The following is a 41,517-nucleotide window of genomic DNA, read 5'->3' as shown; positions in this document are numbered from 1 at the left end:
TAGCCCGGATAAGGCGCAATGCGCCGCCATCCGGCACAAACGCGGCACGGTGACGGGTATATTGCCCGGCGGCGCTGCGCTTGCCGGGCCTACGAAGGGGGCGAACCCGGCGCCAAATCACGTAGCCCGGATAAGGCGCAATGCGCCGCCATCCGGGGGACATGTAGATTAATCGTTCTGCGCGGTCTGCGCGCCGCCTTTCAGCATCGCCTCCGCCATCTGCGCTTCGCGCTGCTTTTTATAGCTCAGCGCCGAGGCGGGTACCGGCATCACCTTCCCGGTTTCAATCCAGGTCCGCAAGCGGCTGGCGTCGGCGAAGTGGGTGTATTTACCGAAGGCATCCATCACCACCAGCGCCACCGGGCGTTGGTTAATCACCGTACGCATAATCAGGCAGTGGCCGGCAGCGTTGGTGAAGCCGGTTTTAGTCAGCTGGATATTCCAGTTATCGCGATACACCAGATGGTTGGTGTTGCGGAACGGCAGGCTGTAGGCCGGATGGGCGAAAGTGGCGGTCTCTTCTTTAGTGGTGCTCAGCTGGCCAATCAGCGGATACTGCTCGCTGGCGATCAGCAGTTTGGTCAGATCGCGGGCGGTGGAGACGTTATGCACCGACAGGCCCGTCGGCTCCACGTAGCGGGTATGAGTCATGCCCAGCGCCTGGGCTTTGGCGTTCATCGCGCGAATGAAGGCATCGTAGCCGCCTGGATAGTGATGCGCCAGGCTGGCGGCCGCGCGGTTCTCGGAAGACATCAGCGCCAGCAGCAGCATCGTGCGGCGGCTGATTTGGCTGTTGAGGCGCACGCGGGAGTAGATCCCCTTCATTTCCGGCGTATGGCTGATATCCACCGTCAGCATCTCATCCATCGGCAGATGGGCATCGAGCACCACCATGGCGGTCATCACTTTGGTGATTGACGCCATCGGGCGCACCAGATCCGGCTGGCTGGCATAGATGATTTTTTTGGTTGCCAGATCGACGATCATGGCGCTGCCGGAGGCGATATCCGGCTGCGAGGCGGCAACCGCCGCGGAGGTTTTTGCTAACGCCTGGGGCGCAAAAGGCACAGCCAGCAGCAAGGTCAGGCTGAGCAAAGAGACTCGAAATTTCGGCATCATGGGCATTCTGAAAAGTATTTTTGCACGTTATGGAACGTACGCCGCGAGGTTAAGTGGGCAACATCGCTGGCAAACGCCATCATACCGCGCCGTAAGGCCCTGTGCCTAATAAGAATCGTGAAGAAATGCTGCATTGCCGACACAAAATACATATTTGCCGGCAATGCATATTATCCAGTGACGTGCGATCAGAAGAGTCGGTAACCATACCCCCACAGTACCACGGTGATCGCCAGCAGCACTTCCAGTACCAGCACTCCGATGGCCAGCGTCGAACTGGCGAAGCTTAAACCCTCTTCCCGGTTAATGCTCAGGAAGGTCGGGATGCCCAGATAGAGCAGATAGCCGGTGTAAAACAGCGCGATGGTACCGATCAGCGCGCACAGCCAGACCAGCGGATAGAGCGCCACAATCCCGCTCAGGAACAGCGGCGTGGCCACATAGCCGGCAAACACCATGCAGCGTTTCAGCGAAGGCTGCTGCGGATACTGCCTGGCCATCCACCAGATAACCCGCCCCATGATCGCCACCCCGGCCAGCATCACGGCGTAAAACAGTACCGCCAGCGCCAGACCGGTCAACATCGACAGTTTAATAACGGTGCCGTCGCCGAAGTTCCAGCCCAGCTGCGTAGTGCCGATAAAGGCGCACACCACCGGAACCGCCGCCATCAGCAGCACATGGTGCGTATAGTGATGAGAAATGGTTTCATTCTCGCTCTTTATCACGCTCATCTCCCGGTTGGGATGAGCGAAGAGCCCCCAGACATGGTTCATAGCGTCCCCCTTGTCACGGCTTCGTACTGCACTGATCCAAGTATAATTCACCCTGTAGATTATTTTGTGTACAGCGCAAAAAAACTGCGTCGCCGCGTTTTGGTCAGCAGGGTGTATGATTAACAGGTGATGAGATAAGGAGATAAGCTGTTTATGGATATCAATCACCTGATTTCCCAGTATGGCTACGCGGCGCTGATCGTCGGCAGCATGGCGGAAGGTGAGACCATTACCCTGCTGGGCGGCGTCGCAGCGCATCAGGGGTTACTGAAGTTTCCCCTGGTGGTGATCGCCGTCGCCCTCGGCGGGATGATTGGCGATCAGCTGCTCTATCTGGTCGGCCGCCGCTTCGGGGGACGCATTCTGCGCCGTTTCGCCAGCCAGAAGGCGCGAATACGTAAAGCGCAGCGCATGATCCAGCACCGGCCGTGGCTGTTTGTCATCGGCACCCGCTTTATGTATGGCTTCCGGGTAATCGGCCCCCTGCTGATCGGCGCCAGCCGCCTGCCGCCGCGCATTTTCCTGCCGTTGAATATTGTCGGAGCGCTGGTGTGGGCCCTGCTGTTTACCACCATTGGCTATCTCGGCGGCGAGGTGGTTGGCCCGTGGCTGCACCATCTGGACGCCCATCTGAAGCACTGGATCTGGCTGATCCTCGCGGTAGGACTGGTGGTCGCCGCCCACTGGTGGCTCAGGCGGCGAGAAAGGAAGAAGAAAGACTAAACGGCGCCCCCGCAGGCGCGCCGTTGCGCCGGTTATTTCACGCTCTGGTGATAGCCGCCGCCGAGAGCAGAAGTCAGCTGAATGCTGGCGTCAATCCACTGGCCGTGCAGGCGCAATGCGGTAATGCGCTCCTGCAGCGCCGGGAGCTTCGCCATACTGACTCTGGAGCCGGGTAAGATCCCCGCCGCCATTCGGGCCTGCGCCAGGTTCACCACCCGCTGGGCGTCTTTTTCAACCTGCTGCTGCTGCTGGCTTTTGGCCATCAGCGTCTCGACCTGGCTGGCGGTTTTCGCCACCTGGTTGACGGCATCCACTACCGCTTTGTTGTACTGCGCTATCGACAGGCTGTTCTGCGCGCTGGCAATATCCAGATTGGCATTGAGGCGGCCGCTGTCAAAGATCGGCAGCGTCAGTCCGGCGGTGACGCCCATCTGCTGCGCCGAGTGACGGAAAAGATCGCTTAAGTGCAGGGCATCCTGCTGCAGGAACGCCATCAGATTGATGTCGGGATAAAACGCCGCTTTCGCCGCGTCCACTTCGCTCAGCGATGCCTCAATGTACCAGTGAGCAACCTGCAGATCCGGGCGGCGCGCCAGCAGCTCATAGCCGAGGGTATCAGGCAGCTGCGCGCTGACCGTCGGCAGGCTGACCGGTTTGAGGTTCAGCGACTGGCTCTGGCTGTTGGTCAGGGCCATCAGGCGCGCTTCAATCTCTTTCATCGTGCCCGCCACGTCCGCCAGCTGCTGATCGGTTTTGCTGACGTTAATATCGTTCTCCGCCCCTTCGGCGGAGTTGGTGATCCCGCGCTGCAACAGGGCCTTGTCGACCGTCACGATATTATTTTGCTCACCCTTCACCTGCTGCAGCACTGCTTTAATCGCCGCTTCCGTCTGCCACTGCCAGTACAGGCGCGCCACGCTGCCAGAAAGCAATTCGCGGGTCTGGGCCTGCTCCGCCACCTGGGCTTTCAGCTCGCCGATGCGCGCTTTCACCAGCGCGCGGTTTTTACCCCACAGGTCCAGATCCCAGCCAGCGGTCAGGCCAAAGGTGCCGTTGGTGTACCACGGGCCGGTATTGCCGTCGGTGTCGGTGGCGAACGGCCCCATCAGGCCTTCGGCCGACATGCGCTGGCGTTCAACATCGGCGGAGAAATCCATCTCCGGGCCAAGATTCGCCTGCGACATTCGCGCCTGCGCTTCGGCAAGCCTGATGCGCTGTTCGGCAATTTGCATATCCGGCGCATTGGCGAGTGCGCGCTGAATCAGATTATCCAGTTGGGCATCGTGGTAGTCTTTCCACCAGTCGGTCTGCGGCCAGCCATTTTTCACGGCGGCAGGGAGATCCATGGAAACATGGGAGGCTGGAATTTGCTGCTGCGGCGGATTAGCAACCTCATGAGATGGCGCGCAGCCAGCCAGCGCGATGGCCAGGGGCAATGCCGCCAGCACGCTTTTATTTAATATCAATTTCATTAGACAGGTCAGATAACTTAATCAGGTTGGTTATCATAAGTTAATTGAATTAAACGCGTTTAGTAAAGCGTGTGACTAAATTATTAGTTAGCTAAAAATAAACAACCTTATCAATTCAAGGGATGAATATGAGTCAGAATATTTATGACGACCCGCAGTTTTTTGCCGGCTATGCGACCCTCGATCGCTCGGTGAAGGGGCTGGATGGCGCACCGGAGTGGCCTTCCCTGCAGGCAATGTTGCCGCCGATAACCGGTTTGCGGGTGGTGGATCTCGGCTGCGGCTACGGCTGGTTTTGCCGCTGGGCACAGCAGCAGGGAGCCAGCCAGATAACCGGTTTTGATATCTCCCAGCGCATGCTGGCGCAGGCGCGGGAGATGACCCGCGGGGATGAGATTGTCTACCGCTGCGCCGATCTGCAAACCCTGACGCTGCCCGCCAACAGCTGCGATCTGGTCTACAGCTCGCTGGCGCTGCATTATTTACCGGACATTGCGCCGCTCTTCGCCACCCTGCAGCAGGCGCTGGTTCCCGGCGGCACCCTGGTCTTTTCCGCCGAACATCCCATCTATACCGCCCCCTTGCAGCAGGGCTGGCGGGTGGATGACCAGGGACAGAAAAGCTGGCCGGTCAGTCACTATCAGCAGGAGGGCGAGCGCGTCAGCAACTGGTTTGCCGAGGGCGTCATCAAGCAACATCGCAAGCTCTCAAGCTGGATAAACGCGCTTATCGCCGCGGGTTTTGTGCTGGAGCAGCTGGATGAGTGGGGTCCGAGCGCCGAACAGATTGTCCAACAGCCCGCCCTGGATGAAGAGAAAGAACGTCCGATGATCTTTTTACTGCGCGCGCGTAAACCGGGCTAATCCCCCGCCCGGCGATGGCCGGGCGGGCATGCTTTACGCTTTCAGGCTGGCGCCGCGGCTGGCAATCACCTCTTTATACCAGTCAAAACTCTTCTTCTTACTGCGCGCCAGGGTGCCGGTGCCGTCATCATGACGGTCGACATAGATAAAGCCATAGCGCTTCGACAGCTCCGCCTTCGAGGCGCTCACCAGGTCAATCGGCCCCCAGCTGGTAAAGCCCATCAGCTCAACGCCATCGTCAATGGCTTCCCGCGCCTGCACCAGATGGTCGTTCAGGTAACTGATGCGGTAGTCATCGTTAATGCTGCCATCGGCTTCCACCTTATCCTTGGCGCCCAGACCATTTTCCACGATAAACAGCGGCTTCTGATAGCGATCCCACAGCACGTTCAGCAGCGTACGCAGGCCCAGCGGGTCTATCTGCCAGCCCCACTCCGAGCTCGCCAGGTGCGGGTTCGGCACCATGCTGAGAATATTGCCGCGCGCCTGCTGGTTCAGCGCCTCGTCGGCGGTGACGCAGCCGGTCATGTAGTAGCTAAAGGAGATAAAGTCGACGGTGGTTTTCAGCGCTTCACGATCGGCATCGGTAATGGTGAGTGTGATACCGTTGTCGCGGAAAAAGCGCAGCATATAGCCCGGGTACGCGCCGCGCGCCTGCACGTCGCCAAAGTACTGCCAGCTGCGGTTCTCCTGCAGCGTCTCAAACACATCTTCCGGTTTGCAGCTCAGGGGATACATCAGCCCGCCGAGCAGCATATTGCCGATTTTGCCCTCGGGCACCAGCTCGTGACAGGCTTTAACCGCCAGGGCGCTGGCCACCAGCTGGTGGTGAATCGCCTGATACACCTCGCCTTTGCTGCTGCCGGCCGGCAGGCCGACGCCGGTCATCGGAGCATGCAGCGACATATTGATTTCGTTAAAGGTCAGCCACAATTTGACCTTATTTTTATAGCGGCTGAACACCGTGCGGGCGTAGCGCTCAAAGAAACCAATCACCTCCCGGCTGCCCCAGCCGCCGTAGTTTTTTACCAGCGCCCACGGCATTTCATAATGCGACAGCGTCACCAGCGGGGTGATGTTGTGCTTCGCCATCTCGTCGAACAGCTTGTCGTAGAACGCGAGACCGGCTTCGTTGGGCTCGGCGTCATCGCCGTTGGGATAGATGCGGGTCCAGGCGATGGACACCCGCAGGCAGTTAAAGCCCATCTCGGCGAACAGAGCGATATCTTCCGGGTAGCGATGGTAAAAATCGATCGCCACATCCTTAATACCGCTGTCGCCGGGTACGCGCTCGACCACCTCGCCGAACACGCCGTGCGGCTGCACATCGGAGGTGGATAAGCCTTTGCCCTCTTCCAGATAAGCCCCTTCCACCTGATTCGCCGCGGTCGCGCCGCCCCATAAAAAATCCGCCGGGAATGTTTTCATCTCTCTCTCCTGTGATTAATGGCTGACTGACAACAGCGGCTGGCCGGCTTCGACGGCGCTGGACGCCACCGTATCAATTTCCCGGTAGTCGTCGCTGTTGCTGATAATGATCGGGGTCGCCAGGTCGTAACCGGCATCCAGAATCGCCTGACGATCGAACTCGATCAGCAGATCGCCGGCCTGCACCCTGTCGCCCTCTTTGACATGTGCGGTAAACGGCACGCCGTCGAGTTTGACCGTGTCGATGCCGACGTGGATCAACAGCTCAATGCCGCTGTCGCTCTGCAGGCCGATGGCATGTTTAGTCTGAAACAGGGAAGCCACTTCGCCCGGGAACGGGGCAATCACTTGGCCCACCGCCGGGATAATGGCGACCCCTTTACCGAGCAGGCCGCTGGCGAAGGTGCTATCCGGCACCTGCTCGAGGGCGATAACGCTGCCGCTCATCGGCGCCAGAATATCGTTTGCCGAGGCCGGAGCTACCGTCACGGCGCCCGGTGCAGCGCTGGCGCGCGGCATGCCGGCGAAGAAGGTCAGCACGCAGGCGAGCACGAAAGCCACGCCGGTGCCGATAAGCCCGCCCCAGACGCTGGCGTCAATGCCGCCGGGCGGGATCATCTGCGCCGGGAAAAAGATATTCGGCACACCGAACGAGTAAGCATGGCTATTACTGAAGGCAGTGATCGCCCCGCCGATGGCGCCGGCGATACAGCCGAAGATAAACGGACGACGCAGCGGCAGGGTCAGTCCGTAGATAGCCGGCTCGGTGATGCCAAACAGCCCGGCAGAGAAGGCGGAACCGGCCAGCATCCGCTGACGCGCATCGCGGGTGGCCAGCAAAATCCCCAGAACCGCCCCCACCTGGGCAATCACCGCCGGAAGAATAATCGGCAGCATGGAGTCGTGACCAAGTACTGTCATGTTGTTGATCATCAACGGCACCAGCCCCCAGTGCAGGCCAAAAATAACGCACACCTGCCACATGGCGCCCAGTACCGCGCCCGCCAGCCATGGGGCAAACGCATAAATGAACTGGTAGCCGTTGGCCAGCAGATGGCTCAGCCAGGTGGCGACCGGGCCAATCACCAGGAAGGTGAGCGGGACCACCACCGCCAGGCAGATCGCCGGGGTGAAGAAGTTTTTCATCGATGACGGCAACAGCGCGTTGCTCTTGCGCTCCAGCCAGCAGCAGACCCACGAGGCGAGAATAATCGGGATCACTGACGAGCTGTAGTTGATAAAGGTCACCGGAATGCCGAGAAAGTGCTCCACCGCCGCGCCCGGCGCCTGGCTGGCCTCAAAGGCCTGAATCATCAGCGGGTGGGTTAACGCCCCGCCAATCACCATCGAGATAAACGGGTTGCCGCCAAACTTCTTCCCGGCGGTATAGCCAAGAAACAGCGGGAAGAAAAAGAACAGCGCGTCGCTGGCGGCAAACCAGATTTTATAAGTCCCCTGCTCCGGCGTAAGCCAGCCGCAGGTCACCGCCAGCGCCAGCAGGCCTTTCAGCAGACCGGTCGCCGCCATCACGCCGATAAACGGTGTAAAAATGCCGGAAATGATGTCGATAAGCTGGCTTAACACCGATCCTTTGGCCGCTTTTTCCCCGGCAACCGGTTCGCTGTCATCGCTTAACCCCGCCTCCTGGCGCACCGCCAGCCAGACGTCGTGAACGTGGTTGCCAATCACCACCTGAAACTGGCCACCGCTCTCCACCACCATAATGACGCCCGGATTGGCCTTCAGCCCTTCGGCATCGGCTTTGCCGTTATCTTTCAGTTTAAAACGCAGACGTGTCGCACAGTGAACCAGACTCACAATGTTCTCTTTGCCGCCGACGCGGTTGAGAATATCCTGCGCGAGTGCTTTATATTCCATGCTCTTTTCCTTACTGCCGCTGCCCGCAGACAACCGGCGACTGAGTAGTAAAAAATAAAAAAACCCGAGAACCACGCCGGTGGGCGTCGCGCTCAGGTTTTGCCTGCATCATGCAGTAACAATCCAGTTTTGTTGGGGGGAATTAACGCCCCTCTTTTCTTACCCGTTCGATATGAATGGCAAGAAACATAATCTCTTCGGTGGTCAGCGACCGCTGATACTGCTTTTGCAGATGCGTCGCCACCGTTTCCGCACACTTCCACGCTTTAGCGTAGTTATCTTTCACCGCGCTGTGCAGCGAGACGTCGTCATCTTCCACCACCGTGCGCGTCAGCATCCGCTGGGCGAAGAACTTGAGATGAGTGACAAAGCGCTGATAGCTCAATGACTCTTCGTCATAGTTAAGCTGCAGCTGATACTTCACCAGCTGCAGGATCTCCTGCATCACCCGGGTCACGTGCATGACCTCCGGCATTTCGCTGTTGAGCTGCGCCGTCACCAGATGCAGGGCGATAAATCCGGCTTCATCCTCCGCCAGCTCCACACCAAGCCTTTTGGCAATAATGGCCCTTGCCTCCTGACCCAGCGCGAACTCCTTCGGATACAGCCGCTTAATCTCCCACAGCAGCACGTTACGCAGTGCGATGCCCTTTTTCTGCCGCTCGATAGCAAAATGACAGTGATCCGTTAATGTGATGTACAAACTTTCCTGTAGCTTGCCCAGCCGCCCGCGTGCCAGGTCGATAATGCGATCGCAGGTGGTCATCACTTCTAACGGTATCTGACTGAGTAACTCACCTAAGCGGCCTACCAGTTCATCGCTCTGTAAGGCGAAGACTTTTTCAATTTTACTGTCGTCCAGCACGTCGCCCGGGCGTTTCTGAAAGGCCAGCCCTCGCCCCATCACCACCTGTTCGCGCCGGTGCTCGTCAAGAACCACCACCACATTGTTATTGAGTACTTTGGCGATTTGCATATAGACCCCAGAAACAAAAAAACCTGACCCCCGACGAAACGCCAGGTGATCAGGTTTTGCCTGCCGCAGCAGTTGCAATCCAACACCCGCACTGTAACAACTTCTGCTGCGCGCTCAACCTGACAAGTGAAAAAACGTGATTAAGATCGCGACTATCAGAAAGTCACCACCGTTTTCCACTCCACCACCCATGCGTCCTGGGTCTGCGCAACGCCGCCCGGACGGTGCCAGTACTGCAGGCCCGGCTGCAGCTCCAGCCAGGAAACCGGGCGGAAGCGATAATAGAGCTCGCCGTTCAGCGAATGACCGGCCACCGGCTGGTAAGCCGGATCGTTATAGTCGGTGGCGCCGCTGAGTTGATTCATATAGCGCTGGTTACGTGCGTAGTGGCTGCTCATGTCGATCCACGTCAGACCAAAGCCAATCCAGTCCTCCGGGCGGGCGTCAAATAGCCCGCGGTAGCGCATGGAGGCGGCGACGGCGGAGTGGATATAGTTACTGCGCTGGTCGCTGAGGCTGCCGCTCAGCGAGACGCTCATCCCCCGCAGCGGGTCGTCGGCGTGGCGGGTGATCTGCTGGTTCAGGCCGGCGTACATAAACCAGGTGCTGTCGTGCTCGGCGTAGCCTTGCGGATCGGTCGCCCCGGCGCCGCCGGATTTGCCGCTGTAGAGGTCGGTTTGCGGCGCGTTGGTCCAGACCACACCCAGGTTATAGGCTCCCGGCAGGCCATTCATCAGCGGACGGGTTTCGATCTCCATCGGCAGTAAAATGCCTTTGCTGCCCTTCGTCGACCCGCTCCAGGCGTGACTGCGCGCGGTAGCCTGCGGGTTTTGCTCCATCACCCCGCCTTTCAGGGTGACCGTCGGCGTCAGCTTGTACTCCAGGGCGGTGCCCCAGGTGTGGATGTTCCAGTTATTCCAGGTCAGCGAGTTGGCCGATTTCCCACCGCACTGGGTCAGTAGCTGAAAATCGCAGGGAATGATCTGGTCGAAAGTTTGCACCTTGTTCATCATGCCGATGCGCCAGGTCAGGCGACGGTCGTCAAAGCTGCGGGCAAAGGTCAGCCAGCCGAGGCGGGTGATCGACCCGCCGCCCCAACTCTCCTGCGACAGATCGTTGAAACTCACCCGCGGATCCTGCAGCCGTTTCGTGGTGAGGTTATCATCGTGGTTACGGTTGACGATGTTGCCTTCGAGACGCGCATCCGGTATGCCGGTCCAGCGCTCCAGATCCTGGGTAAAGGTCAGCGCCACCTGGTCAATATAGGCCAGGTGTTTATCATGGTCGTAACCGCCGCCGGCGTTGTAGGCCATCTCGTTAAGATACCCGAGATTATAATGAAAGCCGTTCTCTTCGAGGATCGGACGAATGCCCAGCATATCGCCCAGCAGCCCCTGCTGCCCGGCTTCGAACCCCAGCACGCTGCCGTTCCACGCCGGAGTTTCCGCGGCGCTCACGGCAGGCACCATTGCCGCCAGCGCCGCGCCGATCAAAAGCTGATTTATTTTTTTGTTATGCATTGTGATATCCACCGTGACTGAATAAAAACAAAGGGGATCCCCAGGCTATTTATTTACCTGTTTTCTTTTTTAAAAAATGAATGGCAAAGGGCGTCCGCCGGTAATAAAACCGCGACGATGCCAGAGAAAACGTTAATTACAACCTATTGTTTTACATAACCATTTTTTCACCATTGAATTTTAGCCAAAAAAAAACCTAAGCACTTTCCGCCACGAATGACGAAAGTGCTTAGGTTTTGCCTGGGTTCAGTAGCAATCCTGAATTGATTGACCGCACATTATCACTTTATTCAACTCATGCCTACCAGCAATAGGCAGGCAAGTAATAATATGTGAAGCAAATAACAGTATGGTGTTTAATAGCGGGCGATGGCCGCCGCTATTTCAGCAGACGTTTGCAGGGCGCGAATTTCATTAAACAGGGTCAGTGCCTCACTATATTCCTTGCGTAAATAGCCTAACCATTGCTTAATTCTCGCCACATGATACAGACCGGTGTCGCCCTGCTTTTCCAGGCGGGTATATTTTTGCAACAGCTGAACCACCTGCGGCCACGGCATGCGCGGTTCGTTGTATTTGATCACCCGGCTGAGATTCGGTACGTTGAGCGCCCCGCGGCCAATCATCACCGAATCGCAGCCGGTGACGGCCATACAATCCTGGGCGCTTTGCCAGTCCCAGATCTCGCCGTTGGCGACCACCGGAATGGTCAGACGCTGGCGGATCTCGCCGATCGCCTGCCAGTTAATGCGTTCGGCTTTGTAGCCATCTTCTTTGGTGCGGCCGTGAACCACCAGCTCGCTGGCTCCGGCCTGCTGCACCGCATCGGCGATTTCGAAGCGCCGTTCGCCGCTGTCCCAGCCGAGTCGCACCTTGACGGTCACCGGCAGATGATCGGGAACCGCTTCGCGCATGGCTTTCGCACCGCGATAGATCAGCTCCGGATCTTTCAGCAGCGTCGCCCCGCCGCCGCTGCCGTTCACCAGCTTAGACGGACAGCCGCAGTTTAAATCCACACCCCACGACCCCAGCTCCACCGCGCGGGCGGCGTTTTCCGCCAGCCACTCGGGATATTGTCCCAGCAGCTGGACGCGCACGCGGGTGCCGGACGGCGTGCGGCTCTGATGATGCAGTTCCGGGCACAGCCTGTAGAACGATTTTACCGGCAGCAGTTGATCCACCACGCGCAGAAATTCGGTGATGCACAGATCGTAATCGTTAACCTCGGTCAGCAGCTCGCGCACCAGCGAATCGAGCACGCCTTCCATCGGCGCCAGTAGAACACGCATATCGTTATCCGGAAAAAAAAGAGGCGCTATGGTAGCGCCTCCAGGCATTGGTGGAAAGCGCTCAATGCGTCCGGCCTGCCGTACGCCATTCCCCGTTCGGCGAATGCGGCAAAACGAGGAGATAATCTCTATGCTTTACAGGAGTCTGCGGCGTCTCATGCCGCCTTTATTTGCCGCGCCTCGTTCAAAAAGGTAGCGTGGGACTCCATATACCCTAAGCTGCGAGCTGTCGGGTCCTGCCGGGAGAGGCTATTGTTCCCGTACGCTATCAGCGCTATGCGTAGAATTCATGATGTGATCGGTAGCACATTTTAGGGATTAATTGTATGATGAATGCACTTCATCAAGGGTTATTACCATGAGTAAATCGCTGACTATTATCTGGCAGTACCTGCGGGCCTTCGTCCTGATTTACGCCTGCTTATACGCCGGAATTTTTATCGCCGGACTGCTGCCCATCACTATCCCCGGCAGCATCATCGGCATGCTGATCCTCTTCGTGCTGCTGGCGCTGCAAATTATGCCGCCGCAGTGGGTCAATCCTGGCTGCAATATCCTGATCCGCTATATGGCGCTATTGTTCGTGCCCATCGGCGTCGGCGTGATGCAATACTGGGATCTGCTGCGCGCCCAGCTGGGGCCAGTCGTCATCTCCTGCGCCATCAGCACGCTGGTGGTGTTTGTGGTGGTGAGCTGGAGCTCTCACCTGGTGCATGGCGAACGTAAAGTGATTGGGCAAAAGGAAAAGAAAAATGATGCATGAAATCTGGTGGTCGCTGCCGCTAACCCTGATCGTCTTTTTTCTCGCCCGCAGGCTGGCCGCCCGCTTTAAGTTCCCGCTGCTCAACCCGCTGCTGGTGGCGATGGTAGTTATAATTCCGTTTCTGCTGCTGACCGGGATCTCCTATGAGCGTTATTTTGCCGGCAGCAAAGTCCTGAACGATCTGCTGCAGCCGGCGGTGGTCGCGCTGGCCTTTCCACTGTATGAGCAACTGCACCAGATCCGCGCGCGCTGGAAATCAATCATCACCATCTGCTTTATCGGCAGCTGCGTGGCGATGATCACCGGTACTACCGTCGCCCTGCTGATGGGCGCCACGCCGCAAATCGCCGCCTCTATTCTGCCTAAGTCAGTCACTACGCCAATTGCCATGGCGGTCAGCGGCAGCATCGGCGGTATTCCGGCTATCAGCGCCGTGTGCGTGATTTTTGTCGGCATCCTCGGCGCGGTATTCGGCCATACGCTGCTTAACCTGATGCGCATTCGCACCAAAGCGTCACGCGGCCTGTCAATGGGTACCGCCTCGCACGCCCTCGGCACTGCCCGCTGTGCGGAACTGGACTACCAGGAAGGGGCGTTTAGCTCGCTGGCGCTGGTGCTGTGCGGGATCATCACCTCGTTGATGGCACCGTTCTTATTTCCGCTGATCCTCGCGGTGGTGGGATAAATTGTGATTTAAATCACATTTTTTAATGCAACAAATCAAAGTTGCATAAACAATGAGATATTCATCACATATGAGACTGCTGGACGCCCGTACACTGGCTTCCCATTACATTGTTATGAGGCAACGCTATGCACTCACGTTTTCAAGCTGCTTTGACGACTCTGGCAGCAGACCTGCAGGCGGCCATCGCCCCGATGCTCGCCGACCCGCACTTCCCGGCGCTGCTCGAAGCCGATCAGGTGGCGACGCTGCAGCAGGCGACAGGTCTGGACGAAGACGCGCTGGCCTTTGCGCTACTGCCGCTTGCTGCCGCCTGCGCGCGCGCCGACCTTTCTCATTTTAACGTCGGGGCGATCGCCCGCGGCGTCAGCGGCCGCTGGTACTTTGGCGGCAATATGGAATTTCTCGGGGCGACCATGCAGCAGACCGTTCACGCCGAGCAGAGCGCCATCAGCCACGCCTGGCTGCGCGGCGAGACCTCCCTGCGCGCTATTACGGTGAACTACACGCCGTGCGGCCATTGCCGTCAGTTTATGAACGAACTGAACAGCGGACTGGCGCTGCGCATTCATCTGCCGGGCCGCGAAGCGCATGCCCTGGAGCACTATCTGCCGGACGCCTTTGGTCCGAAAGATCTGGAGATAAAAACCCTGTTGATGGATGCACAGGACCATGGCTACCCGGTGAGCGGCGATGCCCTGACCCAGGCAGCCATTCAGGCCGCCAACCGCTGCCATGCGCCCTACAGCCACTCGCCCTCCGGCGTGGCGCTGGAGCTGAAAGACGGCACCATTTTCAGCGGCAGCTATGCGGAAAACGCAGCGTTCAATCCGACGCTGCCGCCGCTGCAGGGGGCGCTGAATCTCCTGAGCCTCAACGGCTATGATTATCCCGCTATCCAGCGGGCAATCCTCGCGGAGAAAGCCGACGCGGCGCTGATCCAGTGGGATGCCACCGTCGCCACCCTGAAGGCGCTGGGCTGCCAGAATATCGAGCGCGTCCTGTTAGGTTGATCAGCCTGAGCAGATTGCCGGATGACGGTTTCGCCTTATCCGGCCGACCTGATATACCGAGATGTTGTCGGGTGGCGCTACGCTTACCCGACCTACGGTTCGCGCCATGGCGAGCTGAAGATCTCTATGCCGGGTGTCGGCTCACGCCTTACCCGACCTGCGTTCGGCGATCTGTCTATATTGCTGAAAATCCCCGCAATCAAACGCGGGTTTCTTGCGCTTACCCGGCGGGTAAAGTAGCCTGAAGACTCCGTTGTCTATTATTGAGCCAAGTTCATGTTAAAGCGTGTGTTCTACAGCCTGTTAGTCCTGCTCGGCCTGCTGCTGTTGACCGTGCTGGGCCTTGACCGCTGGATGAGCTGGAAAACCGCGCCCTATATCTATGATGAGCTGCAGGACCTGCCCTACCGTCAGGTCGGCGTGGTGCTGGGCACCGCCAAATATTACCGCACCGGCGTCATCAATCAGTATTACCGCTACCGCATCCAGGGCGCGCTGAACGCCTACAACAGCGGCAAGGTCAACTATCTGCTGCTGAGCGGCGATAATGCTCTGCAAAGCTACAATGAACCGATGACCATGCGTCGGGACCTGATTAAAGGCGGCGTCGATCCCGCCGATATCGTGCTGGACTATGCCGGCTTCCGTACGCTCGACTCAATCGTCCGTACCCGCAAAGTGTTCGACACCAACGACTTCATTATCATCACCCAGCGCTTCCACTGCGAACGGGCGCTGTTTATCGCCCTGCATATGGGGATCCAGGCCCAGTGCTACGCGGTGCCGTCGCCGAAGGATATGTGGAGCGTGCGGCTGCGCGAGTTCGGTGCCCGCTTTGGCGCGCTGGCGGACCTCTATATCTTCAAACGGGAACCGCGCTTTCTCGGCCCTCTCATCCCGATTCCGGCTCAACAGCATGACGTACCGGATGACGCCCAGTCCTACCCGGCAGTCACTCCGGAGCAGCTGCTGGAACTGCAGAAAAACACAAAACCCGCCAATGAGTGATATAAGATGCATTAATCATGCGATGCCAAAACAATGCGTATTATAAGTAACGTTAATTGCATGAATGCTCTTTAATGAGTAATATTTCACTCATCATCCTTTTTGGAGGGCGAGATGGAAACATTAACGGTACAAGCCTTTCTCAATGCGGAGTGGCAAGACATTGCGTTGATAAAATTCCCCGGTAGTGAGCAAGGGGACTGGTTTACAACACAAATCGACTATCTTACCGATTACGCCATCGACTTTCTGGAACGCGATGACTATCACGCCGTGTCGCTCAACCATCCCGTTTCGCTTTATTTTGAGGATCACGGAAATCCTGGATGGTTAAGATTTATAGACGATATCATTCCAAGCGGCGCCAGCCGACGTTACTGGGTTAACTTTTTAGATATCAGTGAACTTCCTCAGGGCCAGCAGAATTTCATCTTGCTCAAATTCGGCACGATGTCGCCAGTGGGAAATTTACGCATTAAAGACTCGGTGCCGGACAGGGATAGTCTGGCAAGCAGTAAAACGTTCTCTGTCACTGATGTCATGAATCGTGCCAGTGATTTTCTCGACTATGACCAGGAACGAGGAGCCGCAGCAGGAGGGGCTACATTATCCCTCTCTCTGGTTGCCGCGATTTGATATCAGAAGAGACGGTGATGGCCGGATAATGAGATTGGGAATGGAGTCAGTCTATTCTCTGTTACAAAAAGCGCCAGCGACGATACTTGATCATGAAACCACGCTGCGGATCCTGATCGAAAAGATCACATCCAGTAATATGGTAAGAGTACAGAATTATCGCTTTGATGTTCAAGGATTTATCATCGATTGGGTACGTCGAGACTTATTAAACATTATTTTTGGCAATAGTGATAACCATGGACGTAATACTGCATTTATGAAAGCAGATAATGAAATTACCCTTGCGCCAATCTACGATTTTGCACCAATGAAAGCCGACCCGGAAGGTATACCGCGCACGATGAAGTGGTCATTAGCCTGCGAATCAGGAGGCGAATATAACTTTGGCGCCATCGCACAAGCTTTGGCTGAATGGATCACCCCTGACACATTGCTTAATGCTTTAAGTGAAACCGCATCTCAACTCGTTGATTTACCATCCCGTCTTAAAGTACGCGGCGTTCCTGTTCAGATTCTGGAAATGCCATCAATTGGTTTTAAATTTATACCTGACAAACTCGCTCGCTGGGGGCTGTTATGAAGACCCTGAATAAAAAAGAAACAGAAATCCAAAATACCTTAGCCAGGCTGCGGGCGGATAACCCACCATCCCTACCCGCCACCGGGGTAACGGCTACGGAAAAAAAAGCTCGTTCAGAGATAAGCAGACAACGCGTCTCGGCTGGTTTAAAAAAAGTCAAAACGGTCGATCGTCAGGCGGTCATTCACGCCATTATCCATGACATCATGCTAGGCGCCATCAGCCAGGGAGAGGCCCTGAAAAAACTGAGAGTAGAAGTTCTGGGTTTACGCCAGGATGAATATGCCCGGCTAGTGGATGTCTCTCGTAAGACCTTATCTGATGTGGAAAATGATAAAGGCAATTATTCTGCCGAGATCATTAATAAAATCTATAAGCCGTTTGGCCTTGAAACAGGACTCGTCCCTATTTCTAAAACACTTATTTCTTCTCTATTTAAATAGTAAAAACCCGCGCCAGGCGCGGGTTTTTGATGCGTTCAATCTTATTTCTTACGGGCGTATTTCAGGGAGTCCAGCGCCACGGCGAAGATAATAATCGCCCCCTTAATAATGTACTGCCAGTAAGGGTTGACGCCGATATAGGTCAGGCCGTAGTTGATGACGGTGAAGATAATCACCCCTGTCACCACGCCGAATACGGTCCCTACCCCGCCGCTGAACGAAACGCCGCCCACCACGCAGGCGGCGATGGCGTCCAGTTCGTACATAAAGCCGAGGTTATTGGTCGCCGAGCCGATACGCCCGGCTTCCAGCAGGCCGCCGAAGGCGTAGAACACCCCGGAGAGGGCATAGATCATCAGCAGGTTCAACGCCACGTTAACCCCGGAGACTTTCGCCGCTTCCGGGTTACCGCCGATAGCGAAGATGTTTTTACCAAAGCGCGTCTTGTTCCACAGGATCCAGACAAAGAAGACGGCAATCAGCGCGTAGAAGGTTATGTAGGACAGGCGGAACGAGCCCAGCGCCACAAACCCCTGGGCAAAATGGGAGAAGTGGCTGTCAAAACCGGAGATCGGCGACGCGCCCACGAAGTCGTAGTACAGCGAGTTAATGCCGTACACGATGATCATAGTGCCGAGGGTGGTAATAAACGGCGTCACGTTCAGGTAGGCGATGACGATCCCGTTAATCAGGCCGATGACCGCCCCGATGGCGCACACCAGCAGGATCACCAACGGGATCGGCATGGTCGCCATATCCGGGAACACCTTGTTGGCATTATCCACCGCCTGCAGCATGGTGGCGGCAATCACCGCCGCCAGTCCCACCTGACGGCCGGCGGAGAGGTCGGTCCCCTGCGTGACGATAAGTCCGGCCACGCCCAGGGCAATAATAATACGCACCGAAGACTGAGTCAGGATATTACTCAGGTTGAGCAGACTTAAAAATGTCGGATCCTGGAAAATAATAATGGCCAACAGGACCAGAAGGACGACATATATCCCACCCTCTTTCAGGTAAGTGAGAAAACTCTTTTTATTTAACGCACTCATGTGAAGCCCCTGATCTTAAAGGTGCAATGACGCAAGACGCAGTATTTCGTTTTGCGTGGTGGTTTTAGTCTCTACAATGCCCGCGACAAGGCCATTGCTCATCACCAGAATGCGGTCGGTAATCCCCAGCAGTTCCGGCATTTCGGAAGAAATAATAATGATCCCTTTGTCTTTTTTAGCCAGCTCGGCAATCAGCTGGTAGATCTCGAATTTGGCGCCGACGTCGATACCGCGCGTTGGCTCATCCAGCATCAGGATCTCCGGCTGGGTCAGCAGCCAGCGGCCTATAATGACCTTTTGCTGGTTACCACCGGAAAGCGAACCGATCTGCGTATGCTGGCCGGGGGTTTTAACGCGCATCGAGTCAATAACCCACTGGGTGTCGCTCTTCATTCGCGAGTTATCCAGCAAGCCGATGCTGTTTTTATATTTCTTAATATTGGAGATCAGCGAGTTAAAACCGATATCCAGATAGGCATAAATCCCGGTGGAGCGCCGCTCCTCGGTCACCAGTGCAAAACCGTGGTTAATCGCCTCGTTGGCGCTGTGGTTGTTGATCTTCTTACCGTGCAGGGTGATGGTGCCGCTGGCCTTCTCACGGATCCCGAACAGGGTCTCCACGATGTCGGTGCGTTTAGCGCCTACCAGGCCGGCGATACCGAGAATTTCGCCCTTATGCAGATCAAAGGAGACATCGCGAATGGAGGGTTGACGCAGCGAGGTGAGATTGCGCACCTGGAGGATCACTTCTCCCGGGGTATTTTCGCGATCCGGAAAACGCTGGTTGAGCGAGCGCCCGACCATCATGGCGATAATCTTGTCCATATCCAGCCCTTCCAGCGGCTGGGTGGCGATCCACTGGCCGTCGCGCAGGATGGTTATTTCATCGCACAGCTGGAAAATTTCTTCCATTTTATGCGAGATATAGACGATACCGCAGCCGCGATCTTTCAGCTTGCGGATGATCTTAAACAGATGGTTGACCTCTTTTTCCGTCAGCGATGACGTCGGCTCGTCCATGATGACGATTTTGGCGTCATAGGAAAACGCCTTAGCGATCTCAATCATCTGCATCTGGGATACCGATAAGGTACCGACGCGGGCGCGCGGGTCGATATCAATATCCAGCTCATCAAAAATGGCCTTGGTATCCCGGTACATTTTGTCCTGATCGACAAACATGCCTTTGGTGGGATAGCGTCCGAGCCACATGTTATCCATGACTGAACGCTGTAAAACCAGGTTTAATTCCTGATGCACCATCGATATACCGTTTTCCAGGGCTTCTTTCGCCGAATGGAAATCGATCTCTTTTCCCTGAAAAAGAATGCTACCGGAATCTTTTTGATAGATCCCAAAAAGGCATTTTAATAATGTCGATTTGCCGGCGCCGTTCTCACCCATTAACGCATGAATGGAGTGCGGACGAACCTTCAGGTTGACATTATCAAGAGCCTTGACGCCAGGAAACGATTTGTTGATGTTGGTCATTTCCAACAAATATTCGCCTGACCGTTCGCTATTATTGCTGACCATAGTTATACCTGGCTGCGTTCATGCACGCCCCGTCCGGCGCAATAACGCCAGCAGGAGTCTGGTTCTGTATCAGGAATAATCGGGCGTGGTTAAACCACGCCCGCAACTCACATCACGATTACTTGCCGGTAAACTGGCTCAGGTTGTCTTTATCGACGCCCACGTACGGTACGCGAACAATCTTGTTGTCAATTTTCCAGTTGGTGCCCGCCGCGGCTTCTTTACCTTCCGCGAGGTTTTTCGCCAGATCGAAGGTCGCTTTTGCCTGGTTGTTGGCATCGTTCAGCACGGTACCGGCCATCGCACCGGATTTCACCAGCGCCAGCGCTTCTGGCAGGGCATCGACGCCAAACACCGGAATGCTGCTCTTGTTGTGCGCTTTCAGCGCTTCAACCGCACCCATCGCCATGGCATCGTTGTTCGCGATCACTACTTCAATCTTGTTCGCATTCGGGCCGGAGAGCCAGGCGTCCATTTTGTCTTTCGCCTGCGCGGTATCCCACATGGCGGTATCCAGTTGCAGCTGCTGGGTCTTCAGACCTTTATCATTCAGCTCTTTGATAACGTAGGTGGTACGCGCTTCCGCATCCGGATGGCCCGGCTCGCCTTTCAGCAGGACGAACTGGATCTGACCGTCTTTATTCAGATCCCAGTTCGGGTTGGCTTTCCAGTGCTTGGCGATCAGATCGCCCTGAATAATCCCGGACTCTTTCGAATCGGTACCGACGTAATAAGCTTTGTCATAACTATCCAGCGCTTTGCGGGAAGGCTCTTTGTTGAAGAACACCACCGGAATATTCTGCCCGCGCGCTTTTTCAATCACCGTTCCCGCTGCCGCCGGGTCAACCAGGTTAATCGCCAGCGCCTTCACGCCTTTCGCCAACAGCACGTCAATCTGATCGTTTTGCTTCGACTGGTCGTTCTGCGAGTCATTCATCAGCAGCTGGACGTCAGGCGCGGATTTGCCATCTTTTTCAATCGCCTTACGCACCACCGACATAAAGTTGTCGTCATATTTATAAATCGTCACGCCGATACGGGTATCTGCTGCGTGTGCGGCGGCGCCAAATAACAGACCAGCCATTACAGCAGACAGGGTAAACACCTTCTTATTCATGGAATCTCCGGTTTTATTATGCAGGGTCATTATTGTGAAAAAGTGCGGGCGGGGTTTGTTGCATTAGTGTTACCGCACAACGCATTTCACGACGAAAATTCGGTCTTCCGTGTCGGGTAACGCTCCAGAAAGATACGGCTCTAAAACTCGTTTAACGCCTTGTTCCTACTTAAAAAAGTGAGGATAACCCATCACCTCGTGGTTCAGACTGGTAAACGCTGCCATCATAATCAGGCGAATGTTAATATACTGTGAATTTACTCACAAATTGAAAGCGGTTACATCCCATCACCGCTTCAGTTAGTGATCGGCCCCACAGTTTGCCGCTGGGCAACGGAATGACGGCGCACCAGCGTCGGCATAAAGCAGTGCGTTGCCTCGCGATCCAGCTTGCCGGCCGCCCCCAGCAGCGCCAGCTCGGTGGCCAGCTTTGCCATCGACATTACCGGATAGCGCACGGTAGTGAGTTGAGGATCGGTGTAACGGGAAATAGGAATATCATCAAAGCCAATCAACGACAGATGCTGCGGCACGACAATGCCGTTGTCCTTCAGGGTCGTCAGCGCGCCGGCCGCCATGCTGTCGTTATAGGCAAATATCGCGGTGAGACCGAGATTGCGCCCCAGCAGTTCGACCATCGCCGCCTCGCCGCCCTGCATATCCGGTGAGCCAGAACCGACCCAGCTGTCCGGGGCGATGATGCCCTGCTCCTGCAGCGCTTTGCTCCACCCTTCCCGGCGCATATCGTCATCTTCAATGCCGTGGTTTGAGGAGAGATAGCCGATGCGCTGGTGACCGTGATTGAGCAGCATGCGGGTGGCCATCAGCGCGCCGCTGACGTTGTCGAGCCCGACGCAGCGATGGGCAAAGCCTGGCACAATGCGGTTGATCAGCACCATTCCCGGGATATGTTGCATAAAGTCGCTCAGTTCATCATCGCTGAGCGCTTTCGAATGGACAATCAGCGCCGAGCAGCGCTGGCGGATCAGCACCTCGATGGCGTGGCGCTCTTTTTCCGCCTCGTGATAGCTGTTGCCGATCAGCACATACTTCTGATGCTGCTGGGCGACGGTATCCACCGCTTTCACCAGCGCGCCGAAGAAGGCGTCGGAGACGTCCATCACCACCACGCCGATGGTATCGCTCACCTGGGTGGCCAGCGCCTGGGCGTTGGCGTTGGGTCGGTAGCCCAGTTGGGTCACCGCTTTCATCACGGCGTCGCGCGTATCCGGACTCACCAGCGCGCTGTTGTTCAGCACCCGCGACACGGTGGCCACGGATACACCCGCCTGGCGGGCGACATCACGAATGGTGATCATACTCAGCGACCTTAAGAGAATTACAGCACGTCACATTCACCTCCTGTGCTCAGCAAGGAGGCTATTCTGGCAGCGACCCGCGGTCCGCTACGTGAGTGAGGTCACACGGCTGGAAACGTTTACATCCGTTTTGTTAATGATTGTGATCGAGATCGTTATCTGGATGTGTCTTTCAATGATGTGCCTGACGCACGCAGGGTTAACTGACGCCACAGCCATTCCACCGGCCCCTGGCGGAAGCGGCGCAGCCACAGCGATGAGACAAGGAGGTTAACGGCCCAGATGGGGGGAACAAAGGCCAGCAGCTGCAGACGATCGAAGCGCATAAACAGCCCGAGATGATAAAACAGGGTGGTGCAGATCAGGGTCTGCAACAGGTAGTTGGTCAGCGCCATGCGTCCGACGCAGGCGATAGCGCCCACCAGGCGGAAACGGCACAGCTGCGGCCAGTAGCCCCAGGCCAGCGAGGCATAGCCGATCGCCTGTAAGGGGGCGCTCAGTTCGCGCGGCGCCTGCAGCAAAAACGCGCACCAGCGATAGTCCCAGGCCAGATACCACTGGGCGAATATTGCCGGCAGATTTACCGCCATGCCGGCAACCACCAGCAGGGCACCCGTGCGCCGGTAGTGACGCAGACTGAACTGCCCTTTGAGCCAGCCGCTGCGCATTAGCGCCGCGCCCATCAGCATCATCCCCGCCAGCTGCCAGCCATACTGGGCGCCCAGCGCCAGCAGATTGTCCGATAGCATATCCGCCCGGTTGCTGACCGCCTCCATGCCGCCGTGCAGCTTCCAGTACTGCTCATACTGCAGGTTCGCCGCATCCGGCACCCAGGAGCGATTCGCCGCCGTCCCGGAGATGACTCCCAGCAGGACCAGCACCGCAATGCCGATGAGGTAGAGCACCACCCCGGTATTGAACAGCGATTTGACATGGTGCGCCTCACGCACCATGCGCCAGCTCACCAGCCCCACCAGGGCGTAGGCCAGCAGAATGTCGCCATCCCAGAAAAAAAGACCGTGAATGAAACCGAGCAGCGCCAGCAGCGTCAGCCGCGACTGGATCCAGCGCTTCCCTCGCGGGAGCAATAGCTGCAGACCGGCGCCAAACAGCAACGCGAACAGGGTGAGAAACTTCACCTGCGCCAGCAGGTCGAGGAGTGCCCACGTCCAGGCATCGCTGAGGGTCGCGCTTCCTGACCAGGCGGGATTGAGGTAAGCGGCCTTCGGCAAGCCGAAGGCGCTGATATTGAGAAGCAGGATACCGAGGATGGCGACGCCGCGGACAAAGTCCAGCGTGACATTTCTCTCCATGTACCCTGCTCCGTTTTAGTTGTGGTGACGTACTGCGCGCAGGAATTCCTGGCGGGTATTCTGGCTGGATTTAAACAGGCCGCCGAGAGAGGTGGTGGTGGTGGCGCTGGTCGCATCGCGAATGCCGCGCGCCTTCACGCAGTAATGCACCGCGTCAATGGATACCGCCACGTTGCTGGTGCCGAGCAGCGTCTGCAGCGCGATCAGGATCTGCTGGGTCAGACGCTCCTGGACCTGCGGACGCTGAGCGAAAAACTGCACGATGCGGTTGATTTTCGACAGGCCGATCACCGCATCTTTCGGGATATAGGCTACTGTCGCTTTACCATCGATGGTGACGAAATGGTGTTCGCAGGTGCTGGTCAGGGTGATATCGCGCACGGTAACCATTTCATCAACCTTCATTTTGTTTTCAATGACGGTGATTTTTGGGAAGCGGGAGTAATCCAGCCCGGAGAAGATCTCATCGACATACATTTTGGCGATGCGATGCGGGGTCTCCATCAGACTGTCATCACTCAGATCCAGATTCAGCAGTTGCATAATCTCGGTCATATGACCGGTAATCAAACGCTTGCGTGTTTCGTTATCAATTTCTTGTACTGGCGCACGCATCGGCGTCTCCAGCCCACGAGCGACCAGCGCTTCATGAACGAGGACGGCTTCTTTACTCAGTGATGACATTTGGGTTTCTCCTGCAGGTGTGGCGCTCTTTGCTTTTTCTGGGGGCAAAGTTTGTATTCATTGTGCGTGAGGTGGCGCACAGAATCCAGTAGCCGTAACGATAATTATTGAAATTGGCGCTGCCTTTTATTAGGGCCTGAAGCCGCGCCTCAGGCGCGGCGCCAAATCCTTATCGCCGAATCCGGAATGATCTAACCGCTGTACGCATCCATAAGCGCCATCGCTACACCGGCATGTTGGCTATAAGTTGCATTAATGATGCAGTAAGTTCTCAAAAGGAGAAAGTGAAAGTTACTCACCGGCTAATGAAATATCTGTATTATGAACGTTTACGCGCACCCCCCTTTCGAGGAGCCTTGCATGGAACTGCTTGAAGAGCATCGCTGTTTTGACGGTCGGCAACAACGCTGGCGTCATCACTCCCCTGTCCTGAACTGCGCCATGACGTTCAGCATTTTTTTACCGCCTGAGCGCGAAACGCCGCCGCCGGTACTGTACTGGCTGTCCGGGCTGACCTGTAACGACGAAAACTTTACCACCAAGGCGGGCGCCCAGCGCATTGCCGCTGAGCTGGGCATCGCGCTGGTGATGCCGGATACCAGCCCACGCGGTGATGAGGTCGCCAACGATGATGGATACGATCTGGGGCAAGGCGCCGGCTTCTACCTGAATGCCACCGAGGCGCCGTGGGCAGCGCACTATCGGATGTATGATTATCTGCGCGATGAACTGCCCGCGCTGATCCGTAGCGAGTTTAGCGTCGGCGAACGCTGCGCCATCAGCGGCCATTCGATGGGCGGTCACGGCGCGCTGGTAATGGCGCTCAAAAATCCGGGCCGCTACGCCAGCGTCTCCGCCTTCGCGCCGATCGTCAATCCCGGCCAGGTGCCGTGGGGCAAGAAAGCGTTTACCGCCTATCTGGGCGCGGATGAATCGACATGGCAGTCGTGGGACAGCTGCGTGCTGATGCAGGCCAGCCAGCCGGCTGACGCCGTGCCGACGCTGATCGACCAGGGCGATAACGATCCGTTCCTCGCCGGGCAATTACAGCCGGCCGTACTGGCGGAAACCGCCCGCCAGAAGGCCTGGCCGTTAACGCTGCGTATCCAGCCTGGCTACGACCACAGCTATTACTTCATTGCCTCGTTTATTGAAGACCATCTGCGCTTCCATGCGCAGCATCTCTTTGCCTAAACGCCACTGCGCCGCGAAGCAGCTTCGCGGCGCATGCTCAGGCCCGCAGGCCACGTTTTAGTGCCGACGATCAGAAGCGATAATCCACCGCCATAAAGTAGCGACGGCCCTCTTCGGTATAGCTGTAGTCGTCCCGGCTCAGATCTTTATCACCCACGTTCTGCACCCCGGAGCGCAGTTTCACGTTTTTGGTCACCTGCCATGCCGCGCCAACGTCAAACAGGGTGTAGCCGCCCGGCGTTTTGCCGGTGGCGCTTACCGCGCGTTGCTGGCCGGTATAGTTGGCCGTCACGTAGAAGGACCAGTCGTCCAGCGGTTTCCAGTCAAGCGTGCCGTTGGCGGTATGGAACGGCAGCGTCTGCAGCGGTTTGTCGGCGCCATTGCTCAGATCGCGGCCATCGTTGTAGGTGTAGTTCATCGTCAGCTTCCACTCATCGCCAAACGGGATCTTCACCTCCGTCTCCACCCCTTTGATGCGGGCTTTGTTGACGTTGAAATAGCGGAAGATCGGCACGCGCTTGCCGTTGACGGTTTTCCAGCCGACAAAGTTCGGGTAGCCCGGCGCTTCGCTGGCGCTGGAGGTGCGCAGAACATCGATCATATCGTCGACATTATTCTGGAAGGTGGTGATGCTGCCTTCAACATCCTGCAGCCAGCCCTCTTCCCCACGGTAGTAGAGACCGAGCTCGAAACTTTCACTGGTTTCCGGTTTCAGGTCCGGGTTACCGATGATGCTGCACGACCCGCGGCAGGAGTTGGTGGTCCAGTCGGGGTTAAGCTGCAGCAGCGACGGGGCTTTAAACGCCGTCGCCCAGCCGCCTTTGACGGTGACGGTATCGGTGGCGTTATACACCAGATAGGCGCGTGGGCTCCAGTGATCGCCATAGGTCTGATGGTCGTCCATACGAATGCCGGTGGTCAGCGCCAGCGGCTCGATGATGCGCCATTCGTCTTCGATAAACAGGGCGTACTGACTGGCGGAGGTCGACTGGCCGCCACTGCTCAGGTTGACCGGATCTTTGAGTTTATCGTGGCGCCATTCGCCGCCGAAGGTCACCAGCTGGTTAATCATGTCCAGCGGCAGGACATACTTGCCGTCGATGGCATTGCTTTCCGAGGTGATGGTCCCGTTCTGCCCCGGATTTTTGTTATCCACCTTTTCGCCGTAGAACTTGAGCTCGCTGTTGCCCATATCCCAGCGGCCATTATGGCTCAGGGAGTAGTTCTCACGCTCAAGGCGGTTGCGGTCAAGGGAATCGGAATCACGATCCTGACGGTCAAAGCCATAGCCCGCCGTAAAATCATGGTTTTCGCCCGGCGTCCAGGCGAATTCAACATTGCCATCGCGGCTGGTGAAGCCCTCGATGCGCGGCGTCTCGCCGGTGGCGCTGCTGGAAGACTGCGGATCGTCCTTGGCGCGTTTTGCCAGGCTGCCGTAGGCCTTCATCCCGAGCACGCCGTCGATCAGCGGACCGCTGGTGAAGAACTGGCCGTTCCAGGTATCGCCGCGGTCGCGGTGTTCCTGAATGGTGGTATCGGCGCTCAGCGTCCCGGTCCATTTCTGGCCGATTTTTTTGGTAATGATGTTGACCACGCCGCCGAGCGCATCGGAGCCGTAAAGGGAGGACATCGGGCCGCGCACCACCTCGATACGTTCGATGGCATCCACAGGGATCCAGTTCAGGTCGAAGTCATTGTGGCGGAAGACGGCGTTGCGGGAGTTGACGCGTTTCCCGTCGACGAGGATCAGGGTATAGCTGCTGCTCAGACCGCGAATGCTGACGCCCTTGCGGTTATCTCCTTCGTTAGTGAGCTGGACCCCAGGGACATCGCGCAGTACGTCTTTCAGGTTCTGGACGGGCTTACGTTGTAAATCCTGCTGGGTGATGACGCTGATGCTCGCCGGCGCGTCTTTGACGCTCTGTTCAGTCGCCGAGGCGGTCACCACCAGCGTTTCTTCATTTACATCGGCGAGAGCCGGAAACGCCAATGATACGACGGACGCAGACAATCCCGCCCGGATAAAAGGGTTTAACCTGAACATTCCAAATCTCCATGAGGTGTACAACCAAACAAACAAAAAGGTGCTGCTCACACGCGCTGGCGGCCTGTCGCTCTGTCGGCGACATGCTCGCGCTGTTTTCTCGTCGATGTGGCTGGTCGCCCGATGTCAGTCTGACCCAATGGCAGAGACGGGGAGTGGCTTCATCCGTAATGGGCGAAAATGATAAAGATAATGATTACGATTATCAATATAATTATGAAGAATTGTGTCAAGCTGTAACCGTGCGGACATAAAAAAAGCCCTCTTTTCAGAGGGCTTTTATCGCACAATTGCGAAGATTAACGCTTAAAGCGGTCCGGGAAGGTCATTTCGCTGTAGCGAACAAAGCGGGTGCCTTTCGCCAGCTTGTAACCAAACCAGATGACGAGGAACAGCGGAATACCGATGTAGGTCGCCGCCACGCCGCCCCAGTCAATGGTGTCCTTGAGGAACGCTTCGTAGTTCTGTCCGAGGGTGATGATCAGGCACAGCACGAAGGCGAAGATCGGCCCCAGCGGGAAGAACCCGGAACGATACGGCAGATTATTAATATCGTTACCCTGCATGACGTAGCCGCGACGGAAACGATAGTGGCTGATCGCAATACCCAGCCAGGCGATAAAGCCGGTCATCCCGGAGGTGTTCAGCAGCCACAGGTACACCGTCTGGTTGCCGAACATGGACGTCAGGAAGCACAGCGCCGCGATAACAGTGGTCGCGTACAGCGCGTTGCGCGGCACGCCGCCACGCGACAGCTTCGAGAAAATACGCGGCGCTTTGCCGTCGCAGGCCAGGGTGTACAGCATACGCGTGGAAGCGTACATCCCGGAGTTACCGGCCGACAGAACGGCAGTCAGGATAACCGCGTTCATGATCGCCGCCGCCGACAGCAGACCAGCATGCTGGAAGACCAGCGTGAACGGGCTGACGGAGATATCCTTCACGTCGTTGCGCAGCAGGCTCGGGTCGGTGTACGGAATGATCAGGCTGATAATCAGAATGGCGAAAACGTAGAACAGCAGGATACGCCAGAAGACCTGGCGCACCGCGCGCGGGATGTTCTTCTCCGGATCCTCAGACTCACCGGCCGCGATGCCGATAAGCTCAGTGCCCTGGAAGGAGAAGCCGACAATCATCGCCACGCCGATCATCGCCGAGAAACCACCGGCGAATGGCGCATCCGCGATCCCCCAGTTGCTCCAGCCAGTGGGCTGCGACCCTTTGAAGATGCCGACAATCATCATCACGCCGACAATAATAAAGATAATGACGGTGGCGACTTTGATCAGCGAGAACCAGTATTCCGCCTCGCCAAAGCCGCGCACCGAGATCCAGTTCAGCAGGAACATAATGCCAAGGAACAAGGCGCTCCAGATCCAGCCCGGGGTATCAGGGAACCAGTAGCTCATCACCAGTTGCGAAGCCACGAGGTCAACGGCGATCGTCACCGCCCAGTTGTACCAGTAGTTCCAGCCCAGCGCGAAGCCGAAGCCTTCTTCAACATAATTCTGGCCGTAGGTGGCGAAGGAACCGGACACCGGCATAAACGCCGCCAGCTCGCCCAGGCTGGTCATCAGGAAATAGACCATCAAACCGATCAGAATATAAGACAGCAGCGCCCCGCCGGGACCTGCTTGCGAAATGGTTGCGCCAGAGGCAACAAAAAGACCCGTACCGATGGAACCGCCAATGGCGATCATGGTCAAGTGGCGCGCCTTCAGTTCACGACGTAGCGTGGGCGCTTCTGTGGTTTTAGTTTCCGAAACCATGTGATAATGCTATCCATCCAAAAAATGAGGCGCGATTGTAGCAGACGATCGGGGTTCCATCCGGTACAAATGCAAAGTTATAAGAGAGCTTCATGATCGCCCGCAAATTATTAGTAAAGCACTAACCTGCGGAATTGCCAGCGAATTCCCCCCGTAATGAGGCGTAAAAACCGGGTGCTACACCTGGCAATATTGCAGAAAACGTTGTAATGCTTTGGAAATATGCTTCTGCCGATGATGGATCCGCCACAGCGTGCGCGTCAGCCGGGGCAATGGCACTTTCAGCTCCGCCAGCGTGCCCGAGGCCAGCTGTTCAGCAATCACCCGGCGCGATAAACAGCTGATGCCCAGGCCATGCCGGACGGCGTGCTTGATCGCCTCCGAATTGCCCAGCTCCATGCCCATATGAAACGCCGGCAGATGCGACAGCAGTACATAATCGACAATCTCCCGGGTACCGGACCCATGCTCGCGCAGGATCCACGGCGCCTCAGCCAGTTGCTGCAGGGTCACCTCCCCCGCCAGCAGCGGCGAATCAGGCGCAGCAAACACCACCAGCTCATCTTCCAGCCACGGCTCGGCAATGATGTCGGCGGCATGGCACGGCCCCTCAATCAGACCGAAATCCACCCGCAGGTCGGCGACGGCGTTGATCACATCCAGGCTGTTGCCGACGCTCAATTCCACCGGCAGTTCCGGGAAGTCATGGCGATAACGGGCGATGATCTCCGGCATAATATAGTTGCCGATGGTGCTGCTGGCGTAGACCCGGATCGCCCCGTTATCGCCGCGAAACAGCTGTTCGATCTCCAGCGCCCGCTCCAGCAGCGCCAGCGCACGCGGGTACAGCAGCCGTCCGTGCTCATTCACCACCAGTCGTTTACCGACGCGGTCAAACAGCTGCACGCCGAGCTGCCCTTCCAGATCGGTCAGCGCGGCGCTGACCGCAGATTGCGAAAGCGCCAGCATCTGTGACGCCTGAGTGGTTGACCCACTCTTATGGACTTCGGCGAACACTTCCAGCTGCCGCAGCGTAATATGCATAACCCACCCGTTTAGTAATCCAACCTGAATAACCTTCCTTACTATGGTGACACAAATCGAGGCGGCTGAAGGAAGGAAAATCCGCTTATGTCACAAAATCATCGTCTTGCCGGAAAACCACCCCGCTTTCGCCGCATCGCTCCCCTGCCCACTTGTCAGCGACGATGCGGTCCTTAACCACTTATTACGATTGATTATAAACATATAATCAATTTTATATTTAACCGCGCGCGGCGTAACCTTTAGGCAGACAAAGGAGAAGGTTATGACAGCACTCACTTTACCCACCAAACATCGTTCCCTGTGGCATTTTGTCCCAGGCCTGGCGCTGACCGCCGCGCTGACCGGCGCCGCCCTGTGGGCCGGGAGTTTCCCGGCCATCGCCGGCGCAGGCTTTAGCGCCCTGACCCTCGCTATCCTGTTCGGGATGGTCGTCGGCAACACGGTCTACCCGAAAATCTGGCAGCCCTGCGACGGCGGGGTGATCTTCGCCAAGCAGCACCTGCTGCGCCTGGGGATCATCCTCTACGGCTTCCGCCTGACGTTCGCCCAGATTGCCGACGTCGGCGTGAGCGGTATTTTGATTGACGTTCTGACGCTCTCCAGTACCTTTTTCATCGCCTGCTTCCTTGGCCAGAAAGTGTTTGGTCTCGACAAACACACCAGCTGGCTGATCGGCGCCGGCAGCAGCATCTGCGGCGCGGCGGCTGTGCTCGCCACCGAGCCGGTGGTCAAAGCCGAAGCCAGTAAAGTGACGGTCGCCGTCGCCACGGTGGTTATCTTCGGTACCATCGCCATCTTCCTCTACCCGGCGATGTACCCGCTGCTGGCGCACTGGTTTACTCCGGAGACCTACGGGATCTATATGGGTTCCACCATGCATGAAGTGGCGCAGGTGGTTGCCGCCGGCCATGCGGTCAGCCCGGACGCCGAGAACGCGGCGGTTATCGCCAAAATGCTGCGCGTCATGATGCTGGCTCCGTTCCTGCTGTTCCTGGCGGCGCGTGTTAAACAGCTGACCCCGGCAGGCAACGGCGAGAAAAGCAAAATCACCATTCCGTGGTTCGCGATTATGTTCATCCTGGTGGCGGTGTTTAACTCCTTCCATCTGCTGCCGAAAGCCGTGGTGGATATGCTGGTGACGCTGGATACCGTTCTGCTGGCGATGGCAATGGCCGCCCTCGGGGTCACCACTCACGTCAGCGCGCTGAAAAAAGCCGGGGCGAAACCGCTGCTGATGGCGCTGATGCTGTTCGTCTGGTTGATTGTCGGCGGCGGGGTCATTAACGTCGCTATCCACAGCCTGATGGCATAAAGCACTACATCTTTCTCCAGTTAAGCCGCTATCATTACCCACCCCCCAGCGGCTTTAACTGGAGTTTTTTTATGAAATACGTAGGAGCGCACGTGAGCGCCTCAGGTGGACTGGCCAATGCCGCCATTCGCGCCGCCGAAATCGAAGCAACCGCCTTCGCCCTCTTCACCAAAAACCAGCGCCAGTGGCGCGCCGCGCCGCTCAGCGACGAAACCATCGCCGAATTCAAAGCCGCCTGCGAAAAGTATCACTTTGGCCCCGGGCAGATCCTGCCGCACGACAGCTACCTGATTAACCTCGGCCACCCGGTGGAAGAGGCGCTGGAAAAATCCCGTGATGCCTTCATTGATGAGATGACCCGCTGCCAGCAGCTGGGGCTGACGCTGCTCAACTTCCACCCCGGCAGTCATCTGCAGCAGATCCCGGAGGAGGCGTGCCTGGCGCGCATCGCCGAATCGATCAATATCGCGCTGGCGAAGACCGAAGGCGTCACCGCGGTGATCGAAAACACCGCCGGCCAGGGCAGCAACCTCGGCTTTAAGTTCGAGCACCTCGCGGCGATTATCGACGGCGTGGAAGATAAATCCCGCGTCGGCGTCTGCATCGATACCTGCCACGCGTTCGCCGCCGGCTATGACCTGCGCAGCGCCGAAGCCTGCGAGAAGACCTTTGCCGACTTCGAGCGTATCGTCGGCTTCCAGTATCTGCGCGGCATGCACCTGAATGATGCCAAGAGTACGTTTGGCAGCCGCGTTGACCGTCACCATAGCCTTGGCGAAGGCAACATTGGCCACGACTGCTTCCGCTGGATCATGCAGGACAGCCGCTTCGACGGCATTCCACTGATTCTGGAAACCATCAACCCGGATATCTGGGCGGAAGAGATTGCCTGGCTGCGGGCGCAGCAGATCGCCGAAGTGGCGTAAAACAGAGACAAAAAAAGGGCCGAACAATCGGCCCTTTTTTATTACGGTAAGATTATGCCGCTTTTTCGACGTCCACTACCTGCGCTTCCGGGCGTTTCAGCACCGCGTAGGAGAGGCCCGCCACCAGCGTCCCGGCAACAATCGCCAGCAGGTAGCCCAGCACCGGCGTAATCGCTCCCGGGATCAGCAGGACAAACAGACCGCCGTGCGGCGCCATCAGTTTTGCGCCAATCGCCATCGAGATAGCGCCGGTTACCGCGCCGCCGACGATGCAGCAAGGCAGCACGCGCATCGGGTCACGGGCGGCAAAAGGAATCGCCCCTTCAGAGATAAAGCACAGGCCGAGAACCAGCGCGGCTTTCCCCCCTTCACGCTGCCCTTTGTCGAACTTATTGCGGGCAACCAGCGTCGCGATACCCATCGCCAGCGGAGGCACCATACCGGCCGCCATGATCGCCGCCATCGGCGCGTAGGTCTGGGTACTCAGCAGGCCCACGCCAAAGGCATAAGCCGCTTTATTCACTGGCCCGCCCATGTCGGTACACATCATCGCGCCGAGGATTGCGCCTAACAGAACCGCGTTCGCGGTGCCCATGGTTTGCAGCCAGTGGGTCAGCCAGGCGAGAATACCGGCTACCGGTTTACCGATCAGGTAGATCATCGCCAGACCCACGATCAGGCTGGATACCAGCGGAATGATCAGGATTGGCTTCAACGCTTCCATACTCTGCGGCAGTTTCAGCTTCGTGCTGATGGCTTTCGCCACGTAACCGGCAAGGAAACCAGCGATGATCCCGCCGATAAAGCCGGAGCCGCCGCTGACCGCCAGCATACCGCCGATAAGACCCGGGGTCAGGCCCGGACGGTCGGCAATGGAGAAGGCGATAAAGCCTGCCAGCACCGGTACCATCAGCGCGAAGGCCGAGCCGCCGCCGATCTGCATCAGCGCCGCCGCCAGGGTGTCTTTCACTTCAAACGCTTTGATCCCGAAGGCAAAGGAGAGCGCAATACACAGGCCCCCGGCCACCACCATCGGCAGCATGTAGGAGACGCCGGTCAGCAGGTGGCGGTAGGCGCCCGCCGACTCTTTTTTCCCTTCGCCAGCAGCCTGAGGTTTACCGGACGGCTGGTACGGTTTGGCTTCGGCCACCGCTTTATCCAGCTCCTGGGCGGTTTTCTTCAGCGCCAGACCGGTGGTGGTGCGATACATTGGCTTACCGGCGAATTTCGCCAGGTCCACCTCGATATCGGCAGCGACGATCACCAGATCCGCCTCGGCCACCTCTTCCGGGGTGATGGCATTGCCAGCCCCGACGGAGCCGCGGGTTTCCACCTTCACCCACCAGCCGCGTTTTTTGGCTTCGGTTTCGATGGCTTCTGCCGCCATAAAGGTATGAGCAACGCCGGTCGGGCAGGCCGTGACCGCGACAATACGTTTCGGTCCGCCGGTAGCCGCCGGGACTGCCGCAGCGGCAGGGGCCGCGTACGGCGTTGCGTGACCTTTGGCTTCGCTGAGGAACAGCTCCGGGTGCGCCACGGCGCGATTAATATCGCCGAGGTAGACCTGTTTGCCGTTCAGCGCGCTGTCGGTGGGCAGCGCCGCGCCCAGCACAATCACCAGTTCGGCGTCGTTCGGGTTATCAATCAGTTCAAGGTGCGCTTTAGGCGCTGCCGCTCCCAGCAGGGTTTTCGCCATATAGGCGCGCGCCTGTCCGAGTCCGGCATCAATAATCAGCAGCGTTTTCATTATGCCTCTCCTGCTGTCAATTAAAGGGTTGTAAGTCGACGCGCGCCATCATCGCGGCCAACTGGGTACGGTCGGTAATACCCACGTTGCTCTGGCTGACGGCCAGGGCAGCGACGGCAGTCGCCAGGCGCAGGGTATGCTCGCTGGATTCACGCATCAGCAGGCCGTAAATCAGGCCGCCAACCATCGAATCGCCGGCGCCGACGGTGCTGACCACTTCCACTGAAGGCGGTTTGGCAATCCACTCACCGGAGGCGTTCACCCACAGCGCGCCCTCTTCACCCAGGGAAATCACCACGTGGGCGATACCCTGCTCGCGCAGCGCATGGGCGGCTTCGATAACATCTTTCATCTCCGGCAGCTTACGCCCGGCCCAGATTTCCAGCTCGCGACGGTTCGGTTTCACCAGCCATGGCGCCGCTTTCAGTCCGGCAACCAGCGCTTCGCGGCTGCTGTCGAAAATAATGCATGGGCACTGGCTGCGCAGACGGGTCATCCAGTCGGTGAAGGCCTCCGGGCTGACGCCGGACGGCAGGCTGCCGCTGACGCAGACCATATCGAACTGCCCGAGCCAGCTCAGGGAGTCGTTGACGAAGCGTTCCCAGTCGCCCGGGGTGACTTCAAAGCCGGAGAAGTTGAAATCCGTCACTTCGCCATCTTTTTCCGTCAGCTTAACGTTGATGCGGGTCCGGCCCTGCACCACCTGGAAACGGTTGGCGATCCCCAGCTCGCTGAACAGCTGCTGAAAGCCATCCTGGTTGTCTTTGCCCAGGAAGCCGCCGACGGTGACGTCAATACCGAGATCTTTCAGCACTTTCGCCACGTTGATGCCTTTCCCGGCGGCATGCAGACCGGTGGTGCGCACCAGGTTCACTTCACCGCGTTCAATCTCCGGGGTGAACCCCACCAGATCGTACGCCGGGTTTAACGTAATCGTTGCTACACGTCTGCTCATTTATGCGCCCTCCCCAAGGCCTGCGGCGATCGCTTCGCCAATCGCATCCAGCGCTTGTTGCGCATCCTCACCCTGCGCGGTGAAACGCAGACGGTGGCCTTTTTTCACACCCAGCGCCACGACCTTCATCAGGCTGCGACCGTTGGCCGGCTTGCCGGAACCGTCGAGGTTGGTGACGGTGATGTCGCTGGAGAATTGTTTAATCGTATTGACCAGCATGGTGCCCGGTCGGGCATGCAGGCCATGCTCATTGCGCACCACGAATTCGGCGCTCAGCACATCTTCCGCAATGGCATCGTCGCTGGTCAGCAGCGCCAGCACGGTGGCGGCGTCAGCTTTCAGCAAACGGTCAGCTTTCTTGTCCAGCAACAGCTTGCTCAGGCGGTTCAGCACCGCAGTCGGCTGCTCATCGGCCATCGCCACCGTGACCAGCAGAGAAACCGGCTGGTCGTCGCGGGTAAAGGCATTAGCCGCGCGGCTGACTGCCACGGCGCTGCGCAGATTGCCTTCCGCACTGTCGTTCAGCCAGACGCCCTGACCGAGGTTCAGCGGCGTATCGTTGATAGCGTGGCTTACGAATGCCGTGTCAGCGGCACCCACTTCTTTCAGTCGCGCCGCGTTCAGCGCCTGCAGGGTCAGCAGATCGCTGGCCGCCACGTCGAGGCTGAGGGTCTCGTTGTCCAGCTTCAGCGCTTCGCTCTGTTTTTCACCCATCAGCAGCGCACGCAGCTCTTCCGCGGTGGTGGCGGACTGCAGCTGCGCGGCTACCGCGTCATCGCTTAGCACATGGGTCAGCTGACGCAGCAGGCCGAGGTGTTCATCTGAGCTGGCGGCAATACCGATCGCCACATAGGCGGTCTGCCCTTCGCCCCAGGTGACGCCCTGCGGGAACTGAAATACCTGGACGCCGGTCTTCAGCACCTGGTCACGGGTGTCCGTCGTGCCGTGCGGGATCGCAATCCCGTTGCCGAGGAAGGTCGAGGTCTGCTGCTCGCGAGCCAGCATACCGTTCACGTAGCCATCAGCCACGTTGCCGGCGCTGACCAGCGCGGCGGCGACCTGCCGGATGGCCTCTTCTTTATTACCGGCCTGCTGGCCGGGATGAATATCCTGCACAGATAACTGGAACATGGTTCTCCTCTCCTGCTGAATTGAATCGTTTCAGCTAACTTGAGAAAAAAGGCGCCATCTGACGGGGAACGGATTGTCGAATGACGCTGAAACGTTTCAAGAATTTTGTACCTTTCTTGCTCAACGCGCAAGGTACGTCAGCGACTTGATTGCAGAACTTAGAGGTACTGCACACTTTTGCTGAAGCCTTTGCTATCGACCACCGCAAATGTCAGCTTTTTGCTGAACCTTATATTTTGAAACGCCTTTTTAATTATTCGTGCCATACTACTGTTCATTTTCAGCCAGCAGGCGTAAACTCCGCGCCGTCTCCTGAAACTACAGAAAACCGAACATGCAAAACCGTAGCGCCGCTCTTCCCCGACGCGGGTTCGATGTAACCTCTTCCGCATTCTTAATCGTCGCCTTTCTGACAGGCATTGCCGGGGCGTTGCAAACCCCAACCCTGAGCCTCTTTTTGACCAACGAAGTGCACGTCCGCCCGGCGATGGTCGGCTTCTTTTTTACCGGTAGCGCCGTCATTGGCATTCTGGTCAGCCAGTTTCTCGCCGGCCGCTCCGACCGCCGGGGCGATCGCAAACAGCTGATTGTCGTCTGCTGCCTGCTGGGGGTGCTGGCCTGCCTGCTGTTTGCCTGGAACCGGAACTACTTCATTTTGCTGTTTATCGGCGTCTTCCTCAGTAGCTTTGGCTCGACCGCCAACCCGCAGATGTTCGCCCTCGCGCGCGAGCACGCCGACAAGACCGGTCGCGAAGCGGTGATGTTCAGCTCCATTTTGCGCGCCCAGGTCTCCCTGGCATGGGTGATTGGTCCCCCGCTGGCCTACGCCCTGGCGATGGGGTTTGGTTTTACCGCAATGTATCTCAGCGCTGCGGCGGCGTTTATCGTCTGCGGGATCATGGTCTGGCTGTTCTTACCCAGCATGCATAAAGCGGCGGCGGTGGCGATGGGCCGGCTGGAAGCCCCGCGCACGCACCGCCGCGATGCGCTGCTGCTGTTTAGCATCTGCACGCTGATGTGGGGCACCAACAGCCTGTACATCATTAATATGCCGCTGTTTATCATTAATGAGCTGCATCTGCCGGAGAAGCTGGCCGGGCTGATGATGGGCACCGCGGCCGGACTGGAAATTCCTACCATGCTGATTGCCGGTTATTATGCCCGGCGCTTTGGTAAACGCTTTCTGATGCGCCTTTCGGCAGTGGCCGGTGTGTTGTTTTACGTGGGCATGTTGACGGTGCATACGCCGGCGCTGCTGCTGGCGATGCAGGTGCTGAACGCCGTCTATATCGGGATCCTCGCCGGGATCGGCATGCTCTATTTCCAGGATCTGATGCCGGGGCAAGCGGGCGCGGCCACTACCCTCTACACCAATACCACCCGCGTCGGCTGGATCATCGCCGGTTCACTGGCGGGGGTAATAGCGGAGATCTGGAGCTATCACGCGGTGTTCTGGATAGCGCTGGTCATGGGTATCACCGCTCAGGTCTGCCTGTGGCGGATCAGGGACGTGTAGGCAAGACGGCCCGGCCTCGACGGGCCATCCTGATTAATGATCCAGATAGAGATAATGCAGCCAGCTGGTCATTCGTAGCAGGACTTTGCGCATAATCGACACATGGGCAAAATAATCGGTATAAACCGCCGCCTGCGCACTGACCCCGTCCGGTAAATGTTCCACTTCCGGGTGGGGATCGAGGTCGATCAGCACATAGATGCCCTCTTTTCCTGCCCCGGCGCTCAGCCCCTGCAGCGCACCGCTGGCCTGATAGCTGCCATCCGGGATCGCCGGCAGCACCCGCGATACCTTACCGCTATAGACGCTGCCCGGCAGACCATTAAACACCACCTCCGCGCTATCCCCGGCCGTCAGACGCAGAACCGAGTTCTGGCGGAATACCGCCACCACCTGGCGCTTTTGCTGGGGAATAAACACCAGCACCGGCTTGAAGGGCAGACGTACCGCGGTCATCCCCGGCCGCGCCAATAGCTGGGTAACGTAGCCATCGCTCGGCGCACGAACCACGGTTTGCGCCAGATTATACTCCGCCTCGAGGATCTGCGATTTCAGACTGGCAATGTTGGCATCAAGCCCGTTATAGCGGCCAGACACCTGCTCTCTGGCGTTTTGTAATTGCGCTTTCGCCGCCTGCAATACCGCCGTCTGGATCTGCACCTGCTGCCTGGCGTGAGTCACATCCTGTTCCGAGAAAGGATTGACCGGCATGGCCGCTCCCTGGGCATAGCGCTGGTAGTCGCGGGTAACGCGATCGTACTCGGCCTGCGCCTGCTGCACTCTGGCGCTGGCATCGTCGATAGTCGCCTGCTTCGCCCGCAGCGTCGCCTCTTCGACCGCCAGATCGGCTTTCAGCTTGTTCAGCCGCGCGCGGTAGCGGGTGTCATCGATGCGGAACAGCAATTCGCCCTTCTTCATTAACACGTTGGTTTTAGTCGTGACCTCAACCACCTCGCCTGAGACCTGAGGCACCATAGGAATAGAAACGACAATTTTTTGCGCCCGCAGCGTATAGGGATGGTTATAGTTCATCGTTAATATTAACGCGCCTACGACCACTATTCCGCCTAATATGGCAGTGGGTATTGTCCATTTATTTACTGGAATGCGAAATATCTTAAAAACGCCCCAGGCGATGGCGACATAGCAAAGGATAATTAACAGATCCATATTATTTATCTTTATTCCCCGCTGACGCCTGCTGGCTGTTTTTTAACGCCGCTTCGAGTAATGCGATACGTTGCTCCAGTTCCTTGCGTTGCAGACTATCCTCGGTCTGCGAAGCCATCCCCCACCCGCGGTCAGGGCGGTACAAGGTGGCCCAGATCCACAGAAAAGGCCAGATAGCATGCAGGGTAAACAGGCTTATCCAGCCCGCCACATGAATCGCGTCCTGATGGGGGTGCTGCCGTTTTTGCGCGATATGATAGGGAATATCGTGGATAATAATCACTCCATAAAATAATATGAGAAAAACCAGTATTAATACAAACAAAGCAAAATAATTAAGCAGCATGGTGCATATACACTCAGTAAGCCAGCGGGAAGATCGTTATTTTTAATGACGTCGAGGACCACAAAAGAAGCGATAAAACGCACAATTTTCCTTAAATAACGGACTGTTCAACGCAAAGGCCATCATACGTTTAGCGGATCAATAAATCACATGGCAATTCCGCCAAACTGGTATATCATTTTTGATATACCACAGATATCAGGCAGCGATAAGATGTTGAAAGACTTTAAAATGGATGAGCTGAGAATCATCAGCGCCATCGCCGAAACCGCCAGCGTCAGCCGGGCGGCCCAGCGCCTGAATATGCCCCAGTCTAACGTCTCACGGACACTGACCAGCGTGGAGCGGAAAGTCGGTCTGGCCATTTTCCTGCGCGCCGCCAGAGAGCTGGTGCGCACCGAGTTCGGCGAGCAGTTTATTCACGCCAGCCGCGCCGTCCTTGAGCAACATGAGCAGCTTATCAACCTCGCCGACCGTTATAAGAACACGCTGCAGGGCGTGGTCACCCTTGGGGCGCCCATTGGCATCCACCAGTTTCTCGGGCGCTATATTCTGCCGGCACTGAGAAAAACCCTGCCAGAGCTACAGATCAATCTGGTCACCCGCAACGCCAGCGAGCGGGAACAGAAATACGGCGCCATTTTTAATAGCGACTGCGATCTGCTGATAAGCCCCTTTAAGCCACAGAATGAAAATCTCATCGCCCGCCCCTTTACCCGCTTTCGCACCGGCGTCTTCGCCTCTCCGGACTATCTGGCGCAACATCCTATCGCCGAGCCGGAGGCGCTGGTGGATCATGAGTGCATTACCCTGCGCATGCTGGGCGGCAGCGACAATATCTGGACCTTCAAAAGCAAAAACGGCGAACCGCTTAATCTCACGGTAAAGGGGGGATTCGTTTGCGATAACACACTACCGGCGGTGGAGCTGGCGAAGCTGGGGATGGGGATCGTCTATGCGCCCTACTATTCACTCGCCACCGAGCTGGCGGCGGGACAGCTGGTTCCCTGTCTGAAAAAGGAGCGCTGTATCGACCTGCAGGCCTGGCTTATCTTCCAGCGGCGGGACATTCTCCCCCTGCGCGTACAGGCGCTACTCGACGGCCTCAGCGCCCATATCAAAAACCTGTCTCATCTGCTGCTTTAAGCTCAGGGCGCGGTGGCCAGCTCAAGATCCAGCAGCCAGGTGATGGCGTCATCGCGGTGGGTGAAGCACATCTCGGGCGAGGGCTGCAGGCTGGCGCACACCTTCGGGCGCAGAGGGGAGCCGAAAATCAGGCACAAGTTGTGCTCGGAAAGCTGAATACAGCGGGTATTGGCGGGCTTGCCCTGCGGCATTCCGGGTATTGGCGATGATATAGAGGGAGCGATGCAACATGCGCCACAATCGGTACGACATTCCACAACCCAGCTCCCAAACGCTCATTTTGTGCCACAGCCTAAACGTTTTGCCAGAAGATAGCAAAACTCGCGAATTCCGCTTGCCTGAAGGCGCGGGCGCGAGTAGTTTTACGCGATATTTTTGACTCGTTAAGTGACAGGATTACTGCAATGCCAAGAGCGAATGAAATTAAAAAAGGTATGGTGCTGAATTACAACGGCAAGCTGCTGATTGTGAAAAATATTGATATTCAGTCACCCAGCGCCCGTGGTGCTGCGACACTGTATAAAATGCGCTTCTCCGATGTGCGTACCGGCCTGAAAGTGGAAGAGCGCTTCAAAGGTGACGATATCGTCGATACCGTGACCCTGACCCGTCGTTTCGTTGACTTCTCCTATGTCGATGGCAACGAATACGTGTTCATGGATAAAGAAGACTATACCCCTTACACCTTTACCAAAGAGCAGATCGAAGAAGAGCTGCAGTTTATTCCGGAAGGCGGGATGCCGGATATGCAGGTGCTGACCTGGGACGGCCAACTGCTGGCCCTGGAGCTGCCGCAGACCGTTGACCTGGAAATTATCGAAACCGCGCCGGGTATTAAAGGGGCATCCGCCAGCTCCCGCACCAAGCCAGCCACCATGAGCACCGGCCTGGTGATTCAGGTGCCGGAATACCTGACCACCGGTGAGAAAATCCGCATTCATATCGAAGAGTGCCGCTATATGGGCCGCGCGGATTAATCCTCTGTGACGCCCCGACAGTAAAAAGGGACAGCCGCTGG

General features: G+C 57.3%; 35 protein-coding genes and 2 pseudogenes. 14 read left to right on the top strand and 23 right to left on the bottom strand.

From position 1 onward, the window contains the following. Nucleotides 1-168: 168 nt before the first annotated feature. Together pbpG and HMPREF3142_RS01885 are read right to left on the bottom strand one after the other, a co-directional pair. Nucleotides 169-1,119, bottom strand: a complete 951-nt coding sequence (pbpG, locus tag HMPREF3142_RS01890; RefSeq protein ID WP_008804044.1) for a D-alanyl-D-alanine endopeptidase — start codon at nucleotides 1,117-1,119, stop codon at nucleotides 169-171. A 188-nt stretch (nucleotides 1,120-1,307) separates the two neighbouring features. Then, nucleotides 1,308-1,895 (bottom strand): Yip1 family protein, encoded by a 588-nt coding sequence (locus tag HMPREF3142_RS01885; RefSeq protein WP_008804043.1) that lies wholly within the window; start codon nucleotides 1,893-1,895, stop codon nucleotides 1,308-1,310. Nucleotides 1,896-2,048: 153 nt separating this feature from the next. On the opposite strand from HMPREF3142_RS01885, the gene HMPREF3142_RS01880 reads away from it, so the two are divergent. Then, nucleotides 2,049-2,618 carry a DedA family protein gene (locus tag HMPREF3142_RS01880; protein WP_008804042.1) on the top strand — a complete coding sequence of 190 codons (570 nt, stop codon included), beginning with the start codon at nucleotides 2,049-2,051 and terminating at the stop codon, nucleotides 2,616-2,618. A gap of 32 nt (nucleotides 2,619-2,650) precedes the next feature. On the opposite strand, the gene mdtQ is transcribed toward HMPREF3142_RS01880, so the two are convergent. After that, nucleotides 2,651-4,090: a multidrug resistance outer membrane protein MdtQ gene (mdtQ, locus tag HMPREF3142_RS01875; RefSeq protein WP_008804041.1), complete on the bottom strand. Its 1,440-nt coding sequence runs from the start codon at nucleotides 4,088-4,090 to the stop codon at nucleotides 2,651-2,653. 128 nt (nucleotides 4,091-4,218) lie between these two features. On the opposite strand from mdtQ, the gene HMPREF3142_RS01870 reads away from it, so the two are divergent. Further along, nucleotides 4,219-4,953, top strand: a complete 735-nt coding sequence (locus tag HMPREF3142_RS01870) for a class I SAM-dependent methyltransferase (RefSeq protein WP_008804040.1) — start codon at nucleotides 4,219-4,221, stop codon at nucleotides 4,951-4,953. Nucleotides 4,954-4,986: 33 nt separating this feature from the next. On the opposite strand, the gene HMPREF3142_RS01865 is transcribed toward HMPREF3142_RS01870, so the two are convergent. The 5 genes and pseudogenes from HMPREF3142_RS01865 to dusC form a co-directional block, all read right to left on the bottom strand. After that, nucleotides 4,987-6,381 (bottom strand): glycoside hydrolase family 1 protein, encoded by a 1,395-nt coding sequence (locus HMPREF3142_RS01865; protein ID WP_070611441.1) that lies wholly within the window; start codon nucleotides 6,379-6,381, stop codon nucleotides 4,987-4,989. Nucleotides 6,382-6,396: 15 nt separating this feature from the next. Next, nucleotides 6,397-8,371: pseudogene (gene bglF, locus HMPREF3142_RS01860) on the bottom strand (PTS beta-glucoside transporter subunit IIABC). Nucleotides 8,372-8,401: 30 nt separating this feature from the next. Beyond that, nucleotides 8,402-9,235, bottom strand: a complete 834-nt coding sequence (gene bglG, locus HMPREF3142_RS01855) for a transcriptional antiterminator BglG (RefSeq protein ID WP_002912842.1) — start codon at nucleotides 9,233-9,235, stop codon at nucleotides 8,402-8,404. Between the two features lie 155 nt (nucleotides 9,236-9,390). Beyond that, the gene (locus HMPREF3142_RS01850; RefSeq protein ID WP_070611439.1) at nucleotides 9,391-10,755 is read right to left on the bottom strand and encodes a carbohydrate porin; all 1,365 of its coding nucleotides are present in this window, start codon (nucleotides 10,753-10,755) and stop codon (nucleotides 9,391-9,393) included. Between the two features lie 356 nt (nucleotides 10,756-11,111). After that, entirely contained in the window at nucleotides 11,112-12,044 is a 933-nt protein-coding gene (gene dusC / locus HMPREF3142_RS01845; RefSeq protein ID WP_012541036.1) for a tRNA dihydrouridine(16) synthase DusC, read from the bottom strand. A gap of 358 nt (nucleotides 12,045-12,402) precedes the next feature. Here dusC and HMPREF3142_RS01840 point away from each other — a divergent pair, with 358 nt between their 5' ends. The 6 genes and pseudogenes from HMPREF3142_RS01840 to HMPREF3142_RS01810 all read left to right on the top strand — a co-directional run bounded on the left by HMPREF3142_RS01840 (nucleotide 12,403) and on the right by HMPREF3142_RS01810 (nucleotide 17,175). Beyond that, entirely contained in the window at nucleotides 12,403-12,807 is a 405-nt protein-coding gene (locus HMPREF3142_RS01840; RefSeq protein ID WP_004201620.1) for a CidA/LrgA family protein, read from the top strand. Next, nucleotides 12,797-13,492: a CidB/LrgB family autolysis modulator gene (locus HMPREF3142_RS01835; RefSeq protein ID WP_008804035.1), complete on the top strand. Its 696-nt coding sequence runs from the start codon at nucleotides 12,797-12,799 to the stop codon at nucleotides 13,490-13,492. The genes HMPREF3142_RS01840 and HMPREF3142_RS01835 overlap by 11 nt, the downstream gene beginning before the upstream one ends. 128 nt (nucleotides 13,493-13,620) lie before the next feature. Further along, nucleotides 13,621-14,505, top strand: a complete 885-nt coding sequence (gene cdd, locus HMPREF3142_RS01830; RefSeq protein WP_012967554.1) for a cytidine deaminase — start codon at nucleotides 13,621-13,623, stop codon at nucleotides 14,503-14,505. 276 nt (nucleotides 14,506-14,781) lie between these two features. Further along, nucleotides 14,782-15,513: an outer membrane permeability protein SanA gene (gene sanA, locus HMPREF3142_RS01825; protein WP_008804033.1), complete on the top strand. Its 732-nt coding sequence runs from the start codon at nucleotides 14,782-14,784 to the stop codon at nucleotides 15,511-15,513. Nucleotides 15,514-15,627: 114 nt separating this feature from the next. Beyond that, a pseudogene (locus HMPREF3142_RS30160) lies at nucleotides 15,628-16,732 on the top strand (HipA domain-containing protein). Further along, nucleotides 16,729-17,175: a helix-turn-helix transcriptional regulator gene (locus HMPREF3142_RS01810; RefSeq protein WP_012541033.1), complete on the top strand. Its 447-nt coding sequence runs from the start codon at nucleotides 16,729-16,731 to the stop codon at nucleotides 17,173-17,175. Before HMPREF3142_RS30160 ends, HMPREF3142_RS01810 begins: the two are co-directional and overlap by 4 nt. Before the next feature lie 41 nt (nucleotides 17,176-17,216). On the opposite strand, the gene mglC is transcribed toward HMPREF3142_RS01810, so the two are convergent. From mglC to folE, 6 genes are all read right to left on the bottom strand, one after another. Next, nucleotides 17,217-18,227: a galactose/methyl galactoside ABC transporter permease MglC gene (mglC, locus tag HMPREF3142_RS01805; RefSeq protein ID WP_002912871.1), complete on the bottom strand. Its 1,011-nt coding sequence runs from the start codon at nucleotides 18,225-18,227 to the stop codon at nucleotides 17,217-17,219. Nucleotides 18,228-18,242: 15 nt separating this feature from the next. Next, on the bottom strand, nucleotides 18,243-19,763 hold the full coding sequence (mglA, locus tag HMPREF3142_RS01800; protein ID WP_008804029.1) for a galactose/methyl galactoside ABC transporter ATP-binding protein MglA: 1,521 nt from the start codon (nucleotides 19,761-19,763) through the stop codon (nucleotides 18,243-18,245). 118 nt (nucleotides 19,764-19,881) lie between these two features. Then, the gene (gene mglB / locus HMPREF3142_RS01795; protein ID WP_008804028.1) at nucleotides 19,882-20,880 is read right to left on the bottom strand and encodes a galactose/glucose ABC transporter substrate-binding protein MglB; all 999 of its coding nucleotides are present in this window, start codon (nucleotides 20,878-20,880) and stop codon (nucleotides 19,882-19,884) included. Between the two features lie 296 nt (nucleotides 20,881-21,176). Then, complete coding sequence (galS, locus tag HMPREF3142_RS01790) at nucleotides 21,177-22,199, bottom strand: HTH-type transcriptional regulator GalS (protein ID WP_070611437.1); 1,023 nt, start codon at nucleotides 22,197-22,199, stop codon at nucleotides 21,177-21,179. Between the two features lie 155 nt (nucleotides 22,200-22,354). Next, nucleotides 22,355-23,512, bottom strand: a complete 1,158-nt coding sequence (yeiB, locus tag HMPREF3142_RS01785; RefSeq protein ID WP_008804026.1) for a DUF418 domain-containing protein YeiB — start codon at nucleotides 23,510-23,512, stop codon at nucleotides 22,355-22,357. A 15-nt stretch (nucleotides 23,513-23,527) separates the two neighbouring features. Then, complete coding sequence (gene folE, locus HMPREF3142_RS01780) at nucleotides 23,528-24,196, bottom strand: GTP cyclohydrolase I FolE (protein WP_008804025.1); 669 nt, start codon at nucleotides 24,194-24,196, stop codon at nucleotides 23,528-23,530. Between the two features lie 360 nt (nucleotides 24,197-24,556). Here folE and fghA point away from each other — a divergent pair, with 360 nt between their 5' ends. Beyond that, the gene (gene fghA, locus HMPREF3142_RS01775) at nucleotides 24,557-25,390 is read left to right on the top strand and encodes an S-formylglutathione hydrolase (protein ID WP_032740133.1); all 834 of its coding nucleotides are present in this window, start codon (nucleotides 24,557-24,559) and stop codon (nucleotides 25,388-25,390) included. 70 nt (nucleotides 25,391-25,460) lie between these two features. Here the strand turns inward: fghA and cirA are convergent, their stop codons facing one another. From cirA to yieE, 3 genes are all read right to left on the bottom strand, one after another. Further along, nucleotides 25,461-27,434: a catecholate siderophore receptor CirA gene (cirA, locus tag HMPREF3142_RS01770; RefSeq protein ID WP_012967551.1), complete on the bottom strand. Its 1,974-nt coding sequence runs from the start codon at nucleotides 27,432-27,434 to the stop codon at nucleotides 25,461-25,463. A gap of 299 nt (nucleotides 27,435-27,733) precedes the next feature. Beyond that, on the bottom strand, nucleotides 27,734-29,203 hold the full coding sequence (locus HMPREF3142_RS01765) for an amino acid permease (protein ID WP_008804022.1): 1,470 nt from the start codon (nucleotides 29,201-29,203) through the stop codon (nucleotides 27,734-27,736). A 177-nt stretch (nucleotides 29,204-29,380) separates the two neighbouring features. Beyond that, nucleotides 29,381-30,247 carry a DNA-binding transcriptional regulator YeiE gene (gene yieE, locus HMPREF3142_RS01760; RefSeq protein WP_008804021.1) on the bottom strand — a complete coding sequence of 289 codons (867 nt, stop codon included), beginning with the start codon at nucleotides 30,245-30,247 and terminating at the stop codon, nucleotides 29,381-29,383. A 265-nt stretch (nucleotides 30,248-30,512) separates the two neighbouring features. Between yieE and HMPREF3142_RS01755 the strand changes: the two genes are divergently transcribed. Continuing rightward, nucleotides 30,513-31,562, top strand: a complete 1,050-nt coding sequence (locus tag HMPREF3142_RS01755) for a YeiH family protein (protein ID WP_002912935.1) — start codon at nucleotides 30,513-30,515, stop codon at nucleotides 31,560-31,562. A gap of 71 nt (nucleotides 31,563-31,633) precedes the next feature. Beyond that, on the top strand, nucleotides 31,634-32,488 hold the full coding sequence (gene nfo / locus HMPREF3142_RS01750; RefSeq protein WP_012967549.1) for a deoxyribonuclease IV: 855 nt from the start codon (nucleotides 31,634-31,636) through the stop codon (nucleotides 32,486-32,488). A gap of 52 nt (nucleotides 32,489-32,540) precedes the next feature. Here the strand turns inward: nfo and fruA are convergent, their stop codons facing one another. From fruA to fruB, 3 genes are read right to left on the bottom strand one after another with little or no spacing between them, the layout of a single operon-like run. Continuing rightward, nucleotides 32,541-34,235: a PTS fructose transporter subunit IIBC gene (fruA, locus tag HMPREF3142_RS01745; protein WP_012541027.1), complete on the bottom strand. Its 1,695-nt coding sequence runs from the start codon at nucleotides 34,233-34,235 to the stop codon at nucleotides 32,541-32,543. Nucleotides 34,236-34,251: 16 nt separating this feature from the next. Next, a complete protein-coding gene (gene fruK / locus HMPREF3142_RS01740) occupies nucleotides 34,252-35,190 on the bottom strand; it encodes a 1-phosphofructokinase (RefSeq protein WP_004103928.1) in 939 nt (312 codons plus the stop codon). Then, nucleotides 35,191-36,321, bottom strand: coding sequence for a fused PTS fructose transporter subunit IIA/HPr protein (fruB, locus tag HMPREF3142_RS01735; protein WP_008804018.1), 1,131 nt, complete (start codon nucleotides 36,319-36,321; stop codon nucleotides 35,191-35,193). Between the two features lie 334 nt (nucleotides 36,322-36,655). Here fruB and setB point away from each other — a divergent pair, with 334 nt between their 5' ends. Further along, a complete protein-coding gene (setB, locus tag HMPREF3142_RS01730) occupies nucleotides 36,656-37,837 on the top strand; it encodes a sugar efflux transporter SetB (protein WP_070611435.1) in 1,182 nt (393 codons plus the stop codon). A 33-nt stretch (nucleotides 37,838-37,870) separates the two neighbouring features. On the opposite strand, the gene HMPREF3142_RS01725 is transcribed toward setB, so the two are convergent. Both HMPREF3142_RS01725 and HMPREF3142_RS01720 read right to left on the bottom strand, forming a co-directional pair. Further along, nucleotides 37,871-39,007 carry an HlyD family secretion protein gene (locus HMPREF3142_RS01725; protein WP_070611433.1) on the bottom strand — a complete coding sequence of 379 codons (1,137 nt, stop codon included), beginning with the start codon at nucleotides 39,005-39,007 and terminating at the stop codon, nucleotides 37,871-37,873. Between the two features lies 1 nt (nucleotide 39,008). After that, entirely contained in the window at nucleotides 39,009-39,353 is a 345-nt protein-coding gene (locus HMPREF3142_RS01720; protein ID WP_008804015.1) for a DUF3302 domain-containing protein, read from the bottom strand. Nucleotides 39,354-39,566: 213 nt separating this feature from the next. Here HMPREF3142_RS01720 and HMPREF3142_RS01715 point away from each other — a divergent pair, with 213 nt between their 5' ends. Then, nucleotides 39,567-40,499: a LysR family transcriptional regulator gene (locus HMPREF3142_RS01715; protein WP_032755023.1), complete on the top strand. Its 933-nt coding sequence runs from the start codon at nucleotides 39,567-39,569 to the stop codon at nucleotides 40,497-40,499. Between the two features lie 2 nt (nucleotides 40,500-40,501). Here the strand turns inward: HMPREF3142_RS01715 and HMPREF3142_RS01710 are convergent, their stop codons facing one another. Beyond that, nucleotides 40,502-40,756 carry a YkgJ family cysteine cluster protein gene (locus HMPREF3142_RS01710; RefSeq protein ID WP_008804013.1) on the bottom strand — a complete coding sequence of 85 codons (255 nt, stop codon included), beginning with the start codon at nucleotides 40,754-40,756 and terminating at the stop codon, nucleotides 40,502-40,504. Between the two features lie 147 nt (nucleotides 40,757-40,903). Between HMPREF3142_RS01710 and yeiP the strand changes: the two genes are divergently transcribed. Then, nucleotides 40,904-41,476 (top strand): elongation factor P-like protein YeiP, encoded by a 573-nt coding sequence (gene yeiP / locus HMPREF3142_RS01705; RefSeq protein ID WP_002912951.1) that lies wholly within the window; start codon nucleotides 40,904-40,906, stop codon nucleotides 41,474-41,476. The last annotated feature ends 41 nt before the right edge of the window (nucleotides 41,477-41,517 follow it).

Origin of the sequence: Klebsiella sp. HMSC16C06, from assembly GCF_001808325.1 — a bacterium.
In the GTDB taxonomy this organism is placed as follows: Bacteria; Pseudomonadota; Gammaproteobacteria; order Enterobacterales; family Enterobacteriaceae; genus Klebsiella; species Klebsiella variicola.
Note: the sequence above shows the minus strand (reverse complement) of the source record. Positions and strands in the feature narration are given on the sequence as shown.

Bases quoted from the DNA above. Each gene is read 5' to 3' on its own strand.
- HMPREF3142_RS01885 (WP_008804043.1), bottom strand. From the start codon at position 1,895: ATGAACCATGTCTGGGGGCTCTTCGCTCATCCCAACCGGGAGATGAGC.
- nfo (WP_012967549.1), top strand. From the start codon at position 31,634: ATGAAATACGTAGGAGCGCACGTGAGCGCCTCAGGTGGACTGGCCAAT.
- mdtQ (WP_008804041.1), bottom strand. From the start codon at position 4,090: ATGAAATTGATATTAAATAAAAGCGTGCTGGCGGCATTGCCCCTGGCC.
- HMPREF3142_RS01720 (WP_008804015.1), bottom strand. From the start codon at position 39,353: ATGCTGCTTAATTATTTTGCTTTGTTTGTATTAATACTGGTTTTTCTC.
- pbpG (WP_008804044.1), bottom strand. From the start codon at position 1,119: ATGATGCCGAAATTTCGAGTCTCTTTGCTCAGCCTGACCTTGCTGCTG.
- folE (WP_008804025.1), bottom strand. From the start codon at position 24,196: ATGTCATCACTGAGTAAAGAAGCCGTCCTCGTTCATGAAGCGCTGGTC.
- HMPREF3142_RS01835 (WP_008804035.1), top strand. From the start codon at position 12,797: ATGATGCATGAAATCTGGTGGTCGCTGCCGCTAACCCTGATCGTCTTT.
- yieE (WP_008804021.1), bottom strand. From the start codon at position 30,247: ATGCATATTACGCTGCGGCAGCTGGAAGTGTTCGCCGAAGTCCATAAG.
- HMPREF3142_RS01715 (WP_032755023.1), top strand. From the start codon at position 39,567: ATGTTGAAAGACTTTAAAATGGATGAGCTGAGAATCATCAGCGCCATC.
- HMPREF3142_RS01810 (WP_012541033.1), top strand. From the start codon at position 16,729: ATGAAGACCCTGAATAAAAAAGAAACAGAAATCCAAAATACCTTAGCC.
- HMPREF3142_RS01865 (WP_070611441.1), bottom strand. From the start codon at position 6,381: ATGAAAACATTCCCGGCGGATTTTTTATGGGGCGGCGCGACCGCGGCG.
- HMPREF3142_RS01850 (WP_070611439.1), bottom strand. From the start codon at position 10,755: ATGCATAACAAAAAAATAAATCAGCTTTTGATCGGCGCGGCGCTGGCG.
- cdd (WP_012967554.1), top strand. From the start codon at position 13,621: ATGCACTCACGTTTTCAAGCTGCTTTGACGACTCTGGCAGCAGACCTG.
- HMPREF3142_RS01880 (WP_008804042.1), top strand. From the start codon at position 2,049: ATGGATATCAATCACCTGATTTCCCAGTATGGCTACGCGGCGCTGATC.
- fruA (WP_012541027.1), bottom strand. From the start codon at position 34,235: ATGAAAACGCTGCTGATTATTGATGCCGGACTCGGACAGGCGCGCGCC.
- setB (WP_070611435.1), top strand. From the start codon at position 36,656: ATGCAAAACCGTAGCGCCGCTCTTCCCCGACGCGGGTTCGATGTAACC.
- HMPREF3142_RS01765 (WP_008804022.1), bottom strand. From the start codon at position 29,203: ATGGTTTCGGAAACTAAAACCACAGAAGCGCCCACGCTACGTCGTGAA.
- sanA (WP_008804033.1), top strand. From the start codon at position 14,782: ATGTTAAAGCGTGTGTTCTACAGCCTGTTAGTCCTGCTCGGCCTGCTG.
- HMPREF3142_RS01755 (WP_002912935.1), top strand. From the start codon at position 30,513: ATGACAGCACTCACTTTACCCACCAAACATCGTTCCCTGTGGCATTTT.
- mglC (WP_002912871.1), bottom strand. From the start codon at position 18,227: ATGAGTGCGTTAAATAAAAAGAGTTTTCTCACTTACCTGAAAGAGGGT.
- galS (WP_070611437.1), bottom strand. From the start codon at position 22,199: ATGATCACCATTCGTGATGTCGCCCGCCAGGCGGGTGTATCCGTGGCC.
- bglG (WP_002912842.1), bottom strand. From the start codon at position 9,235: ATGCAAATCGCCAAAGTACTCAATAACAATGTGGTGGTGGTTCTTGAC.
- HMPREF3142_RS01725 (WP_070611433.1), bottom strand. From the start codon at position 39,007: ATGGATCTGTTAATTATCCTTTGCTATGTCGCCATCGCCTGGGGCGTT.
- fruK (WP_004103928.1), bottom strand. From the start codon at position 35,190: ATGAGCAGACGTGTAGCAACGATTACGTTAAACCCGGCGTACGATCTG.
- yeiP (WP_002912951.1), top strand. From the start codon at position 40,904: ATGCCAAGAGCGAATGAAATTAAAAAAGGTATGGTGCTGAATTACAAC.
- mglB (WP_008804028.1), bottom strand. From the start codon at position 20,880: ATGAATAAGAAGGTGTTTACCCTGTCTGCTGTAATGGCTGGTCTGTTA.
- dusC (WP_012541036.1), bottom strand. From the start codon at position 12,044: ATGCGTGTTCTACTGGCGCCGATGGAAGGCGTGCTCGATTCGCTGGTG.
- yeiB (WP_008804026.1), bottom strand. From the start codon at position 23,512: ATGGAGAGAAATGTCACGCTGGACTTTGTCCGCGGCGTCGCCATCCTC.
- HMPREF3142_RS01840 (WP_004201620.1), top strand. From the start codon at position 12,403: ATGAGTAAATCGCTGACTATTATCTGGCAGTACCTGCGGGCCTTCGTC.
- mglA (WP_008804029.1), bottom strand. From the start codon at position 19,763: ATGGTCAGCAATAATAGCGAACGGTCAGGCGAATATTTGTTGGAAATG.
- fghA (WP_032740133.1), top strand. From the start codon at position 24,557: ATGGAACTGCTTGAAGAGCATCGCTGTTTTGACGGTCGGCAACAACGC.
- cirA (WP_012967551.1), bottom strand. From the start codon at position 27,434: ATGTTCAGGTTAAACCCTTTTATCCGGGCGGGATTGTCTGCGTCCGTC.
- fruB (WP_008804018.1), bottom strand. From the start codon at position 36,321: ATGTTCCAGTTATCTGTGCAGGATATTCATCCCGGCCAGCAGGCCGGT.
- HMPREF3142_RS01870 (WP_008804040.1), top strand. From the start codon at position 4,219: ATGAGTCAGAATATTTATGACGACCCGCAGTTTTTTGCCGGCTATGCG.